The organism is Microbacterium sp., from assembly GCF_029263575.1.
In the GTDB taxonomy this organism is placed as follows: domain Bacteria; phylum Actinomycetota; class Actinomycetes; order Actinomycetales; family Microbacteriaceae; genus Microbacterium.
In genome coordinates, this window is record NZ_JAJUFV010000005.1 from 1 (window position 1) to 46,922 (window position 46,922).

The 46,922-nt window shown below is 65.8% G+C and carries 47 protein-coding genes; 11 read left to right on the plus strand and 36 right to left on the minus strand.

The window, feature by feature from the left end:
* The 8 genes from Q1J95_RS00900 to Q1J95_RS00935 all read right to left on the minus strand — a co-directional run.
* The coding region (locus Q1J95_RS00900; RefSeq protein ID WP_300265201.1) for an ABC transporter permease at positions 1-1,361 on the minus strand (1,361 nt) is incomplete at its 3' end.
* On the minus strand, positions 1,358-2,119 hold the full coding sequence (locus Q1J95_RS00905; protein ID WP_300265204.1) for an ABC transporter ATP-binding protein: 762 nt from the start codon (positions 2,117-2,119) through the stop codon (positions 1,358-1,360). The genes Q1J95_RS00900 and Q1J95_RS00905, both read right to left, overlap by 4 nt.
* A gap of 195 nt (positions 2,120-2,314) precedes the next feature.
* Positions 2,315-2,950: a response regulator transcription factor gene (locus Q1J95_RS00910; protein WP_300265207.1), complete on the minus strand. Its 636-nt coding sequence runs from the start codon at positions 2,948-2,950 to the stop codon at positions 2,315-2,317.
* Entirely contained in the window at positions 2,947-4,158 is a 1,212-nt protein-coding gene (locus Q1J95_RS00915) for a histidine kinase (RefSeq protein ID WP_300265210.1), read from the minus strand. Before Q1J95_RS00915 ends, Q1J95_RS00910 begins: the two co-directional genes overlap by 4 nt.
* Before the next feature lie 66 nt (positions 4,159-4,224).
* The gene (locus tag Q1J95_RS00920) at positions 4,225-5,370 is read right to left on the minus strand and encodes an AMP-binding protein (protein ID WP_300265213.1); all 1,146 of its coding nucleotides are present in this window, start codon (positions 5,368-5,370) and stop codon (positions 4,225-4,227) included.
* A gap of 61 nt (positions 5,371-5,431) precedes the next feature.
* On the minus strand, positions 5,432-6,355 hold the full coding sequence (locus Q1J95_RS00925) for a 1,4-dihydroxy-2-naphthoyl-CoA synthase (RefSeq protein WP_300265216.1): 924 nt from the start codon (positions 6,353-6,355) through the stop codon (positions 5,432-5,434).
* A 9-nt stretch (positions 6,356-6,364) separates the two neighbouring features.
* The gene (locus tag Q1J95_RS00930; RefSeq protein ID WP_300265219.1) at positions 6,365-7,393 is read right to left on the minus strand and encodes a permease prefix domain 1-containing protein; all 1,029 of its coding nucleotides are present in this window, start codon (positions 7,391-7,393) and stop codon (positions 6,365-6,367) included.
* Positions 7,394-7,395: 2 nt separating this feature from the next.
* Positions 7,396-7,737 (minus strand): PadR family transcriptional regulator, encoded by a 342-nt coding sequence (locus Q1J95_RS00935; protein WP_300265222.1) that lies wholly within the window; start codon positions 7,735-7,737, stop codon positions 7,396-7,398.
* 202 nt (positions 7,738-7,939) lie between these two features.
* Here Q1J95_RS00935 and Q1J95_RS00940 point away from each other — a divergent pair, with 202 nt between their 5' ends.
* Positions 7,940-8,923, plus strand: a complete 984-nt coding sequence (locus Q1J95_RS00940) for an o-succinylbenzoate synthase (RefSeq protein ID WP_300265225.1) — start codon at positions 7,940-7,942, stop codon at positions 8,921-8,923.
* A 25-nt stretch (positions 8,924-8,948) separates the two neighbouring features.
* Here Q1J95_RS00940 and Q1J95_RS00945 read toward each other — a convergent pair whose 3' ends face one another.
* Positions 8,949-9,581 (minus strand): TetR/AcrR family transcriptional regulator, encoded by a 633-nt coding sequence (locus Q1J95_RS00945; RefSeq protein WP_300265228.1) that lies wholly within the window; start codon positions 9,579-9,581, stop codon positions 8,949-8,951.
* A gap of 175 nt (positions 9,582-9,756) precedes the next feature.
* On the opposite strand from Q1J95_RS00945, the gene Q1J95_RS00950 reads away from it, so the two are divergent.
* Positions 9,757-12,549, plus strand: coding sequence for an efflux RND transporter permease subunit (locus tag Q1J95_RS00950; RefSeq protein WP_300265231.1), 2,793 nt, complete (start codon positions 9,757-9,759; stop codon positions 12,547-12,549).
* Complete coding sequence (locus Q1J95_RS00955) at positions 12,546-14,582, plus strand: YhgE/Pip family protein (protein WP_300265233.1); 2,037 nt, start codon at positions 12,546-12,548, stop codon at positions 14,580-14,582. The genes Q1J95_RS00950 and Q1J95_RS00955 overlap by 4 nt, the downstream gene beginning before the upstream one ends.
* A 260-nt stretch (positions 14,583-14,842) precedes the next feature.
* Here the strand turns inward: Q1J95_RS00955 and Q1J95_RS00960 are convergent, their stop codons facing one another.
* From Q1J95_RS00960 to Q1J95_RS00990, 7 genes are read right to left on the minus strand one after another with little or no spacing between them, the layout of a single operon-like run.
* Positions 14,843-15,811 (minus strand): ribokinase, encoded by a 969-nt coding sequence (locus tag Q1J95_RS00960; protein WP_300265236.1) that lies wholly within the window; start codon positions 15,809-15,811, stop codon positions 14,843-14,845.
* On the minus strand, positions 15,795-16,400 hold the full coding sequence (locus Q1J95_RS00965) for a nucleoside 2-deoxyribosyltransferase (RefSeq protein WP_366945534.1): 606 nt from the start codon (positions 16,398-16,400) through the stop codon (positions 15,795-15,797). The genes Q1J95_RS00960 and Q1J95_RS00965 overlap by 17 nt, the downstream gene beginning before the upstream one ends.
* Positions 16,401-16,419: 19 nt before the next feature.
* Complete coding sequence (locus Q1J95_RS00970; RefSeq protein WP_300265239.1) at positions 16,420-17,793, minus strand: amidohydrolase family protein; 1,374 nt, start codon at positions 17,791-17,793, stop codon at positions 16,420-16,422.
* 40 nt (positions 17,794-17,833) lie between these two features.
* Positions 17,834-19,462, minus strand: a complete 1,629-nt coding sequence (locus tag Q1J95_RS00975; RefSeq protein ID WP_300265242.1) for an ABC transporter permease — start codon at positions 19,460-19,462, stop codon at positions 17,834-17,836.
* On the minus strand, positions 19,459-20,256 hold the full coding sequence (locus Q1J95_RS00980) for an ABC transporter ATP-binding protein (RefSeq protein WP_300265244.1): 798 nt from the start codon (positions 20,254-20,256) through the stop codon (positions 19,459-19,461). Before Q1J95_RS00980 ends, Q1J95_RS00975 begins: the two co-directional genes overlap by 4 nt.
* An 18-nt stretch (positions 20,257-20,274) precedes the next feature.
* Positions 20,275-21,294, minus strand: a complete 1,020-nt coding sequence (locus Q1J95_RS00985) for an ABC transporter substrate-binding protein (protein WP_300265247.1) — start codon at positions 21,292-21,294, stop codon at positions 20,275-20,277.
* A gap of 52 nt (positions 21,295-21,346) precedes the next feature.
* Positions 21,347-22,258: a nucleoside hydrolase gene (locus Q1J95_RS00990; RefSeq protein ID WP_300265250.1), complete on the minus strand. Its 912-nt coding sequence runs from the start codon at positions 22,256-22,258 to the stop codon at positions 21,347-21,349.
* A 159-nt stretch (positions 22,259-22,417) separates the two neighbouring features.
* Here Q1J95_RS00990 and Q1J95_RS00995 point away from each other — a divergent pair, with 159 nt between their 5' ends.
* Complete coding sequence (locus Q1J95_RS00995; protein WP_300265253.1) at positions 22,418-23,461, plus strand: substrate-binding domain-containing protein; 1,044 nt, start codon at positions 22,418-22,420, stop codon at positions 23,459-23,461.
* Between the two features lie 19 nt (positions 23,462-23,480).
* Here Q1J95_RS00995 and ccsB read toward each other — a convergent pair whose 3' ends face one another.
* From ccsB to Q1J95_RS01025, 6 genes are all read right to left on the minus strand, one after another.
* The gene (gene ccsB, locus Q1J95_RS01000; RefSeq protein WP_300265256.1) at positions 23,481-24,467 is read right to left on the minus strand and encodes a c-type cytochrome biogenesis protein CcsB; all 987 of its coding nucleotides are present in this window, start codon (positions 24,465-24,467) and stop codon (positions 23,481-23,483) included.
* 9 nt (positions 24,468-24,476) lie between these two features.
* Positions 24,477-26,168, minus strand: a complete 1,692-nt coding sequence (locus tag Q1J95_RS01005; RefSeq protein ID WP_300265258.1) for a cytochrome c biogenesis protein ResB — start codon at positions 26,166-26,168, stop codon at positions 24,477-24,479.
* Positions 26,169-26,193: 25 nt separating this feature from the next.
* Positions 26,194-26,967, minus strand: a complete 774-nt coding sequence (locus Q1J95_RS01010) for a cytochrome c biogenesis protein CcdA (RefSeq protein WP_300265261.1) — start codon at positions 26,965-26,967, stop codon at positions 26,194-26,196.
* Positions 26,964-27,563 (minus strand): TlpA disulfide reductase family protein, encoded by a 600-nt coding sequence (locus Q1J95_RS01015; protein WP_300265264.1) that lies wholly within the window; start codon positions 27,561-27,563, stop codon positions 26,964-26,966. The genes Q1J95_RS01010 and Q1J95_RS01015 overlap by 4 nt, the downstream gene beginning before the upstream one ends.
* 209 nt (positions 27,564-27,772) lie before the next feature.
* On the minus strand, positions 27,773-28,396 hold the full coding sequence (locus Q1J95_RS01020; RefSeq protein WP_300265267.1) for a histidine phosphatase family protein: 624 nt from the start codon (positions 28,394-28,396) through the stop codon (positions 27,773-27,775).
* Position 28,397: 1 nt separating this feature from the next.
* Positions 28,398-28,763 carry a DUF5684 domain-containing protein gene (locus Q1J95_RS01025; protein WP_300265271.1) on the minus strand — a complete coding sequence of 122 codons (366 nt, stop codon included), beginning with the start codon at positions 28,761-28,763 and terminating at the stop codon, positions 28,398-28,400.
* A 68-nt stretch (positions 28,764-28,831) separates the two neighbouring features.
* On the opposite strand from Q1J95_RS01025, the gene aspS reads away from it, so the two are divergent.
* Positions 28,832-30,625: an aspartate--tRNA ligase gene (gene aspS / locus Q1J95_RS01030; RefSeq protein ID WP_300265274.1), complete on the plus strand. Its 1,794-nt coding sequence runs from the start codon at positions 28,832-28,834 to the stop codon at positions 30,623-30,625.
* A 67-nt stretch (positions 30,626-30,692) separates the two neighbouring features.
* Here the strand turns inward: aspS and Q1J95_RS01035 are convergent, their stop codons facing one another.
* The 10 genes from Q1J95_RS01035 to Q1J95_RS01080 all read right to left on the minus strand — a co-directional run bounded on the left by Q1J95_RS01035 (position 30,693) and on the right by Q1J95_RS01080 (position 36,559).
* Positions 30,693-31,517: a TSUP family transporter gene (locus Q1J95_RS01035; RefSeq protein ID WP_300265277.1), complete on the minus strand. Its 825-nt coding sequence runs from the start codon at positions 31,515-31,517 to the stop codon at positions 30,693-30,695.
* 84 nt (positions 31,518-31,601) lie between these two features.
* A complete protein-coding gene (locus Q1J95_RS01040) occupies positions 31,602-32,357 on the minus strand; it encodes an amino acid ABC transporter ATP-binding protein (protein WP_300265280.1) in 756 nt (251 codons plus the stop codon).
* Positions 32,354-33,139: an amino acid ABC transporter permease gene (locus tag Q1J95_RS01045; RefSeq protein WP_300265283.1), complete on the minus strand. Its 786-nt coding sequence runs from the start codon at positions 33,137-33,139 to the stop codon at positions 32,354-32,356. Before Q1J95_RS01045 ends, Q1J95_RS01040 begins: the two co-directional genes overlap by 4 nt.
* A gap of 31 nt (positions 33,140-33,170) precedes the next feature.
* A complete protein-coding gene (locus Q1J95_RS01050) occupies positions 33,171-33,995 on the minus strand; it encodes a transporter substrate-binding domain-containing protein (protein WP_300265286.1) in 825 nt (274 codons plus the stop codon).
* 157 nt (positions 33,996-34,152) lie between these two features.
* Positions 34,153-34,452 (minus strand): Dabb family protein, encoded by a 300-nt coding sequence (locus tag Q1J95_RS01055; RefSeq protein ID WP_300265289.1) that lies wholly within the window; start codon positions 34,450-34,452, stop codon positions 34,153-34,155.
* On the minus strand, positions 34,449-34,706 hold the full coding sequence (locus Q1J95_RS01060; RefSeq protein ID WP_300265291.1) for a glutaredoxin family protein: 258 nt from the start codon (positions 34,704-34,706) through the stop codon (positions 34,449-34,451). Before Q1J95_RS01060 ends, Q1J95_RS01055 begins: the two co-directional genes overlap by 4 nt.
* Entirely contained in the window at positions 34,703-35,005 is a 303-nt protein-coding gene (locus Q1J95_RS01065; protein WP_300265294.1) for a rhodanese-like domain-containing protein, read from the minus strand. The genes Q1J95_RS01060 and Q1J95_RS01065 overlap by 4 nt, the downstream gene beginning before the upstream one ends.
* 108 nt (positions 35,006-35,113) lie before the next feature.
* A complete protein-coding gene (locus Q1J95_RS01070; RefSeq protein WP_003792170.1) occupies positions 35,114-35,212 on the minus strand; it encodes an AURKAIP1/COX24 domain-containing protein in 99 nt (32 codons plus the stop codon).
* Between the two features lie 126 nt (positions 35,213-35,338).
* The gene (locus tag Q1J95_RS01075; RefSeq protein WP_300265330.1) at positions 35,339-35,530 is read right to left on the minus strand and encodes a helix-turn-helix domain-containing protein; all 192 of its coding nucleotides are present in this window, start codon (positions 35,528-35,530) and stop codon (positions 35,339-35,341) included.
* Between the two features lie 96 nt (positions 35,531-35,626).
* Positions 35,627-36,559 (minus strand): TetR/AcrR family transcriptional regulator, encoded by a 933-nt coding sequence (locus Q1J95_RS01080; protein WP_300265297.1) that lies wholly within the window; start codon positions 36,557-36,559, stop codon positions 35,627-35,629.
* 101 nt (positions 36,560-36,660) lie between these two features.
* On the opposite strand from Q1J95_RS01080, the gene Q1J95_RS01085 reads away from it, so the two are divergent.
* Positions 36,661-37,572, plus strand: coding sequence for an ATP-binding cassette domain-containing protein (locus Q1J95_RS01085; protein ID WP_300265299.1), 912 nt, complete (start codon positions 36,661-36,663; stop codon positions 37,570-37,572).
* Positions 37,569-38,384, plus strand: a complete 816-nt coding sequence (locus Q1J95_RS01090; protein WP_300265302.1) for an ABC transporter permease — start codon at positions 37,569-37,571, stop codon at positions 38,382-38,384. The genes Q1J95_RS01085 and Q1J95_RS01090 overlap by 4 nt, the downstream gene beginning before the upstream one ends.
* Before the next feature lie 15 nt (positions 38,385-38,399).
* Here the strand turns inward: Q1J95_RS01090 and Q1J95_RS01095 are convergent, their stop codons facing one another.
* Complete coding sequence (locus tag Q1J95_RS01095; RefSeq protein ID WP_300265305.1) at positions 38,400-38,816, minus strand: metalloregulator ArsR/SmtB family transcription factor; 417 nt, start codon at positions 38,814-38,816, stop codon at positions 38,400-38,402.
* Between the two features lie 113 nt (positions 38,817-38,929).
* On the opposite strand from Q1J95_RS01095, the gene Q1J95_RS01100 reads away from it, so the two are divergent.
* Complete coding sequence (locus tag Q1J95_RS01100) at positions 38,930-40,360, plus strand: potassium transporter TrkG (protein ID WP_300265308.1); 1,431 nt, start codon at positions 38,930-38,932, stop codon at positions 40,358-40,360.
* Positions 40,353-41,024 carry a TrkA family potassium uptake protein gene (locus tag Q1J95_RS01105; protein ID WP_300265310.1) on the plus strand — a complete coding sequence of 224 codons (672 nt, stop codon included), beginning with the start codon at positions 40,353-40,355 and terminating at the stop codon, positions 41,022-41,024. Before Q1J95_RS01100 ends, Q1J95_RS01105 begins: the two co-directional genes overlap by 8 nt.
* Before the next feature lie 54 nt (positions 41,025-41,078).
* Here the strand turns inward: Q1J95_RS01105 and proC are convergent, their stop codons facing one another.
* Positions 41,079-41,918 (minus strand): pyrroline-5-carboxylate reductase, encoded by an 840-nt coding sequence (gene proC, locus Q1J95_RS01110; RefSeq protein ID WP_300265313.1) that lies wholly within the window; start codon positions 41,916-41,918, stop codon positions 41,079-41,081.
* A 78-nt stretch (positions 41,919-41,996) separates the two neighbouring features.
* On the opposite strand from proC, the gene Q1J95_RS01115 reads away from it, so the two are divergent.
* Positions 41,997-42,308 (plus strand): hypothetical protein, encoded by a 312-nt coding sequence (locus Q1J95_RS01115; RefSeq protein ID WP_300265316.1) that lies wholly within the window; start codon positions 41,997-41,999, stop codon positions 42,306-42,308.
* A gap of 138 nt (positions 42,309-42,446) precedes the next feature.
* Here the strand turns inward: Q1J95_RS01115 and tadA are convergent, their stop codons facing one another.
* On the minus strand, positions 42,447-42,902 hold the full coding sequence (tadA, locus tag Q1J95_RS01120) for a tRNA adenosine(34) deaminase TadA (protein ID WP_300265319.1): 456 nt from the start codon (positions 42,900-42,902) through the stop codon (positions 42,447-42,449).
* Positions 42,903-42,934: 32 nt separating this feature from the next.
* On the opposite strand from tadA, the gene upp reads away from it, so the two are divergent.
* A complete protein-coding gene (gene upp, locus Q1J95_RS01125) occupies positions 42,935-43,567 on the plus strand; it encodes a uracil phosphoribosyltransferase (protein WP_300265322.1) in 633 nt (210 codons plus the stop codon).
* 217 nt (positions 43,568-43,784) lie between these two features.
* Here upp and Q1J95_RS01130 read toward each other — a convergent pair.
* The coding region (locus Q1J95_RS01130) for a bifunctional RecB family nuclease/DEAD/DEAH box helicase (RefSeq protein ID WP_300265324.1) at positions 43,785-46,922 on the minus strand (3,138 nt) is incomplete at its 5' end.

Here is a 46,922-nt window from a genome sequence, read left to right on the forward strand (position 1 = left end):
ACCACCACGGGCACCCACGGCACGGCCGGGGCGATGAGCCCGGCCGTCTGATTGAAATTTGGCGGCATATGCACCGCTCCCAGCAGCGACTGCGCGGCGATCCATCCGTACAGCACGCCGAGCACCAGACCGGTGACGGTCGCGGTGACGGTGATGTGCAGCGCCTCGAGCATGATCATGCCGCGCACCTGCCGGTTCGACAGCCCGATGGCGCGCAAGAGGCCCAGCTCGCGTTTACGCTGAACGACCCCGATCGTGAGCAGGTTCACCAGCCCCACCGCGGCGATGACGGCTGAGACGCCGACGAGCACCATCATGACGGCGGCGAAGCTGTCCATGATGATCGAGAACTGCGAGTCGAGCTCGCCGCCGGCAGCCTTCGTCAACAGCACCTTCACGGATTCGAGAGCGACCGCGAACATCGTCACGAGCGTCACGCCCATCACGACGCCGATCGCCATCCGACTCGAACGCTCCGGGTATCGCAGCGCGTTCTCAGCTGCCATGCGCGCGGTCGCTGAGCGCCCGAATGCTCGTCCGACCAGCCGCAGCAACGGCGGCATCACCCGCACGGCCGCCAGCGAGATTCCGGTGAACGACAGCAGCCCGCCGAAGAACGACACGATCACACCGAGCGGACTGACAAGTCCGATGAACACTCCGAACACGAGAAGTCCGATGCCGATGATCACCAGCAGCAGAGCGCCGACATGGCGCGCAGGCCGGGATGACACCTCATCCTGCGAACGCTCGACCGATCCGGCGAGCGCTTGAAGCGGCGTCACCGTCAGCACGCGGCGCGAGCCCACCCAGGCCGCGATCCACGTGGTCAGCGCGACGCCTGCCGCCGGCAGCAGGATCGACGGCTGCAGGAGCGTGAACGACTCCACCGGCCCCAGTATCCGCTCGGCGATGAGCACGCCGGTGACGGTGATGAGCAGCCCCACGACGATTCCCCCGGCCGCGCCGATGATGCCCACGATGAGTCCCTGCCGGGCGACCTCGACACGCTGCGAGCGCGCGCTCGCGCCGATGAGTCGCACGAGAGCGATGCGCCGGGTGCGCCCGGCGATGATGGTCGAGAAAGTGTTCGCCGTGACGATCGCCGCGACATACAGCGCCACGCCCACCAGCAGCACCGTGAGGATGGAGACGACGGCCGCCAGCATTCCACTGTCGCCGATGTACGGGTCCGACTGCAGCATGACGCCGATGTATCCGGTCGCTTCGACGAGCACCACACCGAACGCCGAGGACAGGATCGCCACGAGAATGCTCGCGCCCATCCCCCGCTCCCGCAGCCACGTGAGCCGCGGCCCGGTGGCAGTCGTCTCGGGTACGAGTGTCGCGACGGCGCTCATGCCGACACCTCCGCTGCGAGCATGTATGCGGCGATCTGCTCAGCGCTCTGACCGGGGTGGTCGGCGACGATGCGTCCGTCCCCCAGGTAGAGAACCCGGTCGGCATGGCTGGCGGCGATAGCGTCGTGGGTGACCATGGCGATCGACTGGCCGTGCTCACGGCTGGCGTCGGAGAGCAGTTGCAGCACCTCCCGGCCAGAGCGAGAGTCGAGGTTCCCCGTCGGCTCATCGGCGAAGACCAGGTCGGGGGCGGTGGCGAGGGCTCGCGCGATCGCCACGCGCTGCTGCTGGCCGCCCGAGAGCTGGTGCGGACGATGATCGAGCCGCGCAGCGAGGCCGAGCCGCTCGATGAGACCGTTGATTCGTGCCCGTTCGATCGCGCTCGGCCGGCGCCCGTCCAGTTCGAACGGCAGCATGATGTTGCCGAGCGCGTCCAGCGTGGGCACGAGGTTGAACGACTGGAAGATGAAGCCCACGCGCCGGCGGCGCAGAATCGTCAGGTCCAGGTCGTCGAGGCCCGTGATCTCCGTGTCGCCGATCCAGGCGCGCCCGGTGGTCGGCGCGTCGAGGCCAGCCATGATGTGCATGAGTGTGGACTTACCCGACCCGGACGGCCCCATGATCGCGGTGAATTGTCCGCGACGGATGCCGACGCTGATGTCGTCGAGAGCGTGTACGGCAGCATCGCCTGAACCGTACGATTTCGTCAGATGCTGCACTCGCGCTGCGAGCCCCAGATCGCTGGTGGTGATTTCCATACCTATGACGGTATGAACAACGGATGCCTCGCCACATCGCCCGCGCGTAGCATCCACGTACATCCGCAGGATGATCCTCCGGCCCGCGAGACTGCATTGTGCGGACGAGCTGCGCCGGATTCCGCGCGGTCTCGTCCGCACAATGCCGTCTCATGCCGCGGGGCGGGGCGGGGCGGGGCGCGGCTGGCCGGCGCGTCAGGCCAGGTCGTGCTCGAAAGCGAAGACCACCAGCTGAACGCGGTCGCGCAGCGACAGCTTCGACAGAATGCGGCTGATGTGCGTCTTCACGGTCGCCTCGCTGAGGTACTCACGGGCAGCGATCTCAGAGTTCGAGAGGCCGCGCGCGGCGAGTGCGAAGATCTCCTGCTCGCGGTCGGTCAGCGATGCGAAGGCATCGGGCACCGGTTGGGTCTGTTCGGTGAAGCGCGCGAACAGCTCGCGGGTGGCGGACGCCGCGATCACGCTCGATCCGGCGTACACCGTGCGGATCGCGGCGAGCAGAAACTCCGGATCGGCGTCTTTCAACAGGAATCCGCTCGCGCCCTCCCGGATCGCGCGTGCGGCAGCCTCATCGAGGTCGAAGGTGGTGAGCATGACGACCTTCGGCGCGTCCGGTTGAGTGAGCAGACGCCCGGTCGCTGTGATGCCGTCCATGACCGGCATCCGGATGTCCATCAAGACGACATCGGGCTTCGTCTGGGCGATGACGGCGAGTCCTTCCTGCCCATCGCCGGCCTCACCGACGATCTCGAGATCGGGCTGCGAGTCGACGAGCATGCGGATGCCGGCGCGAAATAGTGCCTGGTCATCGACGAGCACCACACGGATCATGATCTCGTCCCTTGGATCGTGTCAGCGGAGAGTTGCCCGGCGCCGATGGGCAGCGTCGCGGCCACGACGAAGGCGTCTCCTTCGCGCCGTGCCGTCAGGGTGCCCCCGGCCAGCTGCGCTCGCTCGTGCATACCCATGATGCCGTGGCCGCCGCCCGTGTTTCCACCGGCCGCGCCGACGGCGTTGGCAATGCGGATGGCGACATGATCGGCCCGCCACGCGAGGCTCACATCGACGGCGCTCCCGGATCCGTGACGGATGACGTTCGTCAATGCCTCCTGCAGGATGCGGTAGACCGCGAGCTGCGTGGCTGTCGGCGGCTCGCCCGGTGGCATCGGGTCGACAGTGACGCGCGGCTCGATGCCGGCCTGGCGCACCTGTGCGAACAGCGCCTCGAGGTCGGCGAGTGTCGGCTGCGGGCCATCGCCCTGGCGGTGGCGCAGCTGCGTGAGCAGCATCCGCACGTCAGAGAGCGCACCGCGTGCGGTCTGCGAGATGGTCGTGAGGGCGGTGGTCGCGGCGTCCGGGTCGGCGGCGGCGGCGTAGCGCGCACCATCTGCCTGCGCGATCACCACGGCCAGCGAGTGGGCGACCACATCATGCATGTCACGGGCGATGCGCACGCGCTCCTGCTCTTCGATGGCCTGCTGCTCTGCCCGCTGCTGCGCCTGTCGGATGCGCCGCGAGCGCAGCACCAGGCGCCAGAGAAAGCCGCACAGCCAGGCGGATCCCAACGCCAGGACCGATGAGACCACCAGCAGCGCGAGAACCCCGAAGGATTGAAGCGGATCAGTCACCTGGGTGATGTTCGCGTAGGTGATGTAAGCGCTCGCGACCACGGCGCCGATTCCCGCAGACACGAGCCCGGCCACCATCACGCGTCGCGAGCCCCACGCGGCCGTGGCGTACAGCACGCCCAGGATCGCAACGTTGATCGGCAACGGTGTGAGCCCGGCCGACATCTGCACCAGCGCACCGGCCCAGGCCACGGCGAGCGCGATGCCCGGCGAAAGCCGAGCGATGGCGACCGCGCCGCACTGAAGCACGGCAGCGGCGAGCACGGCGATGATCCCGACGGGCTCCGAGACCAAGAAGCTCAGGCTGCCCGGCGCATAGACCATCAGCGACAGCGGTGCGAACACGGCGAACAGCACGACCGCGCCGACGATATCGAGCACGATCGCGGTGCGAGACAGCGGTCGGATCACCCTCTCACGCTACGCGAACGCTCGTGCCGGAGCATCCGCCTGGCGATGTATTCGATGTGGGTTCCTTCAGCGCAGCTGCGCGACGCTGCGGCGGATCGCTTCGCGGTCGGGCTTGCCGGAGGTCAGGGTGGCGAGCTCGTCGACGATGATCAGTCGCGCGGGACGTGCGGGCTTTCCGAGCTCGGTCGCGACGGCCTCGCGTGCGCTCTCGAGCTGGTCGGCTTCGCTGCGTCGAAGGCTCTCCCCGCGCGGAGCGACGATGACGGATGCTTCGCCCCAGCGCGCGTCCTCGACACCCACGACGACGGCAGCGGTGAGACCGGGGATCGAACGGACGATCCGTTCGACCCGGTCGAGGGAAACGTTGATGCCGCCCGAGACGATCACGTTGTCGGCTCTGCCGTGCACGCGCACGACGCCGTCGTCGTCGACGATGCCGAGGTCGCCGGTGCGATACCAGCGGACGCCGTGCTCATCGCGCACGAATATGCGCTCGGTGAGCTGCGTGTCGCCGAGGTATCCGTCGGCGAGCATGGGGCCGGCGATCCACAGCTCACCGTCGACAGCACGCACGGCGACGTTTTCCAGCGGAACACCGTCGTACACGCATCCACCGCTCGTCTCTGATGAACCATAAGTGCGCACGAGCCGCACGCCGAGCGCGGCCGCGGCCTCACGGAGAGGTTCGGGCAGCGCCTGACCGCCGACCAGAATCGCCGAATAAGCCTGAAGCGCCGCACGCACGGACGCGTCGTCTGCAGCATCGATGAGCGTCGCGAGCTGGGCCGGCACAACCGATGTGAACAGCCGCTCGATCTCGCCCGACCCTGACATCGGACGCAGCATCGACAGCGTCGCCTCAGTGAATGCGCGCGTGGAGAATCCGTTCGCCAGCACGACCGGCTCGGTGCCGGCGACGATGGAGCGGACGAGAACCTGAAGCCCCGCCACGTAGCCCGCGGGCAGGGCCAGCAGCCACCGACCGCTGCCGATGCGCTCAGCAGTGGCCTCGGCGCTGGCTCGCAGCGCCTCACAGCTGAGCACGACCCGCTTCGGGATGCCACTCGACCCCGACGTCGCGATGACAGCGGCCGTCCCCTCGGGTACGGCATCCGTCTGCCCGCCTCCCAGCATTCCCAGCCCGAGCACGGTGTCGCCGTCGAGGGCCGCCCGCACCGCGTCGATGTCTACCCCCCCGCACGAATCGCGCAATTTGCTCCTCCCGCCCCCGTATTGCAGAAATTTCCGCGATTCGAAAGTCATGGCAGCGTCCTCAGAAGTGCCAGGGGAATGACGACCAGTCGGGATCGCGCTTCTCAAGGAACGAATCTCTGCCCTCGACGGCCTCGTCGGTGCCGTACGCGAGACGCGTCGCCTCACCGGCGAACACCTGCTGCCCGACCATCCCGTCGTCGACGGCATTGAAGGCGAACTTCAGCATGCGGATTGCCGTGGGCGACTTCGTCAGCACCGTGCGCGCCATGCGCAACGCCTCGCGTTCAAGCTCCGTGTGCGGCACGACCCGGTTCACGCTTCCCATCTCGTAGGCGCGCTGTGCGGAGTATTCCTCAGCCAGGAAGAACACCTCGCGGGCGATCTTCTGGCCCGTCTGGCGGGCCATGTACGCCGAACCGTATCCAGCGTCGAAACTGCCGACATCGGCATCCGTCTGCTTGAAACGCCCGTGCTCGGCACTGGCGACACTGAGATCGCACACGATGTGCAGCGAGTGCCCGCCGCCAGCGGCCCAACCCGGGATCACCGCGATGACGACCTTCGGCATGAAGCGAATCAGCCGCTGCACCTCGAGGATGTGCAAGCGACCCAACGCGGCAGAGGCCGCTGGGCCTTCGGTTGCTGACGGTTCGACAGGATCAGCGGTCGAAGCATACTTGTACCCGTCCCGGCCGCGAATCCGCTGGTCACCGCCTGAGCAGAACGCCCACCCGCCGTCTTTTGCACTGGGCCCGTTTCCAGTGAGCAGCACGGCGCCGATCTTCGGATCTTGCCGAGCGATGTCGAGCGCCCGGTACAGCTCGTCCACCGTGTGCGGGCGGAACGCGTTGCGCACCTCTGGCCGGTCGAACGCGATGCGCGCGACACCACCGTCATGCGTGACGTGCGCAGTGATGTCTGTGTAGTTTTCAGCACCCGGTGCGAGCACCCATTCCGCGGGATCGAAGAGTTCGGAAACCATGCTCACAGCCTATGCCGCCAGCTGCGCGCGCCGCGTCTTCAGCCACCCGTCGACGGTGTCCCAGACGGCGATGCCGACGATGAACGCACCGGTGAGCACCGCGAGGATGCGGAAGATGCCGCCCTCACCTGCCGCTTCCGCATCGCCCGCGGCGAACCCGTCTCCGCCGGCGTCGACGATGAAGGCAAGGAATTCGGGGTTGATCAGCTGACCGGTGACCAGCAGGTAAACCGCGCCAGCGGCGAACACGACGGCGAGCACGGTGTTCAAGACAGCGAGACTCGGTCGCCACCCCCGGCCGGCATAGACCGCGACTGCCAGTGCCGCCTCGAGCGCGATGAGAATCAGCGCGGCCGTGATCCACCACGGCCACAGCCCGGGGGCAAGGATCGGCAGCGCTGTCGTCTGCCCGCCCAGGCCCTCGGTGACATCGACCTCTCCGGTGGCCACGAAGACGAATCCGACGAAGCGATCCCACAGCAGAGCGCCGACGGCGATCGCGAGGAACACCACCGAGGCGATGAGATCGCTGCGGCTCGCACCGTCTTCGCGCACCTCGGGCAGCGAGTCGACCGACCATCTCACTCCGGTGTCGGCGCCGGTGCGTTCGAGCACGAAGAACACCAGCGTCGTCCAGAAGCACAGGTGCACGATGACCGAGAGGGTGATGGCGATCGTCTGGCCGATGATCTCGCCCACCGGAGCGTCCGAGATCACCAAGCCCACCGCCACCACGGCCGCCACCGTGACCGGAACGATCCACAGCAGCAGCTTCAGCAGTCGCCACCACGTGAGGAAGTACTTCGGCCCGATGAGGTGCAGCGGGCGGTCGGCGTAGCCGGCCGCGAGGATCGCGGGGTCACCGAGCTCTGTCAGCACGGTGCGCTCGGCATCCGCCTGATCCTCGCCCTGGTCGGTGCGCGCTTCGATGGCGTCGGCGATGGATGCTTCGAGCTCGACGCGCACGTCGTCTTGCGCCGACGGGTCGAGAGATTTCGTGACGGCGCCGATGTAGCGCTCGGTGAGTACGGCAGTCATGATCAGCTCTCCTGTTCAGGCGTGGTCGTGAGGGTGGCGATCGCTTCGGTGAGCGCGAGCCACTCGGTCGTGAGGGTGTCGGCGAGGCGAGTACCGGCCTCGGAGGTGCGATAGAACTTGCGCGGCCGGGCCTCGTCGGTGTTCCACTCGCTCGTGAGGTACTCCTGCTTCTCGAGTCGACGAAGCAGCGGGTACAGCGTGTTCGCATCGGTGGCGAAGCCGTGACGCTGGAGATCTTCGAGCAGGCCATAGCCGTAACCGGGTGTCCGCAGCAGTTGCAGACACGCGAGCACGACGGTGCCGCGCCGCAGCTCCTGCAGGTGTGTGTCGAATACCTCATCCATGTCCGCAACACTACTGTGTGTCACACACTATTGTCAACGACACATTGGTGCACGGCAGGTCGCGTCGGACACTTGTCTGTTCAGATCACAGATGTCGGTCGAAAACCTCGATACGAGCAGACATCCGTGATCTGAGCCGACAGGTGTCCTCGAAACCCGGGCCGCCCCGGAAGCTCGGCCGGGAAGGGGGCATGATGGGAGCATGCTCCCCGCGCTGGAAGATCTGCTCGCCACCGCCCGCGTCGTCGCACTGCCGATGACGACGCGGTTTCGCGGAGTCACGGTGCGCGAGGCGGTGCTGTTCGAGGGCCCCGAAGGGTGGGCCGAGTTCTCGCCCTTCACCGAATATGCGGATGCCGAGGCATCCGTCTGGCTCGCAGCGGCGATCGACTTCGCCTGGAACCCGCGACCAGCCGCACGACGCGACCGGATTCGGGTCAACGCAACGGTCCCGGCCGTCGAAGCGAGTCACGTGGCGAGCGTTCTCGCGCAGTTTCCCGGATGCCGCACCGCCAAGGTGAAGGTCGCAGCGCCGGGCCGCCAGCTGGCGGATGACGTGGCCCGCGTCCGTGCGGCACGTGAGGAACTCGGGCCGGAAGGACGCATCCGCGTCGACGCCAACGCCGCCTGGAACGTCGATGAGGCCGAGCGAGCATTGCACGCCCTCGCCGAGTTCGACCTCGAGTACGCCGAGCAGCCGTGCGCGAGCATCGAAGAACTCGCCGAGTTGCGCACGCGCGTGAAGCACATGGGCATTCCGATCGCCGCCGATGAGAGCGTGCGCAGGGCATCCGACCCGCTCGCCGTCGCACGCGCGGGCGCCGCCGACCTCGTCGTCATCAAGGCCCAGCCGCTCGGCGGCATCGCTCGCGCTCTCGACATCGTCGCCGAGGCCGGGTTGCCTGCCATCGTATCCAGCGCCCTCGACACCGCCATCGGCCTCAGCCAGGGCGCCGCTCTGGCCGCCGCGCTCCCCCAGCTCGACTATGACTGCGGCCTGGGCACAAGCGCGCTGTTCGCCCAGGACCTCGCCGATCTCTCACCGGCTGACGGCACGATTCCCGTCGGCCGTGTGGTCCCGCATGCCGACCGACTCGACAAGCGCGCAGCATCCGCTGATCGACGCGAATGGTGGCTCGAGCGCCTTGCTCGCTGTCACGCCGTGCTTGCAGCGTCCGCTGGCTGAGAAGCGCGCTTCGCGCAACAACCGCTCAGGCGCCGGCGGGGGCGATGATCAGCTCGACGATCTGGGCGAGAGCCTCCGCCCCGGTTCGATGCAGCTCTTCACCGTCGAGGCCCGCGATGACGCCACGCCCCATGCACCCTTCCCACTGCATGATCAGCATCTGTGCGGCAACGGCCACATCCACACGAAGCGCGAACAGCCCAGAGTCGACGATGCCCTGGATGATGCCTTCGATGCTGGCCATAAGGGCCTCTTCCTGCGCGACATAGGCCACACCGAACTCGACGTCGCGTAGAGCCCGGATGCGGATCTCGCTCATCAGCAGCACGCTGAGACGATCGTCTTCCCCGGATTCCATCACGCGCTGAACGAGGTCGATCGGGTCTGCAGCGTCGGTGAGCACGCCGGTCTCGACGAACTCGGCGATACGCGCCCCCACGGTCGCCAGGCGCCGCTCGGCGACGGCGGCAGACAACTGCAGGAACAGCTCGTCTTTGGAGTCGAAGTTCGAATAGAACGCCCCGCGCGTGAAACCAGCACGTTCGCAGATCGCCTCGACACTAGCGCCCTCCAGGCCGATCTCGGCGAAGATCTCGGCCGCCGCATCCAGCAGGCGCGCCCGCGTGTTCTCGCGTCGCCTCGTCACAGGAGTCGTCATAGTGTCCCTATTCTGCCGGTCCGGTGAGCTCTTCGCCCCTTCGACAGGCTCAACGAGCGAAGGGCCGCACTTCACACCCAGCACACAGTTTCGCCTACCGTTTTCCTCGTAGGATACACGTGCGTATCGGATACATCTCTGTATCCAAATCCCCAGCCGCACTCGGAGGAAGTCTGTGTCCACACTCCTGTCGTCGCTCGGACGCTGGTCATTCGCGCACCCGTGGCGCGTGCTCGTCGCCTGGCTGCTCGTGCTGGGCGTCGCCGGCGGCGGAGCGCTCGTGCTGAGCAGCGGCACGGATGACTCGTTCTCGATTCCCGGCACCGAGTCGCAAGACGGCCTCGAGCAGCTCTCCCGTTCGTTCCCCCAGGTCAGCGGCACGAATGCACAGTTCATCGTGGTCGCCGAGGACGGCTCCCGGGTCACCGACGACGACTACCGTGAGTCGATCGAGGATTCCGTCGGCGAGATCGAAGACCTCGAGGGTGTGCTCGCTGTCACCTCGCCGTACGACGAGATGGTCGAGGGAATGGTCAATGACGGCGCATCCGCCGCCATCGTGCAATTGCAGTTCGACGGGCAGAGCACCGGTGTCTCCGACGAGACCAAGGACGAGCTCACCGCCATGGTCGATGATCTGCGCGAAGAGCTGCCGGAGGGCTCACAGCTGAAGCTCGGCGGCGACCTGTTCGCCATCTCCATTCCCGGCGTGACGATCACTGAGGCGATCGGGCTCATCATCGCTCTTCTCGTGCTGGTCGTGACGTTCCGCTCGTTCGTGGTCGCAGGTCTTCCGCTGCTGACCGCCGTGCTCGGAGTCGGCATCTCGATGGCCGGCATCTTCGCAGCCACGGCATTCGCCACGGTTTCCTCGACGACTCCCCTGCTTGCCCTCATGCTCGGCCTCGCCGTCGGCATCGACTACGCGCTGTTCATCATGGCTCGCCACCAAGATCAGGTGCGCGACGGTGTCGACCCCGAGGAGTCAGCCGCCCGAGCCGTCGGAACGGCCGGTTCGGCCGTCGTCTTCGCCGGCATCACCGTGCTCATCGCCCTGATCGGCCTCAGCTTCGCCGGCATCCCGTTTCTCACCACGATGGGTATTGCAGCCTCGGTCGCCGTCGCCATCGCGGTGGCCATCGCCGTGACGCTCACCCCCGCCGTTCTCGGCTTCGTCAAGGGACGCGTCGTCGGCCGTCCCAAGAAGCGCAAGCAGCCGAAGAAGGGCGCGAGCCCGCGCCGCGGGTTCAGCTCACGCTGGGTCGGCGGTGTGACCAAGCATCCGATTCTCACCTCCATCGCCGTCGTGATCGGGCTCGGCGTCGTCGCCATTCCGGCCCTCAGCCTCAACCTGGCGCTGCCGAACGCGGGAGTGCTCCCGAAAGACAACGAGGCGCGCCAGAGCTACGACCTGGTCGCTGAGGAGTTCGGCGCCGGGTTCAACGGCCCCCTCATCCTGACCGGCACGATCGTGACGTCGACCGATCCGCTGGTACTGATGGAAGACCTCGGTGATGCCGTCGCCGAGATCGACGGGGTCAAAGAGGTCGCCCTGGCCACCCCCAACGAGACAGCCGACACCGGCATCGTGCAGGTTATTCCCGAGACGGCGCCGGATGACCCCGCCACCAGCGACCTCGTCCGCGAGCTTCGCTCGCACCACGGGGAATGGCTCGACGAATTCGGCATCGATGTGAAGATCACCGGCTTCACCGCCGTCGCCATCGATATCTCCGACCAGCTGGGCGGGGCGTTGCTGCCGTTCGGAGTCTTCGTGATCGGCCTGTCACTCATTCTGCTGACGATCGTGTTCCGGTCGCTCTGGGTGCCGATCACTGCGGCGCTGGGATATCTGCTGTCGATCATCGCCGGGTTCGGCATCGTCGCGGCGGTGTTCGAGTGGGGCTGGCTCGCCGAAGCTCTGCACGTGGCGAAGGTCGGCCCGATCATCAGCTTCATGCCGATCATCCTCATGGGCGTGCTGTTCGGCCTGGCGATGGACTACCAGGTCTTCCTCGTCTCGCGCATGCGTGAAGACTACGTGCACGCGCTCCGTGCCCTGCGTCAGTCGAAAGCTCCCGGCATCGAACCGACGCGGCCGGAGCGCCGCAGGCTCGCCCAAGAGGCGGTTCGCTCCGGCTTCACGGGTTCGGCCAAGGTCGTCACGGCGGCGGGTCTGATCATGTTCGCCGTGTTCGTCGCATTCGTGCCCGAGGGAGATTCCTCGCTCAAGCCGATCGCACTGGGCTTGGCCGCTGGTATCGCGATCGACGCGTTCCTCGTGCGCATGACGCTCATCCCCGCGCTCATGGCGATCCTCGGCGAGCGCGCCTGGGAGATCCCCCGGTGGCTGGAGAAGATCCTGCCCTCGGTCGACATCGAAGGCGAGGCCGTCGAACGCGAGCGTGATCTCGAGGCGTGGCCAGGAGATGACTCGGTCGTGGCCGCCGACGATCTCGTGCTCACGGCGGATGCCCCGGTTCTCGACGGCGTCTCGCTGCGCGTCGCCGGCGGCTCGGCGCTGATCGCGACCGGTGACGACTCCCGCGCGCATCGCGTGCTCGCTCTGGCGGTCGCCGGGCGCCTGACGTCGGATGCCGGAAACCTGCGCGTCATCGGGCATCTGCTTCCCGGGCGAGCCGCGTGGGTGCGTCGCCACGTCGGTTGCGTGCTCGTGACCGACGCCGACGCCGCACTCGGCGATCTGCAAGAGGCTCTGCGCGGGCACTCCGAGCTCGTCGTGATCGACGGCATCGACCGCTTCACCGGTGGCCAGCGCGATCAGGCGACGGCGATGCTGCAGGATGCCGCATCCTCTCGCACGCTCGCCGTGTTCGCCACGGCCTCCGATCCCCACCTGGCGCAGGCGATCCTGGCCGAGGCAGCGTGGCCCGACGCCGAAATCCTCGATCTCGCCGCTGACACAGCGCGCGCCACGCACTCCGACACGACTGAGGTGAACGCATGACCCTCTCCATCGAACGGGCTCGCTCTCGGCGGCCCATCACCTGGCTGACGCTCCTCGGCGTCCTGCTGCTTCCGGCCCTGGTCGGCGGCGTGCTCGTCGCAGCCCTGCAGAACCCGACCGAGCGGCTGGACTCGATGACCGCGGCCATCGTGAACCTTGATGAACCCGTCACGATCGACGACCAGTACACGCCGCTGGGCCGCCAGCTCGCCTCGGGTCTCGTGGAGGGCTCGGACGAGCTCGACTCCAACCTCACGTGGGTGATCTCGAATGAGGACGACGCCGCCGACGGCCTCGCCGAAGGTCGGTACCAGGCGGTCATCACGATTCCCGAGGAATTCTCGGCTGCGGCGACCTCGTCGGGCCAGGCGATCTCGGACGGCGGCGGAACACCCGAGAAGGCGACGATCGAAGTCACCACCCCCGACGACGGCCTCATCGCCGACGACCTCATCACCGGTCAGATCGCGACCGTGGCGACCTCGACCATGGGCACGATGCTGTCTGAGGCGACCACCGAGAACATCCTGGTCGGCTTCACCACGATCGGCGATCAGATCGGCGAAGCAGCAACGGGAGCGCACGAGCTCGCTGACGGTGCGCGCACCGCTGCCGACGGCGCCGCTGAGCTGCCCGACGGCGCGGCACAGCTGGCCGACGGCGCCACGCAGCTCGGATCCGGCGCGGGCGAGCTCGCCACCGGACTCGGTACGATCGCAACCAACACACGCGATGTCGCCACGGGTGCGAGCGATCTCGGCACGGGGCTCACCGACGGCGCGGCTACGCTCGAAGCCCCGGACAGTGATCTGAATCAGCTCGCCGGCGCCGCGTCGACAGGTGCAGGCTACGCGAAGACGGCAGCCGACCAGACAGCCGCGCTGGCGCAGAACCTCGGCGCGAATGCGCAGTCCCTCGGCGGCAATGCCGCCACACTCGGTGACCTCGCAGCCGAATGCTACGAAACCGGCGCGGGCGCGGAATTCTGCGCTCGCCTTGCGTCAACCGCACAGGCCGTCGGAACGGATGCAGCCGCAATCGGTGGCAACGCCGAAGCCGCCGGAGTAGCGGCAGTCTCCGCCGGAACGGCCAACGGCTACGCCGCCAACATCTCGACGGGCGTGGGCGCCCTGCCGAGTGCTCTGGCGTCCCAACTGCGCGAGGCAGGAAACGGCGCGCAGGCCCTCGCCGCCGGGCTCACCCAGCTCGCTGACGGCGTCGACCAGTCGGCATCCGGGGCCTCAGAGCTCGGCAACGGGGCGATCTCGCTGAGCACCGGCGCCACCTCACTCGCCGACGGTGCAACCGAGCTCGCGGACGGCATGGACGAGCTGGCCACCGGAACGAACGACCTCGCCGACGGTCTCACGACAGCGACCGAGTCGCTGCCGTCGTTCGACGACCAGGAGTCGAGTTCCATCGCCTCGGTCGTCGCCGATCCGGTGACGAGCGGCACCGCGGCGAACACGATCTTCGGCCCGACCGCGATTCCGCTGCTCGCCGCCGTTGTGCTGTGGTTCGGCGGACTCGCCTCATTCCTCGTCATGCGCTCCCACCCCGAGCGCACGCTGACCTCGCGTCGTTCATCTGCCGCCCTGGCGCTGCGCGCTTTCGTCCCCGCCGCGGCCATCGGTGCCGCGCAGGGCGTGCTGGTGGCGCTGATCGTGCAGTTCGTGGCCTCGTACGACGCCGCGACGTGGTGGGCCTTCGCCGGTACCGCCGTCGTCGCCGGAGTCGCCTTCGCCGCCGTGAATCAGGCGCTCGTCGCACTGCTCGGCGGCATCGGCCGCTGGGTCAGCGCCCTCATCGGCGTCGTCGCGGTCGCCACCGGGCTCATCTCGACGGTGCCCGGATGGCTCGCGTCGATCGGTGCGGCGCTGCCAACCGCCCCGGCGTTCACCGGGCTCATCGCCGCGAGCGGCGGCGCGATCGCCGGACTGATCGTGTGGGCGGTGCTGTCGTTGGTCGCGACCACACTCGTGGTGACGCTGAGGCGTAGCACGTCAGCCAAGGCGGTGCTGGCTGCCACGTAGCATCCGCTCGCGCGCCGGTGTCGCGTCCGGCGTCCGCCTCTGCCTTCCACCTCTCTGTCGTCTACGGCAAAACTCTGGCACCCGATGACTGGGCTGCTCTCGCGCGCACCGTACACCGCGACCTGGCCGAACCGCCTGTTTGCCGCATCACCGAGGCCGAACTCGTCTGGTACTCGGGCAGTGTCGAGCACGCCGAGACCGTCGCCCTCAGGGGAGCACGCGCAATCCGGAGGTGTGCCCGTCCACCGGCGCCCGCCGATTCAGCTCAGGTCGCTGTCTGCGTGTGCGACCAGCGCATCGACGCTCGCCCGCTGCGGCAGACTGGGCGAGGCTCCCCGTTTCGTGACGGCCAACGCGCCCGCAGCCATGCCACGCGTGATCGCGTCCGAAAGCTCGAAGCCTTCCGCCAGTCCCGCAGCCAGGTACCCGGCAAAGGCGTCGCCGGCCGCCGTGGTATCGACGCTCTGCACAGCGAACGGCTCAAACTGTGTGGCTCCTTGCGCGTTGACCAGCACAGCACCGGTAGAGGCCATTGTGATGAGAGCGTTGTTCGTCCCACGTGCACAGAACCACTGCCCGGCCCGGATAGCACTGTCGAGGTCGGTGACCGGAATCCCCGTCAACAGCGAAGCTTCTGTCTCGTTCGGCGTCACGATATCGATCGATCGCCAAATCTGCGGATCGAGTTCGACCACCGGTGCTGGGTCGAGCACCACAGTCATCCCGGCTGCCTTGCCAGCCGAAACCGCGCTGTATGCGGTTTCCGACGGAACCTCCAGCTGTGTGAGCAGAACGGATACCTGTGACGACAGCACCGAGAACGCTTCATCAACGTGCTGGGCGTCGAGTCGACTGTTGGCGAGCGGCACCATCACGATGTCGTTCTCGCCAGATGCATCAACACGGATATGCGCCACCCCTGTGGCTCCCTCGAATTCACGAACGTGAGAGATATCAACGCCGTACCCATCCAACGCAGACACGACGAGGTCCCGGAACGGATCAGTGCCGACGCATCCGATCAAGTACGTGCGCGCGCCCGCGAGAGATGAAGCCACGGCCTGATTGGCGCCTTTTCCGCCGAGCACCAGCGTGAGGTCGTCACCGAGAACGGTCTCTCCACGCGCCGGCAGTCGCTGTGAGAACGTCGTGACGTCGGCGGTGATGCTTCCCACCACGACCACGCCAGCACCGCTGTGATCTGTGAGGTCGTCACTGTGCGTCGTCATGGTGCTCCCTATTGTGAAGCTGATCGCGCGCGATAGTTAGGACTCGTCGAAACGCGCTGAGGTCTGTCCACATCGTCTCGGGCGTGGTCTGCGCACGCTGCAATGACCAGCCCCGGTGAGAGATTCCTCCGTCGATCATCAGATTGTCGGCCATGCCGTGCTGTTCGATCATCTCACCGTCGGGTGACACCAACCGGCCCGATTCGATAGTGGCCGAACCAAAATAGTCGGTCGCCCGGACGCTGTAATCACGCGGGTCGTTGGTGAAGCCGTAGGCAGGCTTTCCCTGCGCGATCATGTAGCCGAGCTCGAACACCGTCCCGACATCAGCACTGATACCGCGGAAGGGGGTGAGGTTGGCGATGCAAAGATCGGCATCGTCCATCAGCTCTTCGTTGAGCCGGCTAATCTCCTCGCCGAACGCCCGTGGATCTTTCTCATCGCGTTCCATGAAATCAGCGTGCCGACGCGTCGGCGCGAAACCGAACTCAGCGAGCGCTTCCCTCTTACGATCAATCAGCTCACGGCCGCCGGGAAGAAAGACTTCCGGCCCAGCCAGATAAACTTTGAGCATTGGTTCCGTCTCCATCTCGATGAGATTCTTCAGATCAGGCGATCACCGCGGTGAGTTCCTTCTGACGCTCGGCGGCTCGGCGCGCGATCGTCTCGACGTCGGCGGTGAGAACCTCGCGGTCAGAGACCACCACTTCGCCGTCCACGATGACAGTGTGCACATCACTGCCATTGGCGCAGTCATACAGGAACGCCTCTGCCGTGCTGTAGCCCGCGGCATCCGCGCTGTCGGTCGCGACCAGCACGATGTCAGCGCGCTTGCCCACCTCAAGGCTGCCGATCTGCTTCTCCAGGCCCATCGCCCTGGCACCGCCGTTGACCGCCATCTGCAGCGGCTCGGCCGCCCGGACATCGTTGCGGTTATGCACGGGAGTTCCGTGCACGAGCTGCTGACCGATGCGAGTCAACATCGCAACGCGGAACATGTCCAACGTGCCGAAAGAGCCCACGCCATCGGTTCCCAAGCCGATGGAGACTCCTCGGCGCCACATCTCAAGCGCGGGCGGATGCCCGATCGCGTAGTTTCCCTTGGCGCAGTGGCACGCACTCGTTCCGCGAGAGGCGAACTGCCCGATGTCGGCGTCGTTCAAGAACACCGAGTGCGCACAGTGCAGCGTCTCATCGAACACGCCAAGGTCGATGAGGTAGTCGACGGGTCGGAGTCCGAACTGCTCCAGAGAATGATCGATCTCATACGTGCCCTCCACCAAGTGCGTGTGAACCTTCACGTTGCGCTTGCGGGCCTCACGATGAATGTCGACGACCAGCCCCGGAGAACAGGTGATGATCTGCCGCAGGGACATCCCGCCGGTGACTCGCGGCGACGCCCCCGGGCCGGAGGCGAGGCTCTCGACGACGCGGACGTTCGCCTCCACCGCTTCATCCCGGGTCATCAGCATCGAATCCGGAATCCGCGAGCCACCGTCCATCGTCGAAAGCGAGACAGAGCCGCGGATGCCGGTCGACAGCGCCGCCGCCGCCATGCGCTCGGGATGAGGTCCACCGGCCTCGAAGAAGGTCGTGGTGCCGCTACGGAGCATCGAGGTGTAGGCCAGCTCTCCCGAGAGCTCGACGTCTTCCGCGCGGAGCGCGGCCTCGAACGGCACATAATACTCGCGCCATGTCGGCACCCGCAGATTGCCCACCTGAGCCAGTGAGGTTATGAGCCCACGCATCATGGTCTGGGCCGAGTGCATGTGCGCATCGATCAGGCCCGGAATGGCGATCTTCCCGCCGGCGAACACCCGGTTGTCGGTCGTCCACTCGCGGGTGATGTCGGATGTATCGCCGATGGCGACGATCTCGCCCCCGTTGATGACGATGGCGCCGTCGGCGATGATGCGGCCTGCGCCGTCGAAGGTGACGACGTACGCGTTCTGGATGATGGTCTCTGCTGTCTGAGGTGTCATGAGCGTCCCTTGTGCTTGTGTCATCGAAGAAGAAATCTGCTTAGTCGGCCATGCCGAGCCGCCGGAGCACCATGCGGTCGATCCAGCCGATGAGGCCGTAGACCACCAGCACGATGACGACCAGCACCACACCCGCTGCCCACAGGGTGAAGTAGTCGGCGTTGACCGCAGCCATGATCAGCAGGTTGCCGAGACCCTTGCCCGTTGCCAGCCACTCAGCCAGAGTCGCGCCCGTGATAGCTGCGGGAATGGCGATGCGAGTGGATGCCGTGATCGACGGGATCGCGTAGAGAATGCGCACACGCCGAGCAGCGGAGACGGCGGACCCGCCCGACGCGCGGATGACGTCGATCGCTCCCTCGGGAGTGGCTCGCAGTCCCATCATCACGGTGACGAGCGTGGGGAAGAAGACCACCAGTGTCACCACGACAGTCACACCGAGCAGGTCGCGGCCGAAGACGAGGACGATCACCGGCGTGAGCGCGATCAGCGGAACCGAACGGAGCATGATCGCCAGAGGCATCACCGCTCTGCCGAGCCCCTCGAACGCCACCATGATGACCGCCGCGATGACGGCGATGAGCGTGCCGACGACGAATCCGACGCTGGCATCGATCGCTGTCTCGACGAGCGCGGTTCCGAACTGTCCCCAGAAAACCGACGCGGGGGCACCCGTCACAGGGTTGCTCTCGAAGAGGAACTGCACGATCTCCCACGGCGACTTGGTGAAGTACGCGTCCAGCTGGAACACCGTGCGCAGCATCTGCCAGAATCCGAGCAGCACGACGGCCGACACGAGGGAGCCGAGGATCGCCTGCGTGTGACTGAGGTTCTGCGCCTCGGTGCCCGCGACGGTCGTGCCGACCGACGCCCCACGACCGGCCCACGGCATCGCCACACGTGCGATGAGCGTGATGGCCCCGTAGCCCGCCGATGCGAGCAGTCCGATGAACACGGCGATGGCCCACGTGCGGTCGATGAGCAGCTGCTCCTGAGCGTTCACCAGGATCGCGCCGAGGCCCTCGGACGCACCGAAGAACTCACTGATGAGCGAACCCAGCAGCGCCGCGGGAACCGCGATCTGAAGCCCTGCGACAAGGCTGGGGGCGGCCGATGCGAAGCGGACGTAGCGAAGTCTGCTCCAGGTGCCGCCACCACTGGCCGTCACGACGTCCATCGCTGACTTATCGGCCGAACGCAGCCCCAGGAGGATGCCGATGAGCAGCGCGAAATACACCTGCAACGCTGTGATGGTGATGCCGAAGGCCTCGCCCTTGAGCGAAACGACCAGCACCGGTGCGATGGCGATGAACGGGATGACGTGAACGACGATCGCCACCTTGATCACGATTGCCTCGATCGAGGGGATCGCGATGCAGAGCACTGCAAGGGGCAGAATCACCAGCACCCCGACGACGAACCCCTTCACCGCGATATCGAGGCTCACGGCAGCATTGGCCCAGAGCAGCCCCCAATCCGTGATGACCTGCTGGACGAGCGTCCGGGGGTACGGCAGCACGTATCGACCTTCGAACGCGAACGCGACTGCCGTCCAGGCAGCGACGACGATGACTGCGACGAGCGCCGGTGTGCGCACGCTCTTCAGCAGACTCATCCCCTTCTTCGGCGACGGCTGCGCCTCGACGGTGCGTGTGGCGGTCGTGCTCATGATGCGTCGGCCACGGTCTGCTCAGCGGACTTGATCGCGAACAACCGGTTAGACAACTCGCCGGCTAGTGCGTGGAACTGCGGGCTCTGCTGCACAGCGGGCAGACGGGGGCGCTCGATATCGATGTCGACGACGGTGTCGATGCGTCCGGGGCGCGCAGCCATGACGAACACCTTGTCGCTCAGGAACACCGCCTCATCGAGCGAGTGGGTCACGAGAAGCGTCGTCGTCGGACGCTCCGTCCAGATGCGCTGCAGTTCGATGTTCATCCGCTGACGCGTCATGTCATCGAGCGCGCCGAAAGGCTCGTCGAGCAGGAGCACTTCAGGCTCCAGGACGAGCGATCTCGCGATCGCGACGCGCTGACGCATGCCGCCGGACAGCTGCGACGGTCGCGCCTTCTCGAAGCCCTTCAGCCCAGTGAGGGCGATGAGGTCGCCGATGGCCTTCTTATCGACACGACGACCCGCCACCTGCAGCGGCAGGGCGATGTTCGATTCAACGCTGCGCCACGGCAGGAGCGCGGAATCCTGGAAGGCCACACCGATGCGATGTTGCGCCTGCACCTCGGCAGGGGTGGATCCCAGCACGCTGATCTGGCCGGATGAGGGCGAATCGAGTCCGGCGAACATCCGCAGCAGTGTCGACTTGCCGCATCCCGAGGGGCCGATGAGCGCCACGAACGATCCGACCTCTGTCGAGAGTGTCACATCCGACAGCGCCTTCACCTCACCACCCTTCACCTGGAAGGTCTTGTCGATGTTCTCGGTGGCGAGCCCGGTCTTCGGAGCCATTGTCCCGTCTCCGTTCCGTCAGTTCGCGTCGAGTGTGTCGACGCTGAAGTCGACGTCGAAGAGATCGGCCGCTTGGACGTCGAGGCCGATGGCGTCGAAGAAGTCCTGCTGCGACTGGACTCCCTCGTCGGTCACCACGAGCAGACCGGCTTCCTGCGTGGACGCGGAGGCGAGTTCAGCCCAGACCTCGGCGCTGGCGGTCTGACTCTCCAGCTCGAGGCCGAGCTGCTCGCCGAAGACGTCGACGACGACCTGTGCGGCGCCGGCCGGATCGGCGACGGCATCCGCGAGACCGCGCTGGGTAGCCTTGAGCATGCCGGCGATGGCCGCGCGCTTGCTCTCGTCCTCAAGGGAATCCTCACGCACGACCAGCAGGTTGCTCCAGCGGTTGAAGCCGTAGTCGCCGAGACGGATCTCGTTCACCTCGATGCCCTGCGCACGGATGGCGACAGGCTGGTTGGCGACAGCGCCCGTGATGGCGTCGACCTCACCGGAGACGAGCGAAGCCGGGTCTGTCGCACCGGTGACCATGTTGACCTTGTCGTAGTCCACACCGGTCAGCGCGAAGAACGGACCGTAGGTGCGAGCATCGGTCTCGTAGACACCGAGGCGCTTGCCTTCGAGGTCCTTCGGCTCGGTGATGCCGCTGTCTGCGAGAACGACCACCGCCGAGGGAGACGTCTGATAGATGGCGCCGACGGCGACGAGCGGAGCACCCGCCTCGACGGCGTTGGCGAGCGATTCGCTCGTGAGTGCCCCCATCAGCACGTTGCCGCTGACGATCTGGGCATCGGCGACGACTTGGGGGCCACCGGGCTCGATAGTGAGATCGACCCCTTCCTCTTCGTAATAGCCCTTCTCGTCAGCGACGAGCATGGGCATCGACTCGACGTTCGGCAGCCAGCCGAGCTGGAACGACGCCTCGACCAGCTCGTCGCTGCCGGCGGGGGTCTCGGCTGCACACGACGAGAGACCGATCGTGACCGCTGCGGCGCCGAGCACAGCGATCGAGCGTGTGAGAGAGGAATTGATTTTCATAACTGCTCCTTTGAAGTTGATGCGTGGTCGATGCGGAGATTCCGCGGTGTCTTCAGACGGTCATGAGATCAAGCAGAGCGGGCCGGTCGAATTCGAGGGGAAGGGTTATCGATCTTCTGCTGGTCAGAGTGTCGGCCCAGTCGACGATCGACGCACCGTGGGCGACGCCGTTGTCATAGCCGACAGTGATCGGGTGGGTTTCGGCGCGCGTCACACAATCGGGGTCGAGCGCGACAGCCATGGCAAGGGGGTCCGCACGTCCGTAGTCCACACTCGCGGCATAGTCGGAGTCAGTGCGCAGCCGGTGTTCCATGATCAGTCGCAGTTGTGCGGAAGTCGCCGAATCGCCCCGCCAGAAGTCGCGCATCTCTGATTCACTGAAACGGTTCTGCAGGCACACGTCCCACGTGATCAGAGAGAGGTTCGAGAACGCACCGAGGACGATTTCGGCGGCGGCAGGGTCTGCGAAGAAGTTGAACTCGGCGTTGACGGATGCGTTGCCGAAGCCTGCCGGACTGCCGCCCATGACCACGACACGACCGACCATAGAATCCAGGTCAGGCTCCAGTTGCCGTGCCACCGCGAGATTGGTCAACGGTCCGAGTGCCACGATAGTCAAGTCACTGCCGAATTCACGCGCAAATTCCACGATCTTCACCGCCGCGTGACCCTCCGAGACCGGGCTGAGCGGACCACCGTCTCGCGGACAGCCGCCCAACCCGTCCTCACCGTGGATGTGCGTCGCAGCTTCGCGAGCCCCGAGCAGCGGTCCGGCGCATCCGCGGTAGATCGGGGCATCCGGTGACATCGTGCCGAGCAGCCAACGGGCGTTCTCGGTCGTGGTCTCGAGGTCTACATTGCCGAAGCTCGTCGTAATCACGAGTTCGTCTGCGGGGATTCGATGAGCGGCCATCGCGATGGCATGAGCATCGTCCAGACCCGGGTCAGTGTCAATCAGAAACATGCGCCATCGCCTTGTCGGTGTAAAATCGATTTTGCACCAACGTAGAGGACGTTTCGAGGAACTGCAACCTAAACGCGAAAGTTTGCAGGCAGCCCGCTCGATCCGTCGTTTGTGTAGAGTTCGATCGTTCGGGCACGCCAGAGAATGAGGGAGACGCGTATGGTTGAACGCCCGAAGCGAGTGACGATCGCCGACGTCGCAGCTGCAGCGGGAGTCGCCCAGGGAACTGTGTCGCACGCCCTCCGCGACAAGGGACGCGTAGACCCTCGAACTCGCAAACGCATAAAAGCTATCGCGGCTGATCTCGGCTATCGACCCAGCGTTCGTGCCCAAAGACTGCGAGGAGGGAGTTCCCACACAATCGCACTCGTCACTGCGCTACCGCCGTCGATCGTCGGCGAGGCGGCACGACTGGACTTCTTCCTCGAACTGGCGCTGCCGATCGCACATGCGTGCATCGACCACGGATACTCCCTCGTCCTTGTGCCCCCCGTCGAGGACCCCGACCACTTGGCCACGCTCGACATCGACGGCGCGATCGTCGTCGACCCTCTCGAACACGACAGCATATGCACAGACCTGGTGCAGCGCGGAGTGCGCGTCGTCGCAGTAGGCGACCCGGGGAAGGGAATCGTCGACGGCGTCGTTGATCGCCACGACGGCGGCGCATCGCTCGTCGTACAACATCTTCGATCGCAAGGTGCTCGCCGTATCGGAGCGCTGCTGAGTAGCGAGCGACACACGACAGCGCGGGCGGTCGAGATGTACCTGGCGGGCCAGCCGACAGGTTCGGCGGACGATGTCGTCACGTTCACCGCGCCCACCGCTGGGGGCGAAGATGCTGGCCGCCGAGCGACCCTCGACGCTCTGGACCGGTTCCCGGATCTCGATGCCGTTTACGCGCCGCTCGATGCATTCGCCGTAGGCGCGATCCGTGCGCTGACGGAACGCGGGCGCGCTGTGCCGGACGACGTTCTCGTAGCCACCAACTACGACGGGCGCCGCGCCGCCGCCTCCGATCCGCCCATCACCGCACTCGATCTGAACTTACCCGGGCTCGCACAATCCGCTGTTGAACTGCTCATGGACGTGCTTGCGGGTCAGCCGGGCGGAACGATGCCAGCGCCTGACGTGCGATTGCGCGTAAGGCAATCGACCCAGCGAACTCTCCCTCACGCCGATCCGGATCGTGGGCTCGCGTAAGAGAACGGCTCAGCTCAGCTCAGCTCAGCCCGCTGTACGCGTGCAGCCCCTTGAAGAACACGTTCACGATCGTGAAGTTGAAGATCACCGCGCTGAAGCCGACGATCGACAGCCAGGCCGACGGGTTGCCGCGCCAACCGCGGGTCGCGCGGGCGTGGATGTATCCGGCATAGAGCACCCAGACGATGAACGTCCAGGTTTCTTTGACGTCGAAGCCCCAGTAGCGCCCCCAGGCATCCTGAGCCCAGATGGACCCGGCGATGAGCGTGAAAGTCCAGAAGATGAAGCCGATGATCGCGAAGCGGAACGCCGTGCCTTCGAGCCGATCGGCTCCGAGAAGTGTGCCGAGGAAACGCGGACCGGGCTTCTCAGCCTGCTCGGCGATGCGGCGCTCGCGCCGGCTCTGCATCAGCTGCAGCACCGAGAGCGCACCGGCGAGAGCGAAGAACGCCGTGGCCAGCGATGCGACGAACACGTGGATGACGAGCCAGACGCTCTTGAGCGGATCCATCAGCGGCACGACGTCAACATAGAAGCTCACAGCCGCCGCGCCCATCAGCACGATCACGAGCCCGGTGATGAATGTGCCCAGGTAGCGCAGGTCGATGCGGGTGATCACAACCAGGTAGACGAGCACGATCAGCACCGTGCCGGTCATGGCGAACTCGTAGAGGTTTGCCCACGGCACGCGTTCTGCCGCGATCCCGCGCAGCACGGTCGCCCCGACATGGAACAGGAACGCGAGCACCGTCAGCGTCGTGCCGATACGCGCCATCACGTAGCGCGGTTTCGATTCCTTTTCGGATGCCGCGGCCCCGGCCGGCGGCTCATCGCTACGCACCGCTGGGGCGCCAGCGCCGACGAGTTCTTTCTCTCGTATGAGCCGCGCATCCGACGTGACCTCGGAGCGGCGCGCCAGGTCAAACGCGTAAGCGATGAAGGCGGCGGCGTAGATCGCGATCGCCGTCCAGATGAACAGGATCGAGAGAGAGTCGAGGTCGGGCATGAGCTCATTCTACTTTCGGGGCTGCGGAGAGGGAGGAGCATCGAGCAGGCGCGCGTGCCCAGTGGCGAGGTCATCGACGGCGGCGGCGAGAGTGGGGTCTTCCCCGCGGGCGAGTCCGGCGTACTCGAGCCGTACCTCTCCCCCGGCTACGACCGCTTTGACCCACATGCGGCGCCGGGGCACGAACAGGGCGAGCATGAGACCCGCGAGAGCGAGCAGCGCGAACACCAGCACCCACACAGCCGACTCGTCGTGATGGATCTGCAGGGAGACGAATCGCTTCACGGACTCGGAGTAGTCGGTCGCTGCCGCCGGCGACTCGTCTTCGAACGTGATGGTGCCGCGTCCGCCGGGCAGGTCGGCGGTCTCACCCGGCTGCAGCTCGATCGATTCGACGTCGGTGGTGCGGCCGGTGAGTTTGGTGAGCTCTTCTGTATCGAGCACGTAGACCGATCGGGGCGTGCCGTCGTCGATACCGAGGTCGCCTTCGTAGACGTCGAGGGTGAGCAGGGGAGCTGCGAGGTCGCCATACGCAGACGCGTATGCGCCCGTTTCGAGTTTCGCCGCGGTCGGGTAGAAGAATGCGGCGATGCCGAGTTGCTCGGGCATCCCGTCGGTGACCTTGATCACGCCGAGCGAGGTCAGGTTGTTGTCCTGCGGGAGGAACGGCACCGAGTTGCTGTAGACGACATCGCCGTCCGCGTTTCGCACGGTGATAGTGGGGGCGTAGCCGTTGCCGAGCAGATAGATCTTGTCGCCGGCGATCGGCAACGGGTGGTTCACACGCACAGAGCCTTCACGGGTCTCGCCGTTCTCGCGCACCGTCACGTTGGCGGAGAAGTCGCCAGCCTGGCCGGAAGCTGCGGAACCGTATTCCTGGTAGGTCACGTCGAAGGAGTCGAGCGTCATCGCATAGGGGCTGAGCGCGTCATCGCTGACGAAGCGTCCGCGGTTCATCGACTCGTAATCCAGCAGCGTGTTGACGAAGGTCTGCCCCTCGACGACGACACGCTGGCCGGTGTAGGCGAAGCTGCCGCCGACGCCGACGGTGATGAGCACGCCGACCAGGGCGAGGTGAAACAGCAGGTTTCCGGTCTCGCGCCAGTATCCGCGCTCCGCTGACACCGAGTAGGTGCGGCCCGAGCGGCCGTTGGCGTCGTAGCGCTGCACGCGGTATCCGAGTGCCCCCAGCTGTTTGTGGGCGACGTCGATGGTGCGGGATGCCTCGGCCTCGGCATCCGCTTCGTCGATGGTACGCACCGCCTCACGGTGATCTTCGAGTCGGCTCAGACGCGCGGGCGTGCGTGGGGGCTTCGCTCGCAGGGCCTTGACATGGTGTTTGATGCGCGGGATAACGCATCCGACCAGCGATGTGAAAAGCAGCAGGTAGATGGCAGAGAACCACGGCGACAGATAAACGTCGAACAGGTCGAGCGCGTCGAGAATCGGGAACAGATCAGGGTTGTTCCGTTCCCACTGCGTGACGCCATTCGGGTCGGCCATCCGCTGCGGGAAGATCGACCCGGGAATCGCGGCGATCGCCAGCACCAGCAGCAGGATGATGGCCGTGCGCATCGAGGTGAGCTGGCGCCATCCCCACCGCAGCCAGCCGACGAAGCCGAGGCGCGGCTGGGCGATCGCACCGGCGTCGCCGTCGACGTGGTCTGACGGACGGAGCGGGTCGGACGCGTCGGGTTTCACAGCTTCCTTATCGGTCGAGGAGGAATCAGACCGGGAGGATGACACTGCCCATCACCGCCCCCAGGCGAGACATGATGTCGGTCCACAAGCCGGTGAGCATCAGGATGCCGAGCACGATGAGCAGTGCGCCGCCGATGATGTTGACGATGCGGATGTGGCGGCGCAGGAACCCGATCGCTTTGGTCGCCCAGCCGAATCCGAGGGCCACGAGCAGGAATGGGATGCCGAGGCCGAGGCTGTACGCAAGACCGAGGAATCCGGCGCGCACCGGATCACCGACGTTGATCGACAGAGCCATGATCGCGGTGAGCGTCGGGCCGAGGCACGGCGCCCAGCCGATGCCGAGCGCGATGCCGAGCAGCGGAGCGCCGATCAGGCCGGTCTTGGCGTCGACGTGGAAGCGCAGCTCGCGCTGCGCGAAGCCGAACAGGCCCAGGAACACCAGGCCCATGAGGATGATGACCACGCCGAGGATGCGCGTGATGATGTCACCCCAGCGAAGCAGGAAGATGCCGACCGTGCCGCTGAGCGCCGTCGTCGCGACGAACACGATGGCGAACCCGAGGATGAACAGCAGCACGCCGAGAACCAGTCGTCCGCGCGCCACGCCGCCGGCGCTCCGCTCACCCGCGGCGCTGTCGCCACCGCGTCGCGGCGCCACCGCGCCGCCCAGGAACCCGAGGTATCCCGGCACGAGCGGCAGCACACACGGCGAGAGAAAGGACACGAGTCCGGCGAGCATGGCGACCGGGATCGCGAGCCAGAGTGCTCCCGAGTTGATCAGCTCCGGGGTGTTCACACGCTCTCCGCGAGCGCGTCCCCCACGAGCGTGGAAAGAATGGACGGGCCATCAAGCGGCCCGACGATGCGTGCGGCGACGCGCCCCTGTTTGTCGAGGACCAGTGTGGAGGGGGTTCCCTGAATCGGCGCGTCTTTGGCGAACGCCAGCTTGGCCTCACCGCTGTCGACGTCGATCAGGCTCGGGTAGGTCACCCCGTAGGTCTCGGCGAACGCTTTAGCGGTGTCTGCCTGGTCGTAGATGTTGATGCCGACGAACGAGACGCCCTCGTCGGAGTACTCCTGCCAGACGTTCTCGAGGTCTTCGGCTTCGACGCGGCACGGCGCGCAGGCGGCGTACCAGAAGTTGACCACCGTGACATCACCGGCGATGTCGGCGCTGGAGAACTCCTCGCCGTCTTCGGTGACACCGGCGAACTCGACCGGGTCACCGCGATCTTCCGGCGCGATCTCGACGACGGCGCCGCTGGCTGAGATGTATCCCTTGTCGTCCCCTTCGAGATACTGCTGGGCTACCGGGTCAGGTGCGCACGCGGTCAGAGCGAGGCCGAACACCGCGGCGAGCGCGACTGTAGGCAACAAGCGGGAACGGAGCACATTCTCAGTTTACGCCGGGAATTCTATGGGAGATCTGGAAGGTTCGTCCGCCTCAGCGAACCATTGAACGAGCCCCGCTCGCTGCCGAAAGGGCATCTCAGCACGGTGCGCAGCCCGCACACCGTGTCGGATTGCCCTTTCGCGTGGTCGCGCGCCCCTTCGAAGGCCCGCAACCGGCTACCCGCTTGAGTCGACGCCGGATGCCGCGGCTAAACGGCGCCGAGGTCGATTCCCGCCGCCGCGGGCTCGGCGTAGTCGACTTCGCGCCACACATCTCCAACCCGTTCGAATGTGGTGACGCTCGACAACGCGCAGCGGCGCGTGCGCGGGTCGTGTTGCAGGCGTAGCCCGGCGACATGGAGGTGCGTGATCCAGATCGGTGCCTGGTGCGACACGATCACGATGTCACCGCTGTCGGTCTCGTGCCAGGCTGCGTTCATGGCGTCTTCCACCCGTGCGGCGATCTCTCGATAGGGCTCGCCCCAGCTGGGTACGGACGGCCTGCGCAGATGCCACCAGTTGCGGGGGTCGCGAAGAGCCCGGCTCATCTGTTTTCCCTCGAACACGTTCGTCGGCTCGATGACGCGCTCGTCGATGACCGGTTCGAGTCCGAAAAGTTCGGTGAACGGCTCCGCCGATTCCTGCGCGCGTTGCAACGGTGATGAGCGCAGCGAGCTCACCCGTCGCCCGAGTCCTGCGATGTGCTCGGCTGCGGAGCGCGCCATCCGCCGGCCCTCGTCGCTCAATCGGTAGTGCGGCAGCCGCCCATACAGAACCCGCTCGGGGTTGTGCACTTCGCCGTGTCGAACGAGGTGAAGCCGCTCGGCCGGCACGTCAGACCTGCCGGTACGTCGACGAGCCGAATCCGATGATGAGATTGCCGATGATAGGAATCAACCACAGCAGGAAGAACGAGAAAGCGCCGCCCTTGCCGAAGTTCGCGCCCTGTTTCACGGCGACGACGATCGCGAAGACGATGTTCACGATCGGAATGAGATACAGCAGCACGAACCATCCCGACATACCGGCGATCTTCACCAGGAAGATGATGTTCACGATGGGGATCAGCGCGAGGATGCCGGGATATCCGGCCTTCGAGAAGACTTTCCACAGCGCCACGGCGTAGAGGACGTAGAGCACGAGAATGAGGATGCCGCCGGTACCGGAGAACACCTGCGCGGCGTAGTCGTTGAGATCCATGCCCCCGAGTCTAGAGGGGCGCTTGACACGGGTCGGGGTGGCAGTGTGCAGCCCCGTAGAATGGGGGGATGCTTCGCACCCACACGACCGGCTCCATCAGAGCCGAACACATCGGTCAGACCGTCACCCTCACCGGCTGGGTCGATCGTCGTCGTGATCACGGCGGGGTCGCGTTCATCGATCTGCGCGATCAGTCCGGCATCGCCCAGGTCGTCATCCGCGACGAAGAGACCGCGCATCCGCTGCGCAGCGAATTCGTGCTGAAGATCACCGGCGAGGTCTCTCGCCGTCCCGACGGCAACGAGAACCCGAACCTGCCCACCGGCGACATCGAGGTCATCGCGACCGAGGTGGAGGTGCTGAACGAGTCCGCTCCTTTGCCGTTCCAGGTTTCCACGGGCCTCGGCGACGGCGACACGATCGGTGAGGATGTGCGGTTCAAGTACCGCTACCTCGACCTGCGGCGCCCTGCCGCGGCATCCGCTCTTCGACTTCGCTCGAAGGTCTACAAGGCGGTGCGCGACGTGCTCGATGCGCGTGAATTCGTCGAGGTGGAGACTCCGACGCTCACCAAATCGACTCCCGAGGGCGCCCGCGACTTCGTCGTACCCGCGCGTCTTCACCCTGGCAGCTGGTATGCCCTGCCCCAGAGCCCGCAGCTGTTCAAGCAGCTGCTCATGGTCGGCGGCATCGAGAAGTATTACCAGATGGCCCGCTCCTACCGCGATGAAGACTTCCGCGCCGACCGGCAGCCCGAGTTCACCCAGCTCGACATCGAGATGAGCTTCGTCGATCAGGAAGACGTCATCGAGATGATGGAAAGCGTCTTGACGGCGATGTGGAAGACCATCGACGTCGACGTGCAGACCCCGCTGCCGCGCATCACCTACGCCGAGGCAATGGCGAAGTACGGCTCCGACAAGCCCGATCTGCGCTTCGGGCTCGAGCTCGTCGAGGCGACCGAGTACTTCTCGGAGACGACCTTCCGCGTGTTCCAGGCCGAGTACGTCGGTGCGGTGCGAATGCCGGGCGGCGCTTCGCAACCTCGCAAGCAGCTGGATGCCTGGCAGGACTGGGCCAAGCAGCGCGGTGCCCGCGGTCTCGCGTACGTCCTCTTCAACGAGGACGGCACGCTCGGCGGCCCGGTCGCCAAGAACCTATCGGAGAAAGAGCAGGCCGGCCTCGCTGAACTGACCGGCGCCGAGCCCGGTGACTGCGTATTCTTTGCCGCCGGCGCGACCAAAGACTCGCGGGCGCTGCTCGGTGCCGCGCGCGTCGAGGTCGGACGCCGGCTCGGCCTGCTCGACCCGGACACGTTCGCGTTCACATGGGTGGTCGACGCCCCGATGTTCGAGCCTGCAGCGGATGCCGTGGCATCCGGTGACGTCGCCCTCGGGGCGGGCGCCTGGACCGCCGTGCACCACGCATTCACCGGCCCGAAGCCGGAGTTCGAGGACACCTTCGACACCGATCCCGGCTCGGCACTCGCCTACGCGTATGACATCGTTTGCAACGGCTCGGAGCTCGGCGGCGGTTCGATCCGCATCCACCGCGAAGACGTGCAGAAGCGCGTGTTCGAGGTCATGGGCATCTCGGACGAGGTCGCCCAGGAACAGTTCGGATTCTTGCTGGATGCGTTCACGTTCGGCGCTCCGCCGCACGGCGGGATCGCACTGGGCATGGACCGCGTGATGCAGCACCTCACGAAGACCGAGTCGATCCGCGAGGTCATCGCGTTCCCGAAGACCGGCAACGGTTTCGACCCGCTGACCAGCGCCCCCGCGCCGATCACCGATGCGCAGCGCGCCGAGGCCGGCGTCGACTTCGTCCCGGACGACGCCGCCGCCGAGGTCGACCCCTGAGCCTGTCGAAGGGTCGCAGCCGGACGCTTCGACAGGCTCGGCGAGCCGGCTGCTTCGACCGTCACTGCTACAACAGCGCGACCCCCGGCGCGATGTTCTCGTTCCAGACGTCGTAGCCAAGCTTGGCAATCAGCGCCACGACCACCACGAGGAACACGACGCGGATGAACTTCGCGCCCCGCGCGACCGCCATGCGCGAACCCAGGTAGCTGCCCGCGACATTCGCCACCGCGAGAATTCCGCCGAGGGCCCAGAGCACCGATCCGTGCGGGATGAACAACAGCAGTGCGCCGATGTTCGTGGCGAGGTTGACGATCTTGGCTTTGGCGCTCGACTGCAGAAAGTCGTACCCCATCAGCGCGACCAGGACGATCACGAGAAACGTCCCGGTGCCCGGGCCGATCATGCCGTCGTAGAACCCGATCACAAGGCCCGCAGCACCGGCTGTCATGTGATGTCGGCGGCCGGCGAAGCGAAGTCTGGTCGCTGCCCCCATCTCGGGTTTGAACGCGGTGAAGACCGCGACGAGGAGAAGCGCGACGACGATGATCGGTTTGAACGCAGCAGGCGGCAGCACGGTGGCGACGGCCGCACCGCCGAACGATCCGACGAGCGCTATCGCCGCCATGGGCAGAGCCGTACGGATGTCGGGTTTCGCTCGGCGGTAGTAGGTGACGCTGCTGGTGACCGTGCCGAACACCGAAGCGAGCTTGTTCGTCGCAAGCGCCTGCACCGGGGCGATGCCGGGAATCAGCAGCAGCGCCGGCAATTGCAGCAGCCCTCCACCGCCGACGACGGCGTCAATCCATCCGGCTGCGAACGCCGCAAGGACGACGAAGAGCAGCATTCCCCAGGTGAGCTGTTCGAGCCCGAGCAGCTCACCGATTTCCACCCCTTCATTATCCTCCCTGCGAGCACGCGCAATGCACGACGCCGCCCGTCAGGCGTTCAACGCGACCGCCAGCGGATGCGGCGGCTACAGCACGCGTGAGAGGAAGTCCTGCGTGCGCGAATGCTGAGGGTTGGTGAGCACGTCGTTCGGGTCGCCCTCTTCGACGATGACTCCGCCGTCCATGAAGATGGCGCGATCGGCGACCTCGCGGGCGAAGCCCATCTCGTGGGTGACCACGAGCATCGTCATGCCCTCGTCGGCGAGCGAGCGCATCACCTGCAGCACCTCACCGACCAGTTCAGGGTCGAGGGCCGAGGTCGGCTCGTCGAACAGCATCATGTCGGGGTTCATGCACAGCGCCCGCGCGATCGCCACGCGCTGCTGCTGACCGCCCGAGAGGTGCCCTGGGTAGGCATCCGACTTCTCGGAGAGGCCGACCCGGCCGAGCATCGCATGCGCGATCCTTTCGGACTCTGCCTTCGAGCGCTTGAGAACGCGTCGCTGCGCCATGGTGAGGTTCTCGAGCACGCTCATGTGCGGGAACAGGTTGAACCCCTGAAAGACCATCCCGATGCGGGTGCGCACCCGGTCGATGTCGACGTCGGGATCGGTGATGTCGATGCCCTCGATGAAGATCTTTCCGTCGGTGGGCTCTTCCAACAGGTTCACCGAGCGCAGCAGCGTGGACTTACCCGAACCGGACGGGCCGATGACACACACGACTTCGCCCGCGGTGACGGTCAGGTCGATGCCTTTGAGCACCTCGTTGTCGCCGAAGCTCTTGACGAGGCCGCGCACCTCGATCGCCGGTGCGTGAATGTCGATTAGGTCGGTGCTCATCGTTCTCTCGCCATTCGTCTCTCGAGCCACGCCGCCAGGCGCGTGAGGGGGATCGTGACCACCAGGTACAGCAGCGCGGCCATGACCAGGGGCGTGCCGTTCGCGTTCTGGTTCGCGAGGTCACGCGCGAAGGTCGTCAGCTCTCGCGTCATCAGGGTGGACCCGGCGATGAACACCAGCGAGGTGTCTTTCAACAGCAGCACGAACTCGTTGGTCAGCGGCGGGATGATGATGCGGAACCCCTGCGGAAGCACCACCCAGAACATCGTCTTCATCGGCGACATGCCGAGAGACCTGGACGCTTCGATCTGTCCCTTCGGCACCGCCTGGATTCCGGCGCGGATCACCTCTGCCATATACGCGGATGAAACGAGGATCAAGCCGACCAGACCGGATGCCGCGGGGCCACCGGGAATCTTGATCCCCAGTCCGATCGGCAGCATGAACGCCACCGCGAAGATCGTGAGCAGCGCCGGGAGCCCGCGGAACAGCTCGATCCAGGCGGTTGCGAACCAGCGGTACGGCAGGATGCTCGACATCTTCATCATCGCGAAGAGGATGCCCAGCAGCGCACCGCCCACGAAGCCGACCAGCGTGAACCACAGGGTGTTCGCCAGTGCTGTGACGATGATGTCGGGGAAGAGCTTGAGCGCGACCTCCGGATCGAGGAACTGCCTGGCGAACCGTCCCCAATCGGTGGCGACCACCGCCCAGATGACGAGCGCGACGAAGATCGCGTACATCACCAACCGGTACAGCCGTTGCCGAGTCCTGCGCTTCATCGCCATCGTCGTTGATGCCCGTCAGCGTGGATCAGTTGGCGGCGAAGTACGTGTCGTAGATCTCCTGGTAGGTTCCGTCGTCGCGGAGCTCCTGCAGTGCGGTGTTGACGGCATCGATCAGCTCAGCCTTCTCGCCCTTGGCGAAGGCGAACCCGTACTGTTCGTCGGTGTTGTACTCCTCGACGATCGTGTAGGTCTCATCCGCGCGCTCGTGCTCGATGTTCACCGGCTGATCCTGCAGGATGGCATCGATCTGCCCGGCCTGCATCGCCGGCCACAGCTCGCCGTCTGAGGGGTAGCGGATGATCTCGGTGTCGTCGGGAGCGTTCTCGCTCGTGTACGTCTCGCCGGTGGTGCCCTGCTGGACGCCGACGGTCTTGCCGGCGAGGTCGTCAATCGACTCGATACCGGAGTCGGCGCGCACCAGTAGCGACTGCAGCGAGTCGTAGTAGGGCTCGGAGAAGTCGAGGTTTGCCTTGCGCTCGTCGGTGATGGTCATCGCTGAGGCACCCAGGTCGCAGTCGCCCGTGAGCAGCACGGTTCCCGAGGTCAACGCCTCGAAGCTGACGTCTTGCACGGCAAGGGTGAGGTCGAGCTTCTCGGCGATCGCGGCCAGCAGATCAACGTCGAACCCGGTGTAGCCGGTCTCTGCCGAGGGGTCTTCGAACTCGAACGGCGCGTAGGGGATGTCAGAACACATGGTGAGCGTGCCCTCGCTCACCAGGCCGTAATCGACGCCGCCCGATTCGGGCACCGTGTCATCGCCGCCATCTGTTCCACCGGCGCAGCCAGCAAGCGCGAGCGTGGCGCTCGCTGCGAGTGCGATACCGAAGATGACGTTACGACGACGGGTCATGACCGCTCCAATGCGACAGGGGCAGTACGCCCACGGACGGGTATGCAGATCATCTTGACATGATGCAGCGGGTGAACGCTTGTCTAGAACATTACGTTTGGGTTGCACTCCTGCCGAATTGCGCAGAACTGAGTGCTGGGCGCCGTCTGTCGTGGGATCAGATCTCGAAGTCCACCGCGACGCGCGAGGCCACGACAGAGCGAATGTAGACGCCTACTTCCTGGTGAGCAGGATGCACCGCGTACTGCTCGAGCGCTTCGGCCGAGGCGAAGTCGGCGACGAGGGTGACGTCCCAGTTCGCGTCGGGATAGAGCGTGTTCGCTCCGGCTGAGATCGTGAGAATCTGCGGCACGACGCCTTCGAGTGCATTCAGACGACGCGCGACCTCAGCGGCCTGCTCGGCGCGCTCACTGGAATTGTCGCTGGCGAGTTTCCAGGTGACGACGTGGCGGATCATGCAGACTCCAATCTCTGGCGCAGTCGGTCAGGTGACACCCGCCACTGCGCATGGAACTCGTCGTCGATGAGGACGACAGGGATCTTCTCCCACCACAGATCGTAGAGCGCGGCATCGTCGTCGATCGATTTCTCGACGATCTCGATGTCATCTCCGATATCGTCGGGCAACTCTGCCACAACGGTCTCGACGATCTCGAGCGCAGTCGGGCACAGGTGACAGCCGTGGCGTCCGATGACCGTGATGGTGGTCACTCGGAAGGAGCCTCTACGGCGTGGCCGGCGGCGATCCACTCGCCCGTTCCGCCGTCGACATTGGTCGCGTCATAGCCGCGGGCGGTGAGCGCTTCGACAACTCGACCGGACCGGCCGCCTGCCTGGCAGATGACGTCGAAAGCCTCAGCCGGCAACTCGTCGAGCCTGTTTCCGATCTCGGACATCGGGATGTTGACCGCGCCGGGAACGTGGCCGGCGGCATACTCGTGGGCCTCTCGCACGTCGATCAGCGGTGTGTTCTCACGGGCGACGAGATCTGCGATGGTGATGGATTTCATGACAACTCCTCGAAACCTGGGTACCGACACAAAACGCCCCCTTCGACTCGGTTCCTGAGTCTGTCGAAGGACTCGTGGAGCCGGCTGGGGGCGCTCGTGTCTGGCCGCTTACTTCTTGTTACGGCGCTGGTGACGAGTCTTACGAAGCAGCTTGCGGTGCTTCTTCTTCGCCATGCGCTTGCGGCGCTTCTTGATGACAGAACCCACGGAAACCTCACTAAGTCAGTGGCTGAGCGTCTCGAGAAGTCGGACACCCGGATATCGGCACGGAAAATGCCTCGGGTCAGTCTAGCAAATCAGAGCCAGTGCAAAGTGCACGCACCGGACTGTGTGTCAGCCGACGTCGGAGATAGGACGGTTCAGCGCGTCAGCAACGGCCGACTCCGGCACACGGTAGCTTCTGCCGAACCGAATGGCTGGCAGGTCCCCGGCGTGCACGAGCCGATAGACGGTCATCTTCGATACGCGCATGATCTCTGCGACTTCGGCGACCGTCAAGAAGCGGACCTCTGGAACCTCGGGCATCCCCACTACCCCTTTCTGCTGATGCATAACTCTATGGTGAAACTGCAACGCATGTAAACCCACGTGGCGACAGTGGTCTATGTGACTGCTGTGAATCTACTGTTGACGTGCGGCCCGTTCGTGCGCGTCACGCAGCACCTGGCGCTCGTGCTTGCGGGCATCTCGCAGCGCCTTTTCGGCGGCACGGACTGCCTTCTGCGCCTCTTTGACGCGCTTATCTGCCGCGACGTTGGTTGTGGCATCCGTCAGCCATGCTGACTCGACCTGCCGGGAATCTCCACGATCGAGACCGGCGATATACGCCTCCAGGCCGTCGAATGTGCGTGCCAGCGCAAAGCGGAACGGGTCGTCATCGGCCGCGAAGACCCCGGCGTCGATAACGCGGCGCAGCTGTGGGAACTCCTCCGCGGTGATCACGCGATCGTAGAGAGCTGCCTCGCGCTCAGACACTGCCTCGGGAGACAGCCCGGTCGAACGCGCCTGCTCGGCGTACCCGGCCAGAATCATCCCGTACCACCGGGCGTGACCGCTGACAGCGAGCGCAGCCGCCAGCTGTTCCTGGTCATCCAACGGCGTGTCCGCCAGCGCTTCGAGGGCCGCGTCGAGCCACGCCGAGCTGTTGGGCGTGATGGGCGACCCCGTGATCGGCAACGAGAGTATCCATGGATGCCGGACGAAGATCAGCGCCTGCGCCTCGAAGAGCGCGCGCAGCTTCGTGCGCCAGCCGCTGTTTTCTCGGTGTTCTTCGGGCGGGAGCCCGGTCGCCTCTTCCTGCATCAACAGCAGCAGGTCGTCTTTCGCACTGACGTACCGGTAAAGCGACATGGGCGTGAAACCGAGCTTGGCAGCGACCGCCGCCATCGACACGGCCCCGATCCCCTCGAGGTCGGCGAGCTCGATCGCCGCCTCGACGATCTTCTCGATGCTCATCTCGCGCTTGGGACCGCGCTGCGGATTGGCTGCCACACCCCAGGCGAGCGCTATTCCGCGCGGCAGTTCCGCCGGCTCCGGCTGTTCAATGTCGACCATCGTTCCACTCTAATTCTGTTTATTGCGTAAACCGTGTGTTACTCTCATACACGCAATGTATGCACCATATACAGTTTCTCTCCTACACAGAAAGAGCAGCCATGCCAACGCCTGCCATCGCCGTCCGCGATCTGCACAAGAGCTTCGGCCCCCACACTGTGATCGACGGGCTCGATCTCACCGTCCAGCGCGGTGAGATCTTCGCTCTGCTCGGTCCCAACGGTGCCGGCAAGACCACCACGATCAACATCCTCACGACCCTGGTCGCCCCCGACCGAGGCAGCGCCCACGTCGGTGGATTCGATGTCGCTGCCGCACCCCACGAGGTGCGCAGGCGAATCAGTCTCACCGGTCAGTCAGCCGCCGTCGACGACGCCCTGAGCGCCACCGAGAACCTCGTCATGTTCGGCCGGCTCTCCGGACTGACAAGTGCCCAGGCCAGACACCGATCAGCCGAGCTGTGCGATCGCTTCGGGCTCGCGGATGCGGCATCGCGCCATGTGCGCACGTACTCCGGCGGTATGCGCCGCCGCCTCGACCTGGCGTTGAGCTTCGTCGTAACCCCCGAAGTGCTGTTTCTCGACGAACCGACCACGGGCTTGGACACCCGAAGTCGCCGCGATCTGTGGGACATCATCCGATCACTCGCCGCAGCGGGCACCACCGTGTTCCTGACGACGCAGTATCTCGACGAAGCAGATGTGCTCGCCGATCACATCGCCGTGCTGCACGATGGTCGCATCGCTGCCGAGGGCACCGCGGCCGAACTGAAGGCACGCGTCGGCGGCGAGACGATCGAGCTGCACGACGCCGACGGCACACTGCTTCATGAGGCAGCCACCGACGGCACCGTCGCCGGTGTACGACATGCTCTCGACGAACTCGCCGCGCACGGTGCCGATGGCGTCGTCACCCTGCGCCGCCCCAGCCTCGACGACGTCTTCCTCGCGATCACCGGGCGCACCTCCCCCATCACCGCCACCGACGCCACCACCACCAAGGAGCACGTATGACTCTCGCTCTCGCCGCGGACGCGGCATCCGTCTCTCCGTCCGTTCGTCCGCACCTGCGCGGCGTCACAGCCGAGCTCGTGTTCATCGGGCGGAGCCTGCGACACTCCCTGCGCGATGGCGAATCGCTGCTGATGGCCATCATGCTGCCGGTGATGCTCATGCTCATGTTCACGTGGGTTTTCGGCGGCGCGATCGATCCGTCCGGCGCCTACGTCGACTACGTCGTGCCGGGCATCATCCTCACCTGTGCCGGATTCGGCGCATCGTCAACGGCCGTGTACGTCGCCAATGACATGCGCACCGGAATCATCGACCGATTTCGGACGATGCCGTTACGGGCCGGGGCGGTGCTCACCGGGCACGTCATCGCCAGCCAGATACGCAACCTGTTCGCCACCGCCATCGTGATCGGCGTCGGTGTGCTCGTGGGTTTTCGTCCGACGGCCAACCTCCTCGAATGGATCGCGGCAGGAGGAGTCATCGCGCTGTACATCCTGGCGATCACGTACCTGTTCGCCGCGATCGGGCTCGCAGCAGGATCACCCGAGGCCGCGAACGGCTACGGGTTCGTGCTGTTGTTCCTGCCGTATGTCTCGAGCGCCTTCGTGCCGGTGGCGAGCATGCCGACCTGGCTGCAGCCGGTCGCCGCGCACCAGCCGATCACCCCGATCATCGAGGCGATTCGCGGTCTGCTCATGGAAGCACCGCTGGATGCGTCGCTGTGGTGGGCCCTTGCCTGGTGCATCGGCATCCTCGTGGTCGCCGTGCTGTGGGGTGCGTGGCTGTTCGGGCGCAAAGCCGGCCGACGCTGAGCCCGCTCTCGACGCTCAGGCGCCCAGGCGGCGAAGCGCCGTCGTGACGACGTGCTTCGCAGACGCGGCGGCGCGGCCGGCGACCCCGGCGGCGTGCGCCGCGCTCTCGTTCAAAGCGGTGAAAGTCAGGTCGATATCAGGGGCATCATCGCCGAAGGCGTCGACGAGGAACGGTACGAGCCAGTCGTCGACGACGCCCAGGGGCTCGACCTCGATGCTGTAAAAACGGCGCTGACCGTCTTCGCGGACGCTGACGAGATCGGCATCGCGCAAGACCTTGAGGTGCTTGGAGACCGTGGGCTGGCTGATGCCCAGTTCGCTGACGATCTGCGAGACGCTGGTGCCCGCATCACCCTCGGTGGCCCGCTGCAAGAGCAGCTGGAGGATGTCGCGCCTCGTGCCGTCTGCGATCACGTCGAAGATGTCGGTCATGTGTTCAGGGTAGCCGTCTCGCGTGCGGAGTACCATGACGAAGGTTCACTGAGACGTTCTCAGCGGGCCCTCGCAGACGAAGGGTCCTCGCAGACGAAGCCGGGAGGGGCGACATGTCGAGCATCGGCGCATCGGGTGCTCCGCGCGGGCGCGTGCGCGACCTCTGGCATTTCGTCCGTCGCCTCGTGACGTCATCGCCGTCGCGCTTCGCCATCACCGTCTTCACCGGACTGATCCTCCTCTTCACGGCGCTGTTCTCCCTCCCGATCGCCTCGGCGTCTGGCGCTGTCACCCACCTCAGCGATGCGCTCTTCACCGCGGTATCGACGATCTGCGTCACCGGACTCGCCACAGTCGACATGGCAACGCACTGGTCGCCGTTCGGCCACGTGCTGATATTTCTCGGCGTGAACATCGGCGGGATGGGCGTGCTGACGCTCGCGTCGGTGCTGGGCCTGGTGATCTCGAAGAAACTCGGGCTTCGCGCCAAACTGCTCGCCGCCGGTGACAGCAACCCGATGCGCGCGCACGGCGGCCCGATCAACGAGGGCCAGACGGTGCGCCTGGGCGAGGTCGGCCAGCTGCTGAGAACCGTGGCGCTGTCACTGCTGTTCATCGAGCTCGCCGTCGCTGTGTTGCTATACCCCGGACTCGTGATGGCCGGGATCCCCCCGCTGGCGGCGCTGTGGGAAGCGCCGTACTACGCCGCGATGTCGTTCACGAATACCGGTTTCACCCCGAACGCCGGAGGCGTGGTCGAGTTCGCCGATGACTATTTCGTGCTGAGCGTTCTCATGGTGAGCGTCATTCTCGGCAGCATCGGATTCCCCGTGATCTACACGTTGCTGAAGAACCACTTCCATGTGAAGCGGTGGTCGCTGCATTCAAAGCTCACCCTCATCACCACCGGCCTCCTGTTCATCGCCGGCGCTGGCGTGTTCTTGGTTCTGGAATACAACAACCCGCTCACCTTCGGGTCGATGGATGCCGTCGACACGACGTTTCAGGCCTTCTTCATGTCTGCCATGACACGCTCGGGCGGCTTCAGCGTCGTCGATATCGGCAATCTGAACGGCTCCTCTCTCGTCGCCGGTTCCATGCTGATGTTCGTCGGCGGTGGCTCAGCGTCAACGGCCGGCGGCATCAAGGTCACCACACTGGCTGTGCTCGCCATTGCGGTCTGGTCTGAGGCACGCGGACGCCAGTCCGTCGAAGCGTTCGGCCGCCGCATCCCCAGCGATGTGCAGCGCGTCGCACTCTCGGTCGTCGCCTGGGGCGCCACGATCGTAGCGGTCTCGACCATCGTGATCGCCCAGATCACCAAGGCGCCAGTCGACGAAGTGCTCTTCGACGTCATCAGCGCGTTCGGCACGGTGGGACTGAGCACGGGTCTGACCGCCGAGCTGCCCGACTCGGCGTCGTACGTCATGGCCGCCACCATTTTCATGGGGCGCATTGGTACAGTGACTCTCGCCGCGGCCGTCGCCGCGACCTCCCGTTCGCAGCAATACTCGCTGCCCGTCGAAAGGCCGATCGTTGGTTGAAGTCCTGCGGAGCGATGCCCCCGTGCTCGTGATCGGGCTCGGACGCTTCGGCGCCGCGTGCGCGGGCGAGCTCGATCGACTCGATCGCGAAGTGCTCGCGATGGACGAGAACCTCGAGCTCGTGCAAAAGTGGTCTGATCGCGTGACCCACACCGTGCAGGGCGATGCGCGCAACATCGACGCCCTGCGTCAGATCGGCGCGCAGGACTTCCAGGTGGCCGTGGTCGCGGTGGGGTCGCTCATCGAGGCATCCGTGCTGATCACCGCAAACCTCGTCGATCTCAAAGTTCCCCAGATCTGGGCCAAAGCCGTCTCGCAATCGCATGGAAAGATCCTCGCCCGAGTCGGCGCCAACCACGTCATCTACCCCGAGCGCGAGGCCGGCGAACGCGTCGCGCACCTCGTCAGCGGACGGATGCTCGACTTCATCCGTTTCGACGATGATTTCGTGCTCGCCAAGATGTATCCACCCAAGCTCATCCGCGGTGTCGGGCTGAACGAATCGGGCGTGCGCTCGAAGTACAAGGTGACGGTCGTCGGCGTGAAGAGCCCGGGCAAGGAGTTCCGCTACGCCGAAGCCGACACAGTCGTGACCAACCACGACCTCATCATCGTCTCCGGCACCAACCACGACATCGAACGATTCGCGGCGCTGGATCGCTGAGCGCCAGGACGTTCAGGAGCGGGCATTTCAGGACCCGCCCATGAGCCTTGTGTTTCAGGAGCCTGCGGCCAATTCCTTCGCACGCGCAAGCGCCGCATCCGTCGCCTCGGCGAACACCCGGCCGAGCTGAGCGTCCTGGAGGACGGCGACGGCACGCTCTGTGGTGCCCTTCGGGCTCGTGACCCGGCGGCGAAGCTCGCCGGGTTCGTCATCAGATGCCGCCAACAGTGCCGTCGCCCCGATGAAGGTCTGCTCTGACATGAGCCTGGCATCCGCCTCGCTAAACCCCTTGCCGATCGCCGCCTTCGTGAGCTCTTCGATAAGCAAGTACACATAGGCCGGGCCAGAACCCGAGATCGTCGACAGCGCGTCGATCTGGTCTTCGGGCACCTCGATGACCGCGCCGACAAGCTCGAACAGTCGCCGCACGATGGCCAAGTCGTCGGCCGAGGCGGCTGGGCCCGCAGCGAGACCGGTGACGCCTTTACCGACCGTGGACGGCGTGTTCGGCATCGACCGAATCGTGCTGACCTGACTGCCGAGCACGCTCGCGAAGGTGTCGAGGGTGACGCCGGCCGCGAGGCTCACGACGATGGCGTCAGGGCGGAGCGCGGGGGCGATCTCGCGAAGCAGGTCGGGAACCATGTGCGGCTTCACCCCGACCAGGATGACGCGGGCCGCTGCCACGGCGTCGAGGTTGCCGTTCGGTTGCTCTTCCAGTGCGATCGCTGTGACACCGTCGAGACCGGCGAGCGTGGCTGCCTTGTCAGCGGTGCGATTGGTGGCCGTGATGCCGCCGTCGACAGGTGTGCCCGAGCTCACGACGCCGTGCAGAATCGCACCGCCCATCGAACCGGCACCGAGAAACGCGAGGGAGGGAAGAGTTTCAGCCATGTCGCCATCCTACGGGCGGCATCCGACAGCGCCGAAGAGTCTCAAGCGCATCTGAGGCAACAGAACTAGAATCGCGTCATGAGCGGATCTGCCAGCAAACCTGACCTTGACTCGATCATGGATGCCATTCTCGGCTGCGCCGACGTCGAGAAGCTCATCAGCCTGAAGACGCACACCGTCGAAGACGACGAGCTCCTCGTCCTGGCGAAGGTCGCACTCCCCGCTGAGAAGACCGTGCGCGACATCGCTGACGTCATCGGCCAGATCGAGCAGCGAATCCTCGACACCGTCGCGAATGTGCGCGCGGTCTACATCCAACCCGACATCTACCGTCCGTCGCTGGATCCCGAGCCGCCCACGGACGTGTTCGTCCTCAAGTCCGAAGACTGAGTCGGGTCGCACCGCCGGGTGTGCCGGGCTGGGCGTGCCGAATTCCGGACGCACACGGCATCGCTCGGTGTGTTGCGGTGCTGACACGCGGCACAGGGGGCTCTCGGTCTGCAATTCGGCCCGCCGCGGCCGCCCGTGTTAGCGACGTCGCTCGAAGAAGTCACGCAGCAGCGCTGTCGACGCCTGCTCTTCGACGCCCCCGATCACCTCTGCTCGATAAGGCAGCCGACGATCGCGCAACAGGTCGTACATGGACCCGGCGGCCCCTGCCTTGTCGTCCCACGCACCGAACACGACGCGGTCGAGGCGCGCCTGCAGAATCGCTCCCGCGCACATGACGCATGGTTCGAGCGTGACGACGAGGGTGTGCGTTTCGAGATTCCAGGAACCGACGGATGCCGCGGCCCGCCGCATCGCGACGATTTCAGCGTGCCCCGTCGGATCGTGGCTCTCTTCACGCGTGTTTCGACCTTCGCCGACAACCCGGCCAGCGTGATCGAGCACGACGGCCCCGACGGGAACCTCACCTGCCGCTGCGGCTTCCGCGGCGAGCTCGAGAGCACGCCGCATCCCCTCGCTGGCTGTCGTGCGCATATTCTCAGCCTATTGCGCATTACCCTGTAATCATGCGTGTTCACGTCGCCGACCACCCGCTCATCACTCACAAGCTCACGGTGCTGCGCGACAAGCGCACCCCGTCTCCTGTCTTTCGGCAGTTGACCGAAGAGCTGGTGACCCTGCTCGCGTACGAGGCGACGCGCAACGTGAAGGTGTCGCCCGTGGAGATCACCACCCCGGTCAAGAAGACGATGGGTGTGAAGATCTCTGAGCCGCGGCCCATAGTCGTTCCGATTCTGCGCGCCGGGCTCGGAATGCTGGAGGGGCTCGTCAAGCTCCTTCCCACCGCCGAGGTCGGTTTTCTCGGAATGATTCGCGACGAGACGACGTTCGAGCCGACGACGTACACCGAGCGCCTGCCCGATGACCTCAGCGACCGGCAGTGCTTTGCCATCGACCCGATGCTTGCCACGGGTGGCTCCCTGGGGGCGGCGATCGAGTTCCTGTTCCAGCGCGGCGCGCAGGATGTCACAGCCATCTGTCTGCTCGGAACCCCCGAGGGCGTCGCGACGATCGAGAAGATCGTCGGCGACAGGGATGTCACCCTCGTCCTGGGGGCGCTCGATGAAGGGCTCGATGAGAACCGCTTCATCGTTCCCGGCCTCGGCGACGCCGGAGATCGGCTCTACGGCACGGTCTGAGTTTGCGCCGGAGCTTGTGCCGTGCTGCCATGCCCACCCGCGCCGCGCGGCCCGTGCGGCCCGTGTCGTGCCGTGCCGAAAACAGGAGAAGTCCCCGAAATCAGGAGAAATCGGAACAATTGCTCCTGATCTCAGTCAGTCGTACTGTTCTCGGTCAGCCGCACTGACCTCCGTCATTCATCCTGATCTCAGTCAGTCCTCCTGACCTGCGTCAGCCCTACTGAGCGTCTGCCCCCACGAGCCGCGCGAAGGCGCTCAACCGCGCGACACCTTCGGGCGTGCGGGGCAGGTCGTCGAGCAGGGCCGGCGAGTAGACGAGGAAAGCTGCGACCTGAGCCCGTGAGACGGCCACGTTGAGGCGGTTCTGCAGGAGCAGGAACTCAGGCCCGCGCGGAGCATCCCGCCCGCTGGATGCCGCGAGCGTCGTGATCGAGACGACGGCCTCTTTACCCTGGAAGTTGTCGACCGTCCCCACCGGCACCTCGCCGAACCCTGCCGCAGTGAGCGCATCGTGGACAAGCTGCTTCTGCGCGTTGTACGGCGCGACGACGATGAGGTCGGACTGCGTCAGCGAGCGCGGCTGCGCGCCCGGTTCGGTGAACTCCCGCCCGATCAGGTCGCGGACGAGTCGCACGACCTCGTCCGCTTCTTCCGGCGACTGGGTCGCGTTGCCGCGATGCCGGAGCGGCTCGAGATGGACGCCAGGTTCGATGCCGTCGATCACGCGCTGTTCAGTGCCGGATGCCGAGGCCAGCTGCCCCGCATATGACAGCTGCGACACCGGTTCTGCCACGGCGGGATGCATCCGCCAACTGCGATCGAGAAAGTACCCGTACTCTGCTCGCACGACGGCGTCGCCGTTCATCACCCATCCGAGGGCCGACGTGTCGACCGGCTCAGGGTGCGCCCCCTGGCTCACCTGCGGAAGCTGCTGCGGATCCCCCAGCAGCAGCAATCGCTTCGCCCCCGCGGCGACGGCGATCGTCGAGGCGAGCGAGAACTGCCCGGCCTCGTCGATGACGATGAGGTCAAGGCCGCCGCGCTCAACCCGCGTGATGTTGCTGTAGTCCCACGCGGTTCCGCCGACGACCACACCCTCGCCGTCGTGCTCGGCGAGGAACGGCGCCATGCCCGTCTTCGGGATCGACGTGTAGGCGGTATCGCTCCCCTTCTCTTTGGGACTCTTCGCCACCTGGTTCGCCGGAACGCCGGCGGCCACGACCCGTTCGAGCAGCGTCTCGATGATCGCATGCGACTGAGCCACCACGCCGACACGGAAGCCGTGCTCGTTGACGAGCCGTGCGATGACGTGCGACCCGGTGTAGGTCTTGCCTGTGCCGGGCGGGCCCTGCACAGCGAGGTAGCTGCGATCAAGGTCGCGCACAGCGCGGACGATCGCATCGATCACGTCGTCCCCCGCGGGAGGGAGCCCGGCACCCGAGAGCGTGCGCGGCGGCACACGCCGCAGAATGTCCGTGGCCGCATCCTGCGGGAATGAGGGGGCCGCCTGGTGAACGGCATCCGCCCACTCATCGATCGCGCCCTGCAGCGACACGACTCGCGGCGGAGCGGCAGGTGTGAGAGCGAGCGGAAACTCATTCCACGTCTGGCCGTCGACCGCGGTCTCCGAGATCACATAGCCGTCGTCGAGAAGCTCGACGATCTTGACGGTGCGCGCCACGTACACGGCCCGCGATGGAGCATCGACCACGAAGGGCGCCGGAACCGGATACAGCGCGAACGGCTCGCCTCCCTCGCCGAACGTGGTGCCCGGCGAGATCTCACCACGGATCTCGACCTCACGTGACATCACCCGCCGCCCCTCTTCGACGCCCCATTCGCGTCGTAGCGCAGAGGCTGCGGCATCCACCCGCACCACGTCACGCGTCTGATCCCACATCGAGATCGGTTCGCGCAGTCGCTGGAAGTGCGCTCGCCAGAAGGTCGCGGACTCGCGCGGGTAATAGTCGATCGCAGCGGCCGCGACCCGGTGCGTTTCACCGTCGCCACCTCGCTGCACGTCGTTCTCGGCATCGGCGAGCAGAGCGACCGAACGCGGGGACGGCTCGTAGATGACCTCGTCAGGCACGTCGGGCGGGGCGGGGTTTATGCCGCGCTCTTTCGCGATCTCGATCAGCCAGTTGCGCAGGCGCCGGGTCGAAACGCAGTCGTAGCAGTTGTAGTCGGCGAGGTCGGCGAGCACCGCCTCAGCCTCGGCCGTCTCACCAGCGGCGGCGAGACGGCGCGCCGCCACGTACTGGACGATCGAGTCGTCGCCCTTCTGCACGTCGCTGGTGCGCACGTCATCGCCCATGTACAGCGGTTCGAGCTTCTTGATCGAATACGACCGGGAACCGACACGCACGGTGCGCAGCACGAGCGGGTAAAGATCGACGAAGACACCTTCACGCAGCAGCGTGTCGACCTCACCTTCGCGGACGCCGTGGCGCGCCGCCATCGCGCTCAGGTGAGAGGTCTCGTACGGCGCATAGTGATAGATGTGCATGTCGGGATGCGCGGCCCGGCGCACGCTGACGAAGTCGAGGAACTGCTCGAGCGCCTTCTTCTCATCGGCGAAAGTGTGGGCCCACAGCGGCGTGTACTGGTCTTCGTTGTCGACCCAGCCGAACAGGTAGTCGATACCCCACTGCGCCGTGCCTTCCGGTGCGGTTTCGGTGTAAAGCGGGTCACCTTCGAAGTCGCAGAAGATGTCGCCGCGGCTGGGACGCGGGAGGGTATGGATCGCGGCCGGGTGATAGACGTCATACGTCGGCGTCTCATCGGTCTCAGAGCGCAACTGCAACCGCGCCTGCGCGCGGAGCGATTCGAACGTGTCGATGTTCATGCCGGGCGGTGGCGCAGCGGCCGCGGCGAGCGCGTCGATCGTCTCGATGCCGTGGTCACGCAGGCGTGTGCGCTGCACCGGACGCATACGAGCGACCATGAGCAGGTCGCGATGATCCGTCACCTGTTCGTCACATGTCGCGCATCGCCCGCACGCGACCAGCCCGATATCGCCCCGCTCGTCGCCCCACGCCAGCGGCGTGCCAGCCGCACCCGCGCTGACGTCGCGGTCGGCGATCAGCGAGCGCAGACGTGCACGGCGCACATGGAACAACGGCAGCAGATCATCGACGCGGTGGGTGCTGATACTGCCGTCACCGAGGATGAGGTCGACCTCATCGGAGCGGGGGATGCCGAGGCCGTCGAGCTGGTCGACATATGCCGCCAGCTGCATGAGAGCTGTGACACGGGCCGTGCGGGCGAGCTTGGAGTCCTGCACCCGCCACCTGCCGTCGTCATCGCGCAGCAGGAAGTCAGCGAACCCGACGAACTCGTCCGTGGCGAAGGCGGC

Coding starts and splice junctions, on each gene's coding strand:
- Q1J95_RS01065 (WP_300265294.1), bottom strand. CDS start 35,005: ATGAAATCCATCACCATCGCAGATCTCGTCGCCCGTGAGAACACACCG.
- Q1J95_RS00985 (WP_300265247.1), bottom strand. CDS start 21,294: ATGAAAATCAATTCCTCTCTCACACGCTCGATCGCTGTGCTCGGCGCC.
- Q1J95_RS00910 (WP_300265207.1), bottom strand. CDS start 2,950: ATGATCCGTGTGGTGCTCGTCGATGACCAGGCACTATTTCGCGCCGGC.
- Q1J95_RS01050 (WP_300265286.1), bottom strand. CDS start 33,995: ATGACCCGTCGTCGTAACGTCATCTTCGGTATCGCACTCGCAGCGAGC.
- ccsB (WP_300265256.1), bottom strand. CDS start 24,467: ATGCCCGACCTCGACTCTCTCTCGATCCTGTTCATCTGGACGGCGATC.
- Q1J95_RS00995 (WP_300265253.1), top strand. CDS start 22,418: ATGGTTGAACGCCCGAAGCGAGTGACGATCGCCGACGTCGCAGCTGCA.
- Q1J95_RS00925 (WP_300265216.1), bottom strand. CDS start 6,355: ATGGTTTCCGAACTCTTCGATCCCGCGGAATGGGTGCTCGCACCGGGT.
- Q1J95_RS01025 (WP_300265271.1), bottom strand. CDS start 28,763: ATGGATCTCAACGACTACGCCGCGCAGGTGTTCTCCGGTACCGGCGGC.
- Q1J95_RS01055 (WP_300265289.1), bottom strand. CDS start 34,452: ATGATCCGCCACGTCGTCACCTGGAAACTCGCCAGCGACAATTCCAGT.
- Q1J95_RS01085 (WP_300265299.1), top strand. CDS start 36,661: ATGCCAACGCCTGCCATCGCCGTCCGCGATCTGCACAAGAGCTTCGGC.
- Q1J95_RS01075 (WP_300265330.1), bottom strand. CDS start 35,530: ATGCCCGAGGTTCCAGAGGTCCGCTTCTTGACGGTCGCCGAAGTCGCA.
- Q1J95_RS00960 (WP_300265236.1), bottom strand. CDS start 15,811: ATGACGACGCACAGTGACGACCTCACAGATCACAGCGGTGCTGGCGTG.
- Q1J95_RS01090 (WP_300265302.1), top strand. CDS start 37,569: ATGACTCTCGCTCTCGCCGCGGACGCGGCATCCGTCTCTCCGTCCGTT.
- Q1J95_RS01080 (WP_300265297.1), bottom strand. CDS start 36,559: ATGGTCGACATTGAACAGCCGGAGCCGGCGGAACTGCCGCGCGGAATA.
- Q1J95_RS00990 (WP_300265250.1), bottom strand. CDS start 22,258: ATGTTTCTGATTGACACTGACCCGGGTCTGGACGATGCTCATGCCATC.
- Q1J95_RS00905 (WP_300265204.1), bottom strand. CDS start 2,119: ATGGAAATCACCACCAGCGATCTGGGGCTCGCAGCGCGAGTGCAGCAT.
- Q1J95_RS00955 (WP_300265233.1), top strand. CDS start 12,546: ATGACCCTCTCCATCGAACGGGCTCGCTCTCGGCGGCCCATCACCTGG.
- Q1J95_RS00975 (WP_300265242.1), bottom strand. CDS start 19,462: ATGAGCACGACCGCCACACGCACCGTCGAGGCGCAGCCGTCGCCGAAG.
- aspS (WP_300265274.1), top strand. CDS start 28,832: ATGCTTCGCACCCACACGACCGGCTCCATCAGAGCCGAACACATCGGT.
- Q1J95_RS01045 (WP_300265283.1), bottom strand. CDS start 33,139: ATGAAGCGCAGGACTCGGCAACGGCTGTACCGGTTGGTGATGTACGCG.
- Q1J95_RS01100 (WP_300265308.1), top strand. CDS start 38,930: ATGTCGAGCATCGGCGCATCGGGTGCTCCGCGCGGGCGCGTGCGCGAC.
- Q1J95_RS00935 (WP_300265222.1), bottom strand. CDS start 7,737: ATGGATGAGGTATTCGACACACACCTGCAGGAGCTGCGGCGCGGCACC.
- upp (WP_300265322.1), top strand. CDS start 42,935: ATGCGTGTTCACGTCGCCGACCACCCGCTCATCACTCACAAGCTCACG.
- Q1J95_RS00930 (WP_300265219.1), bottom strand. CDS start 7,393: ATGACTGCCGTACTCACCGAGCGCTACATCGGCGCCGTCACGAAATCT.
- tadA (WP_300265319.1), bottom strand. CDS start 42,902: ATGCGCACGACAGCCAGCGAGGGGATGCGGCGTGCTCTCGAGCTCGCC.
- Q1J95_RS01115 (WP_300265316.1), top strand. CDS start 41,997: ATGAGCGGATCTGCCAGCAAACCTGACCTTGACTCGATCATGGATGCC.
- Q1J95_RS00965 (WP_366945534.1), bottom strand. CDS start 16,400: ATGGAGACGGAACCAATGCTCAAAGTTTATCTGGCTGGGCCGGAAGTC.
- Q1J95_RS00970 (WP_300265239.1), bottom strand. CDS start 17,793: ATGACACCTCAGACAGCAGAGACCATCATCCAGAACGCGTACGTCGTC.
- proC (WP_300265313.1), bottom strand. CDS start 41,918: ATGGCTGAAACTCTTCCCTCCCTCGCGTTTCTCGGTGCCGGTTCGATG.
- Q1J95_RS00940 (WP_300265225.1), top strand. CDS start 7,940: ATGCTCCCCGCGCTGGAAGATCTGCTCGCCACCGCCCGCGTCGTCGCA.
- Q1J95_RS01095 (WP_300265305.1), bottom strand. CDS start 38,816: ATGACCGACATCTTCGACGTGATCGCAGACGGCACGAGGCGCGACATC.
- Q1J95_RS00945 (WP_300265228.1), bottom strand. CDS start 9,581: ATGACGACTCCTGTGACGAGGCGACGCGAGAACACGCGGGCGCGCCTG.
- Q1J95_RS01040 (WP_300265280.1), bottom strand. CDS start 32,357: ATGAGCACCGACCTAATCGACATTCACGCACCGGCGATCGAGGTGCGC.
- Q1J95_RS00980 (WP_300265244.1), bottom strand. CDS start 20,256: ATGGCTCCGAAGACCGGGCTCGCCACCGAGAACATCGACAAGACCTTC.